Source organism: Micromonospora sp. NBC_01412 (genome assembly GCF_045040215.1).
In the GTDB taxonomy this organism is placed as follows: Bacteria; Actinomycetota; Actinomycetes; order Mycobacteriales; family Micromonosporaceae; genus Micromonospora; species Micromonospora rubida.
In genome coordinates this window covers 5,836,858-5,894,528 of the sequence record NZ_CP109528.1, presented here as the reverse complement: position 1 = coordinate 5,894,528, position 57,671 = coordinate 5,836,858, and the positions used below count along the sequence as shown (strand labels likewise).

Sequence of the window (57,671 nt, the reverse complement as noted above, 5' to 3'; positions counted from 1 at the left end):
GTCCTCGCGGTTGGCGCGGACGGTGTGGTGCCGGCTGTGGTGGACGTCGGCGGGGGTGTGTAAGCCGATCCCGGAGTGCCGGTGGGCGTGGTTGTACCAGGTCACGAAGTCGGTCATGAACGCCCGCGCCTGGGCGAGGGACGCGAACCGGTCCGGGAAGACCGGCGCGTACTTCAACGTCTTGAACCAGGCCTCGCTGTACGGGTTGTCGTTGGACACCTTCGGCCGGGAGTGCGAGCGAGTGACGTCGAGGTCTTCGAGCAGGTCAGCCACCGATTTCGACGTCATCGACGTGCCGCGGTCGGCGTGCACGACGTGCGGGACGCCGTGGACACCGAACACCTCGCGCATCATCGACTCGGCAAGGGGGCCGGACTCGCGGGCGTGCACACGGGCACCGACGATGTACCGGGAGTAGATGTCGATCATCACGTAGGCGTCGTAGTAGACGCCCTTCACCGGTCCGGCCAGTTTGGTGATGTCCCAGGTGTAGACCTGCCGCGGCCTGTCGGCGACCAGTTCGGGACGCCGGCGGGCCGGATGCCGGACCAGCCGGCGACGCTCGCGAACCTGCGCGTGCCCGCGCAGGACCCGATACATGGTGGCGATCGAACCGACGTACACGCCCTGGTCCAGCAGCGCCGCGTAGATCTGGGCCGGGGCCGCGTCGACGAACTCCGGACTGTTCACCAGCCGCAGGACCTGCTCACGTTCGGCCGGGGTGAGCGCATTCGCCGGCGCTCGCCGCACCGGCAGGGCCGGTGTCGGCCGCCGCCGGTCGCGCTCAGCGCTGGATCGGGCGATCCCGGTCAGCCGCTTCGCGTCCCGCGTCGTGATCCTCGCGCTGGTCAGCTGGTGGTAGGTGTCCATCAGCGTCTGCCGAGCCCGAACACGTCCGGACCGTCCGGCTCGCTCCTGGAGATGTCCTCCAAGAGCTCGCGCGCTTTTCCCATGATCGTCAACGCCGTCTCCGTACGCGCCAGCTTCGACCGCGCCAACTCCAACTCACGACGCAACCGGGCGATCTCGGCCTGCTCCGCCGACGGCCTCCCGACCGTCTCCCCAGCCGGCTTGCCCTGCAACAAACCCGCGTCCCGAGCCCGGCGCCACTCCGACACCAACGACGAGTACAAACCCTCACGCCGCAGGAACGCACCGCCCTCACCAGCCGCGACAGCTTGCTCATACCCGGCCAGCAACTCCAGCTTCTGCCCCGGCGTGAACGACCGGCGCGCCCGCGGCCCGCCCGAACGCGGACCCTTCTTGCGACTCATGACCCCATCCTGGGCCGTCACGACGTCAACAGCAGTACTCAACGCTTCTCGATCCTGAACTCGCCCTGTCCGGCGGACTTGCTATGAACCGCTGGCCTCAACTCACCCTGGCAGACAGGGGTCGGCCCAGGAGTGGGCGAAGGACAGCGGTAGCAGTTGCGGAGTCCTCCATGAGGGAACCGTAGCAACGACGGCAACCCCAGTATGGCCGCCCTTTCTCGGCTGCCTGGGGCTATCCGTGGTGCCTGGTCATCGGCGGGTGGCGGTGACCGCCCACGGTACGGGCGTCGGGCGCGTCGAGTCCCGCTTGCCTTGATCACGTACTTCGGTGGCAAGTCGCGAAGCGGCGCGGCAGCGATTGCCCCGCCCTCGACCCCGGCCGACCACCCACGCAATCGTCACGGCCGTTTCATGCAGAGGGCTGTCGAGCCGAACTGCGGGACGATGGACCAATGAGCCTTTTCCAAGCTGATCTTGCAGCTCAGGGTGGATGCGGCGAGCCCGGAGATCGATGAGGGCGAGGATCCAGGTAAGACAGCGGTCATGCTGCTCGCAGCGGCACCGCAGGTCAGTCGCAGCGGCACCGCAGGTCAGTCGTGGCGGTGACGCACAATGTAGTCGATGTAGCGGATCGTGTCCTCGCGGTTGTCCTCGCTGATCGAGTCCCACAGGTCCGCCAGCCAGTAGAGCGACCCCGACAGCATCCAGGCCCACCCCCGTACCCAGGTCGCCTCGTCGAACCCGAGCGCCTCCCGGTAGGCGGCCCGCGCGCGGGCATCGAACAGGCTCCAGCCCGGCCGCACCTCGACCGCCGGATCGCCGCGGCCGAGACCGCCGAAGTCGATCACCCCGGTGAGCCTGCCCCGGTCGACCAGCAGGTTGCCTTCCAGGAGATCACCGTGCAGCCATACCGGCGGTCCGGGCCACTCGTCCGCCGCCATCGCCTCGTCCCACGCCGCGGTCACCGCCCGCCCGTCGATCCGGTCGCCCAGCGCCGCGATCGACCGGCGGGTCAGCTCGTCCCGCTGCACCAGAGGTACGCCGCGCTGAATCCCCTCCTTGACCGGCCCGCCCATCGGGTCGATCGCGATCATCGCGCGCACGAAGCCGGCGAGGTCGACGGCGAGGTCGACGAGGTCCTGCCCGGCTTCCGGATTGCGCCCGTCCAGCCACGGGACGACCGTCCACGGCCACGGATAGTCCCCGCCCGGCCGGCCAACCGCGATCGGCACCGGCACCGACACCGGAAGATGCGGCGCCAGCCGCGGCAGCCAGGTCGCGTCGGTCGCCACCTGGTCGACCGCCCACTGCGCCCGCGGCAGCCGTGCGGTCAGGGAATCACCCAGCCGGAACAGCGCGTTGTCGGTGCCGTTCAACGGCTGCGCAACGATCGGCAGGTCCGACCACTCGGGGAACTGCTCGTCGATCAGAGCGCGTACCTGCTCGACAACGACGACGATCTCTCCAGGTCGCATCGCGCGACCGTAGAACCCGCTCGATCATCCGTCAATCGAATTCGGACCACCCCGAACCGTGCGCCGGATCGACCGCTTGTACCGCGGCCTCGGCCTCGACGGCGAACCCGCCGGGTCCGCCGTCGGCCTGCATCCGGCCGGCGAACACCTCGGCTGCCTCGCCGTCGTACCGACGCGATGGAGCGGTGCCGAACAAAGGACGGTCAGGATGCCGGTGGGCCGCGAACCAAGGCCCCGTGACTGACAGTCGAGAACGAGCCTTCTCCAAGCTGATCCTGCAGCTTGGGGCGGATGCGGCGAGCCCAGAGATCGATGAGGGCGAGGCTCCAAGTAAGACAGCAGTCGACCAAGATCCGATACCCCGACCGGGAGCCTCGCCTGTGCTGTCTACCCCTCCACGATCCCGCTGTCCAGCCGCACCCTGAACCACCTCGCGGACCTCATCCGAGCGCACCGCACCCAGCACCGATCCCGGTGGCGGCGCCTCGGTCCGGGCCGACAGGCACTGTTGGCCCTGGCCCACCTGCGCAACGGTGACACCTACACCCGGCTCGCAGCCGGGTTCGCCGTCGGTGTCGCCACCGCCTGGCGCTACGTGCAGGAAGCGATCACGCTGCTCGCAGCGGTCGCCGAGGACCTGGCCACGGCGATGCGGCGCATCCGGCAACTGGCGTACGCGATCCTGGACGGCACGCTGATTTCGATCGACCGCGTGGCGGACCAGAGGCCTTACTACTCCGGCAAGCACAAGCGCCATGGGGTCAATGTGCAGGTCATCGCCGACGCCGCCGGTCGGCTGGTGTGGGCCTCACCGGCACTGCCGGGCTCGGCGCACGCCCTCACCGCCGCCCGCGTCCACGGCATCATCGACGCGCTAACGAGTCCGGACGTGATGACTTTCGCCGACAAGGGCTACCAGGGCGCCCGCGGCAGCGTGCGCACGCCGTTCAAGCGGCGCCGCTGCCGGCCGAAAATGTCGCGCCAGCAGGAGGCGGTCAACCGGGGGCACGCGAGGATCCGCGCTCGTGGCGAACGAGCCATCGCCACGCTCAAGACCTGGAAGATCCTGGCCAAGCTGCGCTGCTGCCCGCGCCGCGCCACCGCAATCGTGCAGGCCATCCTCGTCCTGCACCACGTCGAAGCGAATCGCTACGCAGGATGAAAATGGCTCAATGGTGAACACCGAGGACCACCGGTCGGCCGCACGCCGGCTCGCCGAGCTGGCAACTAGCCACGTTGGGCGCGCCTCCGGTCGCGAGCCGCTGCGAGAGGTACTTCAGTGGTTGACCCGAGGACGGCTGGGCCAACGCCACGGCTGGCCGGTAGTTCCAGACCTGGGAACCCCGTGGCAGGACACGATCTCTCCGGAGCGCGCCGGCTGGCGCCAACGAGCTGCCAACGTGGATGCCGATGGCAAGCGAGACTTTGCGTTTGCGGTCGACTACCGCATCTGCAAGAAGTGCCGTCTCGGCTGGGTCGAGCATCCATACACGGCTCCGCAGTACCAGCGATGCGGGCTGGCTACGGCTGGCTTGGTGGCGTTGCGCGCGGAGCATCCCGGCGTTGCATGGCACACCCTCGGCGGACACTTCGCCGACTCTGAGCCCTTCTGGACGAACGTGGGGAAGAACGCGGACGGTGGCTACCAGCAGAGGTCCTTGTGTCCCCACATCACCGCCGGATGATGCAACCGCGTACCGAGCCTGTTGTCCGTGGTTCCGGGTCACTGGAGTCTTGGCGGTCGAGCGAAAGGCTCTGCAGGTCGCCACGCTCACGAACGCTCTGGCCCGGCCGCGTGGGCCGATGCCGGCCGGAGGCCGCCAGCAGGCCGAGCGCGGCCGGGCATGCGCCGCGCTTGCGCGTCGCCTTGATACAGAGAACGAACAATTCGGCAGATGACCCGAGCAGCCACCTGAAACTTGACCAGCGGTCAAGAAGCGTCAGGACAACTCCAACTTGACCGATCTTGGTCCCCAGAAACGCAAAGAGGGTCGATCCGCGTATCGGATCAACCCTCTGACCTGCGTCGGGACGGCCGGATTCGAACCGACGACCCCTTGACCCCCAGGACGCTCGCCACACGTCCACACACGTCACGCGCGCTATCCCCAAGATCAGGCCGTGCAGTCGACGGCACGTAGATCACCAGCGCGCACACCGTGTGGTCCCCATCTGGTCCCCGGGCGCTGACACATTCGGCGACCCCAGCACGCGGTTAAGGACGTGCCGACGCTGCGCCGCGACGCACGTCGGTCACCTGCCGTGACCTGCTATCGGTCGTCGCGGCCGGCGCACCAAGGTTGGCCCTTCTTGCCCGTCTGCTTCCGTCAGATCGGGCACGCAAGGGGCACGCCGGGCGGCCTACGAGTCCTCGGCAACCAGGTAGGGCGTGTAGCCGAGGGGAACCTCTCTCACCTCTAGCTCGCTGAAGATCAGGTTGAGGTGGTGTGCGTTCATCTCGATGCGGACCTCATGGAAGTCGATCCCAACTTGCTCGGCCCATTCTTTTGCCCGTCGGGAGTCGGCAACCAGCTGCGCTCCCGGGAAGAGCGGTTGCCATCTCACTGCCCACACGTGGCCGTCGAGATCCGGCCCGACCTCTGGGTCCGTCAGCCGTTCATCCAACGACTCGCGCCAGATATCCGGGCTCAGGGCGGTGCTGGCCTCGGCCTGCACGCAGTACTTGAAGAGGTATCGGAGGTGCGCCGGCCGGATGCCCGTGCTCGGGTCGGCGGTCGCGTAGGCGATGACCTCGTAGTCACGCATGTAGTTGGTGTAGGCGTGGTACACCACGGCCTGGTCGAACACGTCGTCCAACGCTCGGCGCAACTTGGCAATCTCCACGCCGCCTGTTCTATCAGGCAAGCCGCGGCCTTGGAATTAGAAGAAGATCGCTGATGGCTGGTTGGGGGACCACCCCCATGCTCGGCCTGTCCGCCGGTGTCGGCTGGTTTCCGCGTCAGCGGATGGCCTTGGCTGTACGGATGGCTGTACAATGCTCACGCCTCCGGGCCGGTCTTGGCGTTCCTGTCGCGCTCGTGAAGCCGCCGCAACCGCCGGAGGTACTGCCCCGCGTAGGAGCGCTGCGCATCGTCCAGCGCCTGAGCATCTGGATCTGCAAACGCCTCGTAGTAGGACACCTCAGCCGGGTCCTGGTCGTGCTCGATCAGCCGGCCGAGCGCCTCGGCATCCTGCGCAAGTGGCCGTCTCTTCGCAGCCTCCTCGCGCCAGACGTGCCCGCTGCTGTCGTCGTCCTGCACGGAGGCGATGGTAGACCTAACCAGCGTCGGCAACCTCAGTTTAAAGGAGCGTGCTCAACCGGTCGTGATGCCCGAAACGCCTGCGGCTGCCGGCTCGCTGGAATGCGTCTCGTGCCCGCTCGTGACCGCTGGATGCCACAGTTACTGGCCCGTGGCTGGCCCGTGATTGCCTTGACGGGTGTCGGCTTCGCCGAGCCAGCCACTTGGTGAGGGCGCGCGGCAGCCTACGCATTACAAGATCGAGTCCTTTGCGTACATCAGCGCGTAGAAGGCGATCCAGGCGACTTGCAGTGCAACGCCAACTGAGCCGCCGACAAGTCCCAAGACTGCCACTGCACGGCAAAGAGCGTGAGCGCTTGCACGCATCCCGAACAGGCCGAACACGACGCCGACGGCTCCGGTAAGGGCGGCGAACTCAAGGTGCGGAAACAGCGGCATCCAGACCACGCCACCGGCCAGCGCCAAGAGCGCAAGGGCCAGGCCCGTGTAATCGATGACCGGGCTTCGGTGATCGCGCTCCGCCGATGGCAGATCGCGCTCCGTCGACGGCAGGTCGGCGACCAGGGCCTCCAGCTCCCTGTAGGTCTTCGCGGCATAGGCCTGCCCTGACCGATGATCGAACTCGGCGAAGGTCAATCGCCCCTCGCCGGCAGCGGCACCGAGTCGGGCCATGACGGCTTCCCGGTCACGATCGGACACCCGCAGGTCGTTCACAAACAAAGCCTACTGATGGCCTCGTCATGCTGCTGGGCTCTAGCCAATTCTCACTGCGCCAGGCATGCCGTGCCAGCCTGCCTCTTCGTCTCGATGCCAGTTGGCCGCTGAGCTGCTAGTGTGCCGCGCCGGAAATTCGCCTACAAAATCGGGCGAGTGATTCGAGGATCTCTTCGGCGGTCTTGGTCCAGATGAACGGTCGGGGGTTGCTGTTCCAGTCGGCGATCCAGGATCGGATGTCGGCTTCGAGGGCCTGGACGCTTTTGTGGGTGCCTCGGCGGATTTTCTGGTCGGTGAGGAAGCCGAACCAGCGTTCGACCTGGTTGATCCATGATGATCCGGTCGGGGTGAAGTGCATGTGGAACCGTGGGTGCTTCGCCAGCCAGGCACGTACTGCCGGCGTTTTGTGGGTGCCGTAGTTGTCGCAGATCAGGTGCACGTCGAGCTCGGCCGGGACGCTCTTGTCGATGGTGATCAGGAATTTCTTGAACTCGGTCGCCCGGTGCTGACGGTGCAGCTCGCTGATGACCGAGCCGTCGGCGATGTCGAATGCGGCGAACAGGCTGGTGATGCCGTTGCGGTGGTAGTCGTGGGTGCGGCGCTCGGGCATGCCGGGCATCATCGGCAGGACCGGCTGGGAGCGTTCCAGGGCCTGGATCTGGGATTTCTCGTCCACGCACAGCACCACAGCCCGTTCCGGCGGGTGGTGGTACAGACCGACGACATCGACGACCTTTTCGATGAACTGCGGATCGGTGGACAGCTTGAACGTGTCGGCCCGGTGTGGCTTGAGGCCGAAGTCGCGCCAGATCCGGCATCGTGGGCGGCCCCGGCCGACGAACGATTCGTGGATCGCGGCCTGCTGCCTGGTCGACCGGCTGCCGCTGGCGACCTTCAACGACAAGGACTACGCCGACTTCGCCGAGTACGACGGCCTCCGGCTCTTCGACGTCTCCTAGCTTTCGGCAACGCCCTCGGCGCGGCTGTCCGGCGTCGTACGGCGTCCCGCCCCGGCCCGATGGGCCGGGGCGGCGTCGCGTGACGCCCGGCATTCCGCGGCCTGGTCCCCGTACCCGGCGGCAAGCCGCGAAGCGGCGCGGCAGTCGATCGCCCCAACCTCGATGGCGGCTAACCACCCCCGCGATCGTCACGGAGCGCCGGGTACGGAGGTCTTGCCTGTCATTCCGGCCGTTCTGTTTAAGGTCAGTGGGCGCAAGGCTCGCTCGTACTCGTCCGCCTTGAAGACGAAGGGGCCGATACCAGCGAGATTGGGCCTACCCTGCGCCACGTCAGTCCACACAACCCGGTCGTCATCACGTGTGAGGCGGGCTGAGAGAACTCCGCATCCGCCGATCGCGCAGTGCGGGCACATAAAGAGGGCGACGTGACCCTCGGGGTCACCTTCGTGCAGGTCCGACGGACCCTCGCCAAGCAGAGCGGTTGCATGAAACTCGACAGCAAGAGGTGAACTGACCCAGAGCGGCGAGACGAGCAGGAATCCTGGCAGCCGTGCTCGAATCATGTCCAACAGCGAGACTCCGTCGACCAGGAAGTCGAGCACCTGGAGGACCGGCATCGGGCGGTCCGCTGCCCAACGGGCGGCAGCACGCCGACCTAGCAACTCGTGGACGCGTGGCGTCAACGTGAGCTGGGATACCTTCTCGTGCATGCTGGCAGTCTCCCAGCCTTGCACGCTGCGCCTGCGCGGCGCCTTGACGAAGCGAAGAGAACAATTCGGCAGGAAACAAGGGCTGGCCACATGGCTTGACCAACGGTCAAGGAGCGCCACCAGACGGCGCACTTGACCGTAGTGGTCCCCAGAAACCCAAGAAGGCCGACCCGATTACTCGAGTCAGCCTTCTGACCTGCGGTTACACCTTGTCGGGACGGCCGGATTCGAACCGACGACCCCTTGACCCCCAGGACGCTTCGCCACACGTCCACGCACGTCACACACGCTATGCCCATGATCAAGCCGTTCGGCCGACAGCGCACCGTCCATCAGCGCGGACGACGTGTGGTCCCTGCGTGGTCCCCAGTCCGGCGCACCGGCAAGCCTGCTGCTGTGGTACGTAACCAGCGTGCCCGCCACCTAGCCAGCCGCTCGCTCCGCAGACCCAGCCGTCAGGGCCGCAGATGGAGCAGGCGACGAACTTCCCGGAACTCAGTCAGTCGCAGTCTTTCGACGCCACGGAGCCTGTGCGGCTATGGCTACCAACTCGGATTGAGAACGTTGCAGTACGGCTACGGACGCACCTGAGAGACCGGCCTCCGCACATCGGGCAAGAATCGCTTTCACTGCACTAAGCCATGAAGCAACGACTTGCGCCAGCGGCACCTCTCCCACCCACTCACTTACCGGCTCGCCAGTTCTGTCACAATTTGCCTCGATATACAAGCTCGGGGCAGAGGCCGGCAAAAGCCGGTAGTAGACGTAGTACGGCCCATCGAAAAAGTAGGCGAACCCCTCACCGTCTCCACTTACCGTCTCGCGTAGAGCCGTAACCGTTGAACTGACTACGGAAGCGATGAAGTCGGACCAAGCATCACCAGGAAAGGGCCGGTTAGGGAAGCGGATCCATAGCCGTCCGACGAGGGGAGCATCGTCACCCGCCAACACTTGGATGTCCCGCAGGTCCACCCGGACGTCATACATCTACACCTGCCGTAGAGGTGCGGGGGCAACGACAGCGCGAGGGTACAGGATGCCCAGGCCGCCGCTGCAGAGGTAACAGGGGGTCACTTCCCTTCAACGTGGCTCCGGTGGAGCTGCCAAACAAGGCTGAGCACCGCTCGGCCTTGCTTGACCGCTGGTCAAGCAGCGCCAGCCAGTTCCGACTTGACTGATCTTGGTCCCCAGGAAGCCGAAAAGGGCTGACCCGATGTCCGGATCAGCCCTTTGACCTGCGTCGGGACGGCCGGATTCGAACCGACGACCCCTTGACCCCCAGGACGCTTCGCCACACGTTTATGCACGTCACACACGCTATGCCCATGATCAGGCCGTGCACCTGACCGCGCATCGTCCACTATCGGGCGCTACGTGTGGTCCCTGCATGGTCCCCAGAACCGCACACGGTTTAGGAAGGCGACAGCCTCAGTATGACCACTGTGGCCGTGAACTGGGCGGCCGGGCCGGTAGTTGTCAAGTCAAACTGAGACGGTCTGTGCCTGTTGGGCTGGCTGGTTGATCCACGCTTGGTCGGGGAGTTTGGGTGCGCGTGGCCGGTGGTTGAACCTGCCGGGGTGCGCGGCGTGAGCCGCGTCGAGGGTGGTCTGGCGTTGCTCGCGGATCTGGTTGGCGGTGCCGTAGTGCACCGATGCCGGGGTGTGCCAGCCGATCCCGGAATGCCGGTGTTCGTGGTTGTAGGCGGTGAAGAAGCCGTCGCAGAACGCTCTTGCGTCCGCGAGGGATCCGAACTTTCCTGGGAAATCTGGCACGTACTTCATGGTTTTGAACTGGGCCTCGGAGTACGGGTTGTCGTTCGAGGTCCGGGGCCGTGAGTGGGAACGGAGCACGCCGAGATCCACGAGCATTTCCGATACCGGTTTCGATGTCATGGCGCCGCCCCGGTCAGCGTGGATGGTATGCGGCTCGATCCCGTTCCGTGTGATCGCGTCGGCGAGGAAATCGCGGGCCACGACCGCGTCCTCGCCTGCGGCGATAAGCCAGCCGGTGACGTAACGGGAGTAGATGTCGATGATGACGTAGCACTTGAACCAGACGCCCTTGACCGGTCCTTTCAACGCGGTAATGTCCCAGGACCACACCTGGCTGGGGCCGGTCGCGACCAACTCTGGGCGCACCCGCGTTGGGTGACTGGCCAGTCGGCGTCGTTCCCGGCTCTGCCCTGCGGCACGAGCGATCCGATACATCGTGGACATCGAGCAGTGGTAGCGGCCCGCGTCGAGTTCCCTCGCCCAGACCTGCGGAATTGCCAGATCGGCGTAGACGGGCGAGTTCAGCAGGGCCAGGACCTGGTCGCGTTCGGCGATGCTGAGCGCCTGCGGCGGCGGGGTCCGTGCCAGCCACGGCCCATGCCGTGGCCCACGAGGCTTGGCCTGCCGGTAGTAGGTCGCCCGTGAGGTTCCGGTCAGCGTGCACGCGCGTTGCACCGCTGTCCCCGCGTCACGCAGTTGCGCGAAGACGGCGGTCAGGATTTCTTCGGCGGGCTGTCGTTGTCCGCGCTCTCGGAGAGTTCCTCCAAGAGCGCGTGTGCTTTTCCCATGATGTCGAGGGCCATACGGGTCTTCTTCAGATCCGCCTGGAGTTTCTCGTTCTGCCGGCGCAGCTTCTCCAACTCCAACTGCTCGGCCGACTTCTTCACCCGCTGGCCGGCCGGAATCGTAGCGGCGTCCTCTCTCCGACTACCCCGATTGCCGAGCAGTCCGGCGTCACGAGCTCGTGCCCACTCGATGATGTGAGACGAGTACAAGCCTTCCCGGCGCAGGATCGCGCCTTTCTCTCCGTTCGGGGCGTTCTCGTACTCGGCGACCATCGCGAGTTTGTACTCCGGGCTGAAAACCCGCCGAGACGGCTTCGGCGCCGGATCGGCCCCGCCAGACGCCGACTGCTTGCCAGATGAAGTGGACACGTACACAAGGATCTCCGATCCCCGCCCTCAGGTCAGCACCCCTCACTCACACAGGGTGTCTCACACCATCCTGACCAAGAGGGGGCTGCTCAGCTGCTCTGTGCGGCAAGATCGTTGCACGTACTCTGCACAGGGCGCTGCGGACGCCCGAGGACGGCCGGAGGCCGCCCGCAGGGCAGGCCGCAAGCGCAACGACTACCCCTGCCTTGCAAAGATCATGACTACTGTCGGCCCCTGTCGGTGACCGTCGCTGGCCTGCTCGCCTTGTCGCCGGTCGTCGGCTCCGGACCATGTCCGTCGGCCGGCTTGGCTGTACAACCAAGCTCAATTCTGAGCCTCATCGCCTCGGACGCCCGGCATGGAACACCGCTGTCTGTCATCCGTTATCTCCGTCTGGTCCTACCACGCAGGACCCGTGTCGTTCACGTCTGCGCTTGCGTGTTGCCATAGCGCAGTGGATCGTGCCCGAAAGTCTGCTTGACTTCGCGCGTAGCCTGTATTCATGCCCCTGTCAGATCAGATTCCCGCCTCAGTTGTGGTTGAAGTGCCATCCTGGCTATCGGGCGGCGCACCCGCTGAATTCTTTGCTAGGGCAGAGATCCGGATTCGTCGGAACGCCGCGCAATCATCGTCGTGGCTAGTGCAGACCGAGGAAAGCTATGGACGAGTTCGCCCAGGGCTCGTAATCGCGGAGCATATCGCTGGACCGGCGCAAAGGCGGGCCAGATATGAGACTCTAGCCCGAGTAGCACAGGATGAATCCTTGGGCGTGAACTTGAAGAGTAGAGTAGTCCTCGACCAGATAGATTCTGTAGGCCAGCGCGCAGAACGATCCGGAACACTGGTCGATCTCTTTTATTTCTGGCAACTCATGACCACCGTTGCCACTCCCCAAGCTCTCGCTACGGTAGTCGCCGACATACATGCACGCCTTGTTGACACACCCGCCGAAAGCAATCCAAGTCTGAGAATATTCCAGAACTCCGGGGTGCACCTAGTACGCAGGTCAAGCACGCTAATTCATAGGACCAGGCTCGCGAGCGTGCTGCTACGCATCACGCATGACGAGAAGCTTGCAAGCGGCAATACACGCCACGTTAAGGATCTGAATGCGGCAGGGGAAAGAGTGTTCTCCAGCAGCGAGCACCTCATTCAGGGCGTCATGCTATTTGATACCTATATCGGCCCGCTCCTTGGTGCGTTGTCGCCAACTTTTTGGGCTTTCTCAGCTCATCGCGCGTCTGGCCCAATCATCTACAGCCTCGGACATACGATCAACGGAACACGATCTGGTCCTAGTGATTTTCTTCACCTACTGCCAAGCCAGGGTCCCGCCCGAAGAACATGGTCCATCGCCGAGCTAGCACCTTTGGCATGCTCCGATGCCGTGGCATGGTGGGCAGCTCGGCTTGATGAACTGTTCGGAACAGTAAGCGACCTGGCGGTATTTGCGGACAGCAACGGCATCTACAGTCCACGAAAACATTTGCAGGCCCTGCTGACGGTTGAACAGTTCTTCCGTCGAGTCAGCTCAATTCTGACCTCACCTCGGGATGTTCACGCCCAAAGGGTGCTGCTGTTTACCGTACTCGATACAGTCGAGAGGCTATCGGGACGCGACATCGGCAGGCTCTGCCACCTACCCTTCGCCGAGAGAAAGTTAAATGATCTGGAGCTGAGCATTCCCCCTTCGGTCAGCTCTGTACTACTACCACTCGCAAAGCGCGCGGTTGCCGCCCTGAGAGAACTCCAAGATGGATTCTTTATGCACAGATCCCCGGCCAGCGCTCAGATCGCGGGGCTGGCGAAGGATGTTGCGGCTGCTCGGTACGTCAAGGTGCTGAGGAATGCAACCCACGGGCATGGCGCAAAGAGTGCGCACCTAACGGACCAAACCAACGCGCTGCTAGCGCATCACGACGGTAACATACCGCACGATCTTCCTTTGCTGGGCTATTTGTACTTGTTAGATTGGATCACCCACCCGGACGGCTATCGCCGTTTCTTCTACAAGAGCAGCTAGCACGCCTGTTCCTGAATCACACTCATTGGCATCTCGGCCCTCCCGATGCTTTGATAAATGTCAAGCCCCGCCGGCCACCTGCTGGCGGAGCTTGACTCTTTCGTTCCGAACGCCGGCACGGCACACCGTCGCCTGTCAGCCCCTGCCGTAGGGTGCCGCTGAGCGAGGCTGCCATGCCAGCCACCGCCAAGCGCCGTCAGCGATGGGCCGTCGTTTCACTGCCTTCGTGCTGACGCTACCTTTCGTCGGTGCTGTGCGGCTTGGTCGATGGTTGTGGCTTCCCACGGCGGGTGCCTTCGTCCTTGGTTGTGAGATGGCTTGGCAAGATGTGCGCTCGGAGGATGTGCTCCGAGTGTTCCAGCGGCCACGGGCGCGGCTCGGTCGGATACTTCTTCGGACCGCCCTTGGGGTCGCCGATGCCTAGATCCACCCGGTAGGCATATGTAAACTCCAGCATTCGATCGCGCAGGATGTTGGTCAGCACGAACCACAGGATGTCGTCTGTCTGTTTATCTTCGGCGGACAGGTCGCGCCTGCCTCCGTCTGCCGTTACTGCGTCCAACATTCTGCGCTGGGCGGCGGCCATGTCGGCGTGTAGGCGAATCATTTGCTCTCCGACTCGGACGACCTCGTACGAGTGGACAAGCCGACGTATAGCGTCGAGCGCCGCAACGAGGTCTCCCATGACCGGGCTAGGAAAGGCGGCAATCTCCTCGTCTGTTGGAGTTGTCCCACCGTCCCTGATGGTTAGTCCGACCTTCCTTAAGCGCTCATTTCGGCCTACCTGCTGCCTGTGGAGTTCGAGGAAGCGTTCGTATGCCTCTCGCCTCTCGGGCAAGAACAAAGCCGCTTCATCCCGTCGCTGCTTCCGTCGTTCTATCCTGCCGTCGTAGAGCATCTTCAGGAGGACACCACCGAGCGCGGCTCCTGCTCCGATGCCGGCCGAGACAATCGGGACAAGTTCAGGCGCGATCATCGGGCCTCCGTAGTCCGGTTACTCGAGCAGGGTACGCAACCACCGCATCGCCGCCCCGCGATGCTGTTGCCATCCCGTCTGCCGCCGACCCACACTCTGTGGAGCAGGTCAGGGCCAGGGCGACAAGGTCGTTCGTCCGGTAGGGCGCTTTACCTTGTCACCCTGGCCCTGACCTGCTCGGCTTGCCTGGGTCGGTGGCTGGCGGGATAGCATCCCACCCCTACCATCCACAACCCGGAACCGTTCGGCAACTCCATCCCGGAGTCGTCTGGCCCCCGCCGGAGGCGCTCTAACCCCGCGTCCGCCGACCGCTCGCACCGTCCGTCGAACCGTTCGGCAAATCCCACCTTGACCAGATCAGCCACCGAATGACAACCCCGACGTACCTGGCGGCCGTCCGACCGGCGTGAGGAGTCACCTCGACCGGGCCGGCGGGTGACCACTCCTCACGGTTCTTCAAGCCGGACACCTCCACCACCTAGCGGTGGCGCGCGGGCAGTTCCCCATCCCGCCCTCTCCCACCCCGCCTCCTCCTTCACCTCTTCCGCCCCGGAACCCCGAGCGGCCTCGCGTTCCGTTCGGCAACTCCACTGCGGGCGTCCCTGGTATGGCTTCAAGGCTCGTCGGGTGGATGCGACCGGCGGTAGGGCTTCGTCGTATCGCCCTGGTCGAGCCAGGCTCGTCACCGGGTCACCTCACTGACCCAGAAATGACGCGCGGGGCGTGGTTTGCGGGCCGGCTGACTTTCCGCCCCGGCGCGGTCAGCGCCGGGGCGGCGGCTCCGCAGGAGCCGGTTGCCGCGCCCCACGCCGCGCGTCAGCGCCTTGATCCATAGAACGAACAATTCGGCAGGTGACCCGGGGAGCCACCTAAAACTTGACCAGCGGTCAAGGAGCGCTACCAGACGGCGCACTTGACCGCAGTGGTCCCCAGGAACTCAAAAAGGCTGACCCGAATTCTCGGATTAGCCTTTTGACCTGCGGTTACATCCTGTCGGGACGGCCGGATTCGAACCGACGACCCCTTGATTCCCAGGACGACTTGCTAAGCGTTACCGCACGTCACACACGGCACGTCCATGATGAAGGCGTTTTCCCGACGGCGCACCGCTCAGCATCGAGCACCACGTGTGGTCCCCACGTGGTCCCCGTCATCGAGTAGGCGGTTACCTCGGCCACACGGTTCACCAGCTACACACGGGGGCGGGAGGCGTCGGCAACACAGCCGAGCTTGAGCTGCCGGTTCCTGCGCCCAGAACCTGGCAACATGTGCCGCACCCTCCACTCAGGTCGAAGTTGATGGCAGGACAGGGGTGCCATGGGCAGCAGCATGTCAGTACCTTCGGCACCGACGAATACGGCCGAAGGGGCGGGCGGGTTGGCGCCGCCGAAGTGACTGGTTGGAGAATATGGAGACCGAAGGCAATTCTGGCAACTTCGAAGATTTTCCCGGCTGGCTTCCGCAGGACGAAGACCGAGCGAATTTCTTCACCTCCGCGACGATCGTCCTAGACGCGAACGTCCTACTCGCCTTCTATCGGATTTCACCAACGGCGCGGGATGAACTTCTCGCTATCCTCCGAGAGGTAAGAGAAAGGGTATGGATTCCTCATCAGGTCGCACTTGAGTTCATGCGGAATAGAGAGAAAGTGATAGCAGACCGCAACTCTCGATTTACAGAGGTTAAGCGAGCCATTCAAAGCACACCGGAGCGCATAGCCTCCGAGATATACGCGTCGGTAGAAAGCCTGCAAAAACTACGAGCCGCACTTGTAACCCCGGAAGAATGGAAAGAAGAATCACACAACCTCTCACTTGACGCACTCAAGAAGACGGTCACCGAGATGCTGAAACCTGCACTCACGGAATTGGATAGAATCAAGTCGGACTACGACCTAAAGCACTCCGAGATTCAGAACGGCGAAGATGTCGTCCTTCGGAATTTGCAAGAAATTCTGTCCGGGCGAATCGGAAAGGCGTGGCCTGCAGAAAAAGTCAGGCAATTAGTAAAAGAGGCTATCGAATTTCGCTACCCGAACGAGATTCCACCCGGCTATCTCGACCTGAAGACAAAATTGCCAGCGAGGGCAGCCGGAGACTTCATCTTGTGGGCCCAGCTTATCGAGATGCTAGGAGCGACCAGGGTAGAAGGCTCGCTGGTCGCGCTCGTCACGGCCGACGCTAAGGCTGACTGGTGGCAAATTAATGGAAAAAATGAACCAGTTAGCGCCCGCCCTGAACTGGTTCAAGAGCTACACGATCAAGCGTGCGCAAAACTACTACTTCTTACCCTAGACGACTTCCTTGAGGGATCCCGGAACTATCTTAAGAAGGATGTTTCTCCTTCAACTGTGGCGGAGGCCCGCGAGGTGATTGCGGAAGAACGCAGGGAAGAATACGACAGACCCAGTCAGAAAGATACTCTGCATTGGCTAAGAAAGTTTGACCCAGGGAATCTTGAAATAATTGCCCGCGACCTGCTCATACTTGAGGGCTATACGATACGAGACCACCCGAATAGTAGCATTGACATTCTCGCCGAACGCGGGGGAGAGCTATTCGCAGTAGAGGTGACCGTGAAAGGCGTGGGAATCGGGACGGTTATTGAGCTCAACAAAAAGATGAAGCGCTCGAATATTCCATTTGGCATGATTATGACCACAGGAACAGTTACCAACGCCGCCTTGGGTGCAGCACGAGCAATCGAACGAATCTCGATCGTCGACGGAGATGAGTTTGCGGACTTAGTTGACGAACATTTTCACGCCCGCAATGACGAGTTGTAAGGCATAGCTGGCCGGGCATCCCTGCCGTTTAAGTCATGTTGGTTACGGCGCTTGCGATGACAGGTCGACGAGCGCAGAAGGAACGTCGGTCAGCCGGATTACCTGGCCGGGGCCGATGAATCGGCACGCGACCAGTAGCCCTGCCTCGTGCGCCTCAATGCCCATCGGGGATTGTGAAGACCTGCAAGAAGCGGCGATGGGCATCGGCGTACATTCGGGCCCGTCGCCGCTTCTGCGCGCTATCCGGCAGATGATCGGCTACGTGCCTCAATGCTCGCTCTCACCGCAGGCCACTCGTCAGCGATGACGCTGTAAAAATGCGAGGTGCGTAGGAACCCGTCACGGAGTATCCGGTGGTTACGGAAAACGCCTTCCCTCGTCGCGCCGAGACCCTCGATCGCCCGCTGAGAACGCACGTTCCGGCTGTCCGTCTTGAAGGCGATTCGGACGGCTCCCAGATCCTCGAACGCGTGCCGCATCAGCAGGTACGAGGACTCACGCGCGATCCCCTTGCTCCAGTACGCCGGAGAGATCCACGCCCAGCCAATTTCGAGGCCATGGTGTGTCGGCTGGATGTCGATGTAGCTGATGGTCCCGATCGCTCGGGCGTCGTCCCGATTAATGATGGCGAACGGCAGGCGGGAGCCCTGTTCCTGCTCTTGGAGGGCTTCCGTGATCAGTGAGTCCACCTCCTGCTCTGCCTCCGGCGTGGCCTCGTCCAGGTAGGTCCAGATGTCGTCATGCCGCGCCACCTTGGCCAGGTCGGACAGGTGAGCTTCGGTCAGTGGCTCCAGGACCACCTGCTCACCGGTTAGCCGGGTCGGTTGTGGGCGCATCGGCGCGGGCCTCATTCGGCGGACACCTCGTAAACCAGAACGTGCTTGTCACCGGCTAGAAGTTGGTCGAACGCTTCGAGCGGTTTCTCGTCGGCGTCGTAGGCCACCCGGACCGTGCGGACTACACATACCCCGGGATCCAGGCGCAGCAACTCGGCCTCGTGCGGCGAAGGCATGCGGAAGCTCAACTCATCGATGTAGTACGAGATCGGCTTACCGTGCACCCGTTCGAGTACGGACAAGACGCCTTCCTCTACTGGCTCGGGCACTGCGATTGCGGTTTCCTGAACGAGATCATTCAGGTAGTAGCTGTCTCCGAGCTGGTACGGCTCCTCATCAATCAGCATGATCCGCCGTCGCACGAGCAGGTCCGTTCCCTCTGGCACGGCCAGCCACCGCGCGGTCTCGGCCGTGGCCGGCACGCGGGTGACCTCCCGGATGTCCTGCCGCCCCACCCGGCCCTGCCGCGCGGCCTCCACGTTGAAGGTGGCCGCGTGGTGCTCCGCTCGTCGAGCGGCCCTGTCCTGGTCCATGGCCAGAACCCGGATTGGCCGAGCCTTCCGGACGTAGGTGCCTTGGCCCTGCCCGGAGCCGACCAGCCCTTGTGACTTGAGGGCGGAGAGTGCCAGCCGGACCGTGGTGCGGGATGCATCGAACCGTTCGGCTAGTTCGCGCTCTGGGGGGAGCCGCTCGCCTGGCGAGTAGTCGCCGCGAGCGATCGCCTCTCGAAACCTGGTCGCCAGGGCGACGTGACGGGGCTCCTCGCCGCGTCCAGCGTCGCCACTTGAACTCTCGGTCACCTGCGCTCCAGACGTGGGTTACGGGGTTCCTGCTGTTCAGGAGCACAGTCTAGCGCTTGGTACGGACCAAGGCTTGACAGCCCTTCAACGCACTGCCATCGTCTTGGTACCTACCAAGTGGGCGGCCCAAGTGGGCCTCCCAAGCTGAGGGAGTGTCGGGTGGATACGTCTGTCTACTGGTCAAAGCGGGAGCCGAACCGGACTGACCTCGCCGAGATCGAACGTGAGTGGCCACTGATCGCGGCCGAGCTGGACTTGGTCGACGCCGAGATCACGATGATCTACGCCGAGGACAACGGCGGGCCGTCGCCGCTGGACTGGCGTCGGCTGCGCCGGGCCGAGTCCCGTGTCATCCGCACCGCCGCCGAGGTGGCCGCGCGGAGGGCCGGACACGTGTGCCACCCCTACCGGCTGACCGAGGTGCGACTCGCGTCCGAGTGTCGCTATGGCTGCAAGGTCATGGCCTGCCAGGACTGCGGTGCGGAGCAGGTGACACACCACGCCGCCTACGGCTGCCCCGCCGGCCAGAGCCCGCGCCGGGCCGCCTGATGTCGCGCATCCGGGCCGCCTACTGGGATCCGGACGGGACCCGGTACGGCATCCCCACCTACTGGTGGCGGGGTGCCCCCGCCGGCTACGCCACCCGCCGCCAGTTGCGTGCCGCCGGCCTGCGCCCCGCCGGGCAGCCGGTCGCCGCGCAGGTGCTCTGGCGCGGTGTCGGCGGCACCCGCGCCGCCTTCCTGTACCGGGTCGACCTGGCCCGGCCGAAGCGCACCGCCACCCCCGCCCAGCTCCGCGCGGTTCGCGCCGCGCTGACCGCCCGCCGTACTTGCCCCGCCTGCGGTGTGGTCCGGCCCTACTACATCCCGCGCTCGCTCGGCGAGTGCCTGACCTGCTCCGATGGAGGACATCAGTCATGACCGCCCCGACCATCAACGGCACGAAGTTCCCGCAGCCGGTCGACGCGCTGCTTCCGGCCGCCCGCGCCCTGGACCTGCCCGACGGCCAGCAGCTCCCCTCCCGCAACCGGCTGATGCGAGAGTTCCGCATCGGCGCGGCCAAGGCCGACGACATCCTCGCCCGCCTCAAGTCCGAACACGACGGCCGCACCCGCGCCGAGACGCTGCGCACCGCGCTGATCCTGCGCGGCTCGCTGCTGACCTCTGAGGCGGGCACCGCCGACCTGGCCGCGCCCCGGCTGGACTACGCCGAGCCGATCGGCCCGGACCCCGCCCCGGCCCCGGTCGTGCCCGAGTTCGCCCCGGTGCTCGACCCGACCCCGGCCGCCCCGGTGAAGATCACGCCCGCCGAGCCGGGTGGGCAGGTCACGCCGGTCAGTCACCCGGACACGCCCACCCCGACCGCCCCCGACCCCGTACCGGCCGCGCCGGTCCGGTCGGTGGTGGCCTGGCCGGTGGTGTTGCTCGCCCTGCCCGCGTTCGTCGCGATCTGGTCCGGGTGGGTCGGGCTCGGCGGACTCACCGGGTTCGGCGTGGTCCACCCGCTGCCCGGCATCGCGGACGGGTTCAGCCTCAACACCGCGATCACCCTCCCGATCGGCGTCGAAACCTACGGCGCGTACGCCCTGTACGTGTGGCTGTCCGGGCGGGTGCCGCCTCGGGCGCTTCGGTTCGCCAAGTGGTCCGCCATCGCGTCCCTGTTGGTCGGCGCGCTCGGCCAGGTCGCCTATCACCTGCTGGTCGCCCCCGCCACGGGTGCCCCGTGGTGGATCACCACCGCCGTATCCGTCCTGCCGGTCGCCGTGCTCGGTATGGGCGCCGCACTGGCGCACCTCGTCCGCGCCCACGACTAGCTGTGCCCGGCAGCGCGGCCAACCGGCTACCAACCTGCGCCGCGCTGCCGGCCCCCTACCTCCCGAGGAACATCCCCGAGCTTGGAGGAACCCCCATCATGACGTCCCCCGACGACAACAACCGCTTCGACTGGCAGGCGGCAGAACACGATCTGACCGACCCGAACGGCCCGGATGCCGAGGTGGTCGACCTGGACGCCGCCCGGTCCCGCCGGGGCGCTCCCGCCACCCCCGACGACGACGGAAGCGACCTGGCCGACGACACCGCCGCCCGGCGGTTGGTTGACTCGCTGGCCGCGCAGCGTTCGCCGCGTTTCACGGTGGCGGGGTTGCAGGCCGGGAAGCGCCGGCCGATTGTTCCGGCGTGGCTGCGGTCGCGGGCCGAGTTGCGCGACGCTGCCCGGTGGACGGTCGGGCATCTGTTCCACGCTGGGGCGTATCACCTGACCCGGGTGCCGAAGTACGCCGGGAAGTTGGCGTGGCGTGCGCCGCGTGGCGCGGGTCGGGTGCTGACCGGCTGGGGCCGGTGGCTGTTCGACCTGCAAGGCGAACACGTCCGCCAATCGGTGGCCGACAAGGGCGACGCCGAGTTGTACCTCAAGGTGTCGCGGTTGCGTGACCAGCGCGTCCGCTGGCGGGGGTTCGTCACCGCCGCGGTGGTCCTCGGGGTGCTGCCCGCGTTGGGCATCGCCTACGCCCTCGCTCCGGCCGGTGCCCGTTACGCCACCGTCGCGGGTCTGCTGGTCGGGTTGGGGGTGCTCGGGCGGCCGGCGGACAAGCCGCTGCTCGACACCGCTGTGGTCGTGCCCCGGGTGCAGAAGCTGACCTCGGATGTGGTGGTGCGCGCTTTGGGCAACCTCAGCATCACCGGCATCAACCAGGCCCTTGCCAAGGGTGACCGGGGCAAGGACTGGTTCCCCGCCCCGATCACCCGCGACGGCCCCGGCTGGCGCGCCGACGTCGAGCTCCCCAACGGCGTCACAGCCACCGAGGTCATCGAGAAGCGGGAAAAGCTGGCCGCCGGCCTGTCCCGCCCGCTCGGGTGCGTGTGGCCCGAGGGACAGCCCGAAGTGCACCCCGGCCGGCTCGTGCTCTGGGTGGGCGACCAGGACATGTCCAAGGCCCGTAAGCCGGTGTGGCCGCTGCTCAAGGCCGGCAGCGTGGACTTGTTCCGGCCGCAGCCGTTCGGCACCGACCCGCGCGGCCGGTGGGTTGACCTGACCCTGATGTTCATGGCGATGGTCATCGGCTCCATCCCGCGTATGGGTAAGACGTTCGCGCTGCGGGAGGTGCTGCTGATCGCCGCGCTCGACCCGCGTGCGGAGATCCACGCCTACGACCTCAAGGGCACCGGGGACCTGTCCGCGTTGGAGCAGGTCGCGCACCGCTACCGCGCCGGTGAGGAAGACGAAGACATCGAGTACGCGGTGGCGTCGATGCGGGAGCTGCGCGAGGAGCTGCGCCGCCGGGCGAAGGTGATCCGTGAGCTGCCCCGGGACCTGTGCCCGGAGAACAAGGTCACCCCGGAACTGGCGTCGAAAAAGGTGCTCGGCCTTCACCCCCTGGTCGTGGGCGTGGACGAGTGTCAGAAGTGGTTCGAGCACCCGGAGTTCGGCAAGGAACTGGAAGCGATCAGCACCGACCTGGTGAAGCGAGGGCCGGCGCTCGGGATCATCCCGGTGTTCGCGACCCAGCGGCCGGACGCCAAGAGCTTGCCGACGGGGATCAGCGCGAACGCGTCCACCCGGTTCTGCCTGAAGGTCATGGGGCAGACCGAGAACGACATGGTGCTGGGCACGTCGCAGTACAAGCAGGGCGTCCGGGCGACGATGTTCGCCTGGACGGACAAGGGCACCGGCTATTTCGTCGGTGAGGGCGCCGATGCCCGGATCACCACCACCGTCAACATCGACGGGCCGATGGCCGAGCGGATCGCCGCCCGCGCCCGCACCGCCCGCGAGGCCGCCGGGCGGATCACCGGCCACGCCCTCGGCGAGCAACCCGCCAAGGCTCAAGCCCTGTCGTTCCACCTGCTCGACGACATCGCGGCCGTGGTGCCCGCCGGTGAGGCCAAGGTGTGGTGCCGCACCGTGGCCGCCCGGCTGGTCGAGCTGCGGCCCGACGTCTACGCGGGGTGGGACGGGGAGCGGGTCACCGTCGCGCTCAAGCCGTTCGGGGTGAAGGTCGGGCAGACGTGGGGCACCGACCCGGACACCGGCAAGGGCGCCAACCGGGGCGGATTCGAACGCGCCTCGATCATCGCCGCGATTGCGGAGCGTAACCGAAAGCGGGACGCGAGCTAACCGGAAATTGGTCCTAGGTCTAGGACCAGACGGTTCCTAGACCTAGGACCGCCCCTAGGACGCCATCCGAACCTTGATCAGGACGCTAGGAATCTAGCGGCCTGCCCCGAACACACCCCGAAACCGGCTCTGGAGGCTGTCATGCCCCCCCGTCACCTGCTAGCCGCCGTCCCCTGCCTCACCCTCGCGCTGGTCACTCTCGGTTACCTGGCGTTGTGTGTGATCGACCCGTTCGGGCGGTGCCGCACCTGCCACGGCACCAGCCGCAAGCGCTCCCCGCTCATCCGTATGCGGCGGGAGTGCCGACGTTGCGCCGGCACCGGCCTCCGGCTACGGGTCGGCCGGCACGCCATCAACCACATCAAGGACGAGTACAAGGCGGCGAAGTAGTGCACCGCCGCAACAGCAGGGACGGTCACACCGACTGGTGCGGGCGCGACCACCGCTGCAACCTCGGCGAACACCGCTCCGAAGAGATCGTGGTCGACCTGCCCGGCCACGGCCGCGCCGTCCTCGTGCGGGTGCGGACCGCCGCCGGGCGGGAGCACGCCGAGGTACGCGTCCGGGTCGCCCTCGCCCCCGGCGAGCCGGCCGCCCGCCGCCAGTTGGTCGGCCTGCTCGGCGACGTGCGCCAGGCCGTGACCCGCGCCGCCATCGCCGCCCGGCCCCGGCCGAGGCGGGCCGCGCGGTGACCGGCGGGCGGTGCGGCCACTGGATCGGCACCGCCGGCCGCTACTGCCACAGCCCGGACAGCATCCGCCTCTACCTGCAAGGGCCGCGCTGCCCCGCCCATAACCCTGCCGCCCTGGCGGGGCGGTGCGACCCCTCGTCGACACCACTGCACACCCCGACCTCACCGGAAGGGAGGCACCTGATGCCTACCGCTGACCTGCTCGCCGCCGCGCTCGCTCACGCCGAACGAGGATGGCTCGTCTTCCCGCTGCGCCCCGACGACAAGCGGCCCGCGTTCCCCGACCACCCCGCCGACGACTGCACCGGCCGCGACCCGCGCTGCCGCGCCGCCGGCCGGCACCTCGGATGGGAACCCCGCGCCACCACCGACCCCGACCGCATTCGCCGCGCGTGGTCGGCCCGCCCCTACGGCATCGGCCTCGCGTGCGGGCCATCCCGACTGGTCGTGGTCGACCTGGACACCCCGAAGCACCCCGCCGAGGCGGGCGGGCGTGACGGCCTGGCCGTGCTCGCCGACCTGGCCGCCGCGCACGCCGCCGTCATCGACCCGACCTACACCGTGCACACCGGGCGGGGTGGCACGCACCTCTACTACCGGCACCCAGACGACGGGCCGGCGCTGCGCAACACCGCCGGCACGCTCGGCCCGATGGTCGACACCCGCGCGCACGGCGGTTACGTCGTCGCCGCCGGCTCCACCGTCGCCGGCCGCCCCTATGGCGTCGGCCTGGACACCGACCCGGCAACGCTGCCGACCTGGCTCGCCGGGCTGCTCGCCCCGGCCCCGCTGCCACCGCAACGGCCGGTGGTGGTGGACCTGCCCACCGACCGCGCCGGGGCGTACGTGCGGGCTGCCGTCACCCGCGAGGTGCAACGGGTGACCGGTGCCGCGCCGGGCGAGCGCAACCGGGCGCTTCACATCGCCGCTATCGCCCTCGGTCAGCTCGTGGCCGGTGGCGCGCTGAGCGCCGACGACGTGCAAAGCGTGCTGGAACAGGCGGGCGTCGCTGCCGGGTTGCCCGCCGCCGAGGTGTACCGCACCGTCCGATCCGGGCTCACCGCCGGCTCCCACCGTCCCCGAAAGGTCGCCGCATGACCGCCGCCCGTCTCCACCTCGTCACCGACCCGGCCGACACCACCGGGCAGCCGACCACGGGCGGCCCACTGTGGGATGTTCCAGTGCCCTTGACCGGCCCCAACACCGCACCACCACCGTTCCCCGCCGACGTGTTCCCCCGGTGGCTCGGCGACATGGTGACCGGAGTCGCCCGGTTCACCCAAACTGATCCGGCGATGGCCGGCACCCTCGCCGTCGCCGTGCTGTCCGCGTGCGCCGGTGGCCGCCTGGAGGTGGAGCCGGTCGCCGGGTGGCGGGAGCCAGTGAACGTGTTCGCCGCCGTCATCGCCGGCCCCGGCGAACGCAAGTCCCCGGTGCATCGGGCGATGACCGCGCCGCTGTTCGCCGCACAGTCGACGCTCGCTGAGGCGATGCGGCCGAGGATCGCCGAGGCCGCCGCGCTGCGGGACATCGCCGACCGGCAGGCCGAGCAAGCCAAGACCCAGGCCGCGAAAGCCAGCGACCCGGGCAAGCGCGATGAGGCGTCCGCCGAGGCGGTCGCCGCCGCCATCGCCGCCGAGGCCATCACCGTGCCGACCCTGCCGAAACTGATCGTGGACGACGCCACCCCGGAAGCCCTCATCGGGCTGATGGCCGCCAACGGCGGACGGATGGCGATCATCAGCGATGAAGGCGGGATCTTCGATACCCTCGCCGGCCGGTACTCGGGTGCGCCGAACCTTGACCCGTACTTGAAGGGCCACGCGGGGCAGCCGATGAGCAACGAACGGCAGACCCGCGAAGGGGCCAGCGTGGACAAGCCGGCGCTGACCGTGTGCGTGATGGCGCAACCGACCGTGCTGCGCAAGTTCGGCGGAAACGCCGACCTCGCCGGCCGAGGACTACCGGCCCGGTTCCTGTTCGCCCTGCCCCGGTCACTGGCCGGATATCGGTCCGTCGACACCGACCCGGTGCCCGAGCAGGTCACCGCCGGCTACACCCACCGCGTTCACGACCTGGCCGCCGCGCTCACCGAGTGGACCGACCCGGCCGTGGTCACCCTCACCGACGACGCCAGCCGCGTCCGGCGGGCCGCCGCCGAGCAGGTCGAGACCGAACTACGGCCCGGCGGCAGCCTCTACGACATGCGGGAATGGGGCAACAAGCTCTCCGGCGCGACGCTGCGCCTCGCCGGACTGCTCCACATCGCCCACCACCCCGCCGACGCCTGGCGCCGCCCCATCGACGCCGACCGGATGGCCGACGCCGTCCGCCTCGCGGAGTTCTTCGCCGCGCACTACCGGGCGGCCCTGAGCACGATCGGCAGCGATGCCGCGATCGAGAACGCCCGCTACGTGCTCGGCGTGCTCACCACCAAGGGCATGACCACCTTCACCCGCCGAGAGCTACACCGCCGCGTCTCCCGCCGGCTACCCAAGTCCGACGAGGTGTCGGCGGTTCTCGCCGAGCTGGCCGCCCTCGGATGGGTCCGCCACGGCCCGGACGGCCGCTACGAACTGCACCCCCGCGCCGTCGCCGAGGTACCCGAAAGCGTTGACACGCTGACAACCACCCCTGACGACGACGTTTCCCCAGCTCAGGACACCTTCAAAGGTGTCAACGGGGCGCGTTGACAGGCGTTGACAGGCGTTGACAATCCAGCCGCCGGCCCTCCGGTGTCAACGGGTGTCAACGCCTGTCAACGGAGGGCGTTGACACCTCCGCACCGGCTTTCACCTGCGGAAACACCCGCTCGCCGGCCGATTGTCAACGTGTCAACGCCTCCCGGCCCCTCCCCGACGCTCACCGGCACCGACCGGCCCGCTGGCCCCCGAAAGCGGGCTGCTGAGAGCCACGGAGACGGATCAACGCCCTTCCCGGATCTTGCGGTCTAGGACGCTCTCAGCGGGCCGCCCTACGCCGTTCTACGCAACACCTCTCCCCCTCTGCACAGGTTCACCAGGTCGACCGAAAGGCCCTCACCGTGCGACTCGTGACGCAAAATCCTTCACCGGGAACGGCCACCACCCCGGAAACGCACGACACCATCCGGCTCTCGTCCAAGCCGTTCATGTCCACGGAGGAACTTGCCGCGCTACTGGACGTCGACCCGTCGACCATCCGGCGGTGGCGTACCGTCCCGCCCTTGCAGGGCCCACCGTTCATCCAGATCTCCGACCGCGTGGTGAAGTACGCGACGGCCGACGTAGAGCAATGGCTCTCCGCCCGCCGGGTCTACCCGAAGGCGGCGTGATGGCGGCCCCGCAGCAGCCGCCGATCGGCGTACAGCTCGCATCCGATGTAGAGGTGCGAGCAGGCCGGGAGCGTCCCTACCGGGCGCGCGTCCGGTGGGTCGACCCGACGACCAAGCGCCGGCTGTCCAAGTCCACGACCGTCGCCACGCCGGAAGAGGCGCAAGCCTGGATCGACGGATTGGTCAGTGCGGCGCAAGGTGGTGTCGACCCGGTCGCCGCGACAAAGCGACTGGCCGAGTACGGCGAAGGCGTGATGACGCTGGCGCTACGCGGCCTGGAACGGAAGACGCTCGATCCGTACCTTGCGGGTTGGCGTAAGCGGGTAGTGCCGGCCCTCGGCCACATTCCGATCCGGATGATCACCAACGGCGCGGTTGACCGGGCCGTGCATGGATGGATCGCCGACGAATGCAGTCGATCGACGGTCAAGAACAGTCTTGCCGTCCTGGTCCGGGTGATGCAGCAGGCCGTACGCGACGGAATCATTCAGCGAAATCCCGCCCAGGTGACCGGGTGGCAGCGCGAATACCAGCGGGCAGAAGACGAGTTGGACAACCCGCGCACGCTGGCCCTGCCCCACTGGGAAGCGCTGAAACAGCTTGCCGTCGCCCTGGTCGAGCGGTCCGCGAACGGGTTCCCCGGTTGGGGAGACGTGGCAATCTTCGCCGCGTGCACAGCCGCCCGGATCGGCGAGGTCTCCGGCGTCCGCGCCGAGGACATCGACCGGGAAACGTGGATGTGGACGGTACGCCGACAGACCACGCCCGGCCCCGGTGGACTGATCGACAAGGGCACCAAGGGAAAACGCGCACGCCTGGTCCCGCTGATCGAAGAGGTACGACCGATCATCGCCCGACGCCTGGACTCGGTCGCCGAGCCGCACTCCCGACTCTTCACCGGGCCGCGCGGCGGACGAATCAGCACGGCCGTCCTGCGGGACGCGACGCACTGGGATGAGGTGGTGACGAAGCTGGGCTACGAACACCTGCGCCGGCACGACCTGCGGCATACCGGGCTGACGTGGATGGCCGATGCCGGGGTTCCGGTGCACGTCCTGCGGAAGATCGCCGGGCACGGGTCGCTGACCACGACACAGCGGTACCTGCACCCCGACCGGCAGTCGATCACCGATGCCGGAACGGCGCTCAGCGCCCACTTGAAGGCCCGCCGGTCCCCAGATGGTCCCCAGCTACGCGCCGTCTAGATCAGCAAATCCCTACTGTTCCAGTACGAATTAGAGGCCGTTGGCCAGGGCAAATGCCCCGGTCGACGGCCTCTTTTCGTGCTGTCGGGACGGCCGGATTCGAACCGACGACCCCTTGACCCCCAGTCAAGTGCGCTACCAAGCTGCGCCACGTCCCGATTGCTTCCGCGCGATGTTTCCTTCCCGCGATAGCCGATACAGCTTAACCCACGATCTTCCTCGCGCGCGCATCGGCCCCGGCCGCCTCGCCGCCACCCCACACCCCCTAAAGCGTCCTAGGAGGGTGGGTGGGATGGGGACGAAAGAGCCGGGCGGGGCACTGGGCCCCGCCCGGCTCTAGGTCGTACGACGAAGGGTCAGCCGTGCGCCTTGCCCCGGCCGCCCGGGCCGAGCTTCTTGCGCGGGCGTACCGAGATCTCCACCGGGCTGCCCTCGAAGCCGAACTCCTCGCGGAGCTTGCGCTCGACGAAGCGCTGGTAGCCGGCGTCTAGGGGCGCGGTGGTGAAGAGCACGAACCGCGGCGGGGCGACGCCCGCCTGGGTGGCGAAGAGGATCTTCGGTGCCCGGCCGCCGCGGATCGGGTGCGGGGTCGCCTGCACCAGCGCGGTCAGCCACTGGTTGAGCTGGGCGGTCGGCACCCGGGTCTCCCAGCTCGCCAGGGCCTTGCGCAGCGACGGGGCGAGCTTGTCGACCGCGCGGCCGGTCATCGCCGACAGGTTGAGCCGCAGCGCCCACGGGATGCGGCGCAGTTCCCGCTCGATCTCCTTGTCCAGGTAGTACCGGCGGTCGCCGTCGACCAGGTCCCACTTGTTGAAGGCGATCACCAGCGCCCGGCCGGACTCGGTGACCATGGCCAGGATCCGCTGGTCCTGCTCGCTGATCGGCTCGCTGGAGTCGAGCAGCACCACCGCCACCTCGGCGGCCTCGATCGCCCCGGCAGTCCGCAGGCTGGCGTAGTACTCGGTGCCGCTGGCCCTGCCGACCCGCTTGCGCAGCCCGGCGGTGTCCACCAGCTGCCAGGTCTCCCCGCCGATGGTGACCAGGCTGTCCACCGGGTCGACGGTGGTGCCGGCGACCGCGTCGACGACCGCCCGCTCCTCGCCGGAGAACCGGTTGAGCAGGCTTGACTTGCCGACGTTGGGGCGGCCGACCAGGGCCACCCGGCGCGGCCCGCGCGGGCGGTTCTCCTCGATGGGCGGCGCCTCGGGCAGCACCTCCAGGATCTTGTCGAGCAGGTCGCCGGAGCCCCGGCCGTGCAGCGCGGAGACCGGGTACGGCTCACCGAGGCCGAGGGACCACAGCGAGGTCGCCTCCATCTCGATGGCGGTGTTGTCGGCCTTGTTGGCCACCAGGATGACCGGCTTGGCGCTGCGCCGCAGCATCTTCACGGCGGCCTCGTCCACGTCGGTGGAGCCGACCATCGCGTCGACCACGAAGAGCACCACGTCGGCGGTGGCGACGGCGATCTCGGCCTGCGCGGCGATCGCCGCAGCCCGGTCCTTCGCGTCGGGTTCCCAGCCGCCGGTGTCCACCACCGTGAACGCCCGGCCGGTCCACTGCGCGTCGTAGGGGACCCGGTCCCGGGTCACCCCGGGGACGTCCTCCACGACCGCCTGGCGGCGGCCGATGATCCTGTTCACCAGGGTGGACTTGCCGACGTTGGGGCGGCCGACCACGGCCACCACCGGCACCGGGCCGCTCGGCTCCTCGGCGTCGAGGTCCGGAGCGCGCAGCTCCGTCCAGCTCTCGTCCGTGGTCATGCCACTCCCCGTTCGGTCAGCAGTGCGCGCAGCCGGTCGACGACCTCGTCGATGCCCAGTTCGGTGGTGTCCAGCACCACCGCGTCGACCGCCTGCTGCAACGGGTCGGCCTTGCGGGTCGAGTCGAGCTGGTCCCGGCGGGCCAGGTCGGCGGCCGTGGCGGCCACGTCGGCGGCGTCCTCGGCGCTGCGCCGCTGGGCGCGGGCTACCTCGGAGGCGGTCAGGTAGACCTTCAGGTCCGCGTCCGGCGCGACGACCGAGCCGATGTCCCGGCCCTCGATCACGATCCGGCCGGCCTTGGCGATCAGCTCCCGCTGCCGGGCCACCAGCAGCGCTCGCACCGACGGCACGGCGGCCACGGCGGAGACCGCGGCGGTGACCTCGGGGCCCCGGATCTCCCGGTCGACGGTCACCCCGTCAGCGGTCACCCCGTACCCCTGGGGGTCGGTGCCGATGCGCAGGTCGACCTCGGCGGCGACCTTGCCCACGGCGGCGGCGTCGGTCAGGTCGACCCCGGAGCGAAGCACCGCCCAGGTGATCGCCCGGTACATCGCGCCGGTGTCCAGATAGCGGGCACCGAGCCCGGCTGCGAGCCGCCGGGAGACGGTGGACTTACCCGAACCGGACGGCCCGTCCACAGCTACCACGCAGCGCCCGGCCCGTACGTTTTCCTCCACCGTGATCCTCCTCAGCCCGTGCCTCGCGGGGCCCGGCGGCCCGTCGCAAGCGGTTGTCGTCGTCGTCAATCATGCCTACGGCCCACATTTCGGCCGCGCGCGACGCCGCCGGTGGCGACCCACGCCACCGCACGCCCCGCCCGGGGCGCCACGGAAGCCTACCGGTTGTGGTACCCCGGACTGCGGGGTCAGTCACCCACGGCCTTGAACAGCGCGGCGACCTCCGCGTTGGTGAGCCTGCGGGTCCGCCCGGCGCGCAGGTCGCCGAGGCGGATCGGCCCGATCGCGGTACGCACCAGCCGGGCCACCGGGTGCCCGACCTCGTCCAGCAGGCGCCGGACGATGTGCTTGCGCCCTTCGTGCAGGGTCAGCTCCACCTGGGCGGTCTTGCCCAGGGTGTCCACCAGCTTGAAGGAGTCCACCGTCACAGGGCCGTCCTCCAGCTCGATCCCGGCCGCCAGCCGCCTGCCGAGGCTGCGCGGGATCGGGCCGGCCACCTCGCACAGGTACGTCTTCGACACCCCGTACGACGGGTGCATGAGCCGGTGGGCGAGGGTGCCGTCGTTGGTGAGCAGCAGCAGTCCCTCGCTGTCCGCGTCGAGCCGCCCGACGTGGTAGACCCGCTGCTCCACCCGGTTGCTGATGAAGTCCGACAGCGCGGCGCGTCCCTTCTCGTCCGCCATGGTGGAAACCACCCCGCGTGGCTTGTTCATCGCCAGGTACACCAGGCGGGTGTCGACCTGGAGGCGCTCGCCGTCGACGTGGATGACGTCGCGGGTCGGGTCGGCCCGGTCGCCGAGCTTGGCCACCCGGCCGTTCACCGTGACCTGACGGCGGAAGATCAGGTCTTCGCAGGCACGCCGGGAGCCCACGCCGGCGGCGGCCAGCACCTTCTGGAGGCGTTCGGCCCCCTCGAAGACGGGCGCGTCGGGTTTGGGGGCACGTTCATCGCGTGGCATCGGCAAGCTCTTCTATGTCGTCGGGGAGGAACGGGGCGAGTGGCGGCAGCTCGTCGACGGAGTTCAGCCCCAGCTTTTCCAGGAACATCGTGGTGGTCCGGTAGAGGAACGCCCCGCTGTCCGGTTCGGTGCCGCACTCCTCGATCAGGCCGCGGGAGACCAGCGTACGGATCACCCCGTCGCAGTTGACACCCCGGATGGCCGAGATCCGCGACCGGGTCACCGGCTGCTTGTACGCCACCACGGCCAGTGTCTCCAGCGCCGCCTGGGTCAGCCGGACCGACTGCCCGTCCAGGACGAACCGCTCGACGTACGTAGCGTATTCCGGCCGGGTGTACAGCCGCCAGCCGCCGGCCGCCCGGCGCAGCTCGAAGCCGTGCCCGGCGGCGGTGTAGCCGGCCGCGATGTCGTCGAGCACCGGGCCGATCCGCTCGGGTGACTGCTCCAGCACCTGGGCGAGGGTCAGCTCGGCGACCGGCTCGTCCACCACCAGCAGGATCGCCTCCAGCGCGCCGCGCAGCTCCGCGTCGTCGAGCACCACGGCCGGGGGCGGCTCGGGCACCCTCCGCCGTCCGCGCCTCGACACGCCCCCCTCAGGAGCACCGCCGACCCCGGCCCCGCCACCGCCACCCGCCCCGGCACCGCCACCCGTCCCGCCTGCGGCGAGGACCTCGGCAGCCACATCCTCCCCCGGGGTGCCCGCGTCATCCCCGGGTATGCCCGTGTCATCCCCCGGGGTGCCCGCCTCGGCGGTCCTGGGCGGTTCCGGCCCCTGGAGGTGCCGATCCGCGCCAGGGTCCGCTGCCGCGGTGACCCCGTCGGAGATCTTGGAGGGATTCGGCCCCTCGGGGGGCCGTCTGCTTCCAAGATCTTCCGAAGTCTGGTCGGGGCCGGGCGGGGCGGGGGGGTCCGGGCGGGGCTGGGCGGGGCGGTCCCAGGGTGGGACCCAGGCGGCGGCCTGGTCGGCCAGGGAGTCGTGGCGTTCCTCTTCGCTCATTCCGGTCGCTCCTCCGTCGTCGCCTCGTCCTCCACCTCGGCCCGCGCCCGGCCCGGCGTCTCACCCTCCGCCTCGGCCCGTGACCCGCCCTGCGCCTCGGCGGCTCCGTCGCCCGCCACGGCGACCGGCTCGGACGGCACAGCAACCGGCTCAGACGGCACAGCGACCGGCTCAGACGGCACGGCGACCTGGTCGGACGGGGTGCCGGCGTACTCGTCGACGTGCAGGTCGGCGGCTCCGTCGGCGGGGCCGGTCCAGCGGACCGTCAGCTCCTCCAGGGCCTGCTCCTGCACGAAGGAGACCAGGCCCTCCCGGTACAGCTCCAGCAGGGCCAGGAACCGGGCCACCACCTCCAGGGTGGCCTCGCAGTCGACGCAGAGCAGCGAGAAGGTCGCGGTGCCGGCCCGGCGCAGCCGCTCGGCGAGGATCGCGGCGTGCTCGCGGACACTGACCCGGACCATGTGCACGTGCGCGATGGACACCTCGGGCGCCGGCTTCGGGGTCATCGCCCTGACGGCGATCCGGAGCAGCCGCTCCGGGCCGATACCGAGGACCAGGTCGGGCAGCGCCTCGGCGTACCGGGGCTCCAGGGTCACCGCCCGGGGGTACCGCCGGCCGCCGACCGCCTCCAGCGCGGCGATGTGCGCCGCCGCCTCCTTGTACGCCTTGTACTGCAACAGCCGGGCGAAGAGCAGGTCCCGCGCCTCCAGCAGCGCGAGGTCCTCCTCGTTCTCCACCTCGGCGGCGGGCAGCAGCCGGGCCGCCTTCAGGTCGAGCAGGGTGGCCGCGATCAGCAGGAACTCGCTGGCCTCGTCCAGGTCCCACTGGTCGCCCATGGCCCGGATGTAGGCGATGAACTCGTCGGTGACCCGGTGCAGGGCCACCTCGGTGACGTCGAGCTTGTGCTTGCCGATCAGTTGCAGCAGCAGGTCGAACGGGCCGGTGAAGTTGTCCAGCCGGACGGTGAACCCGGTCGCCGCGCCGACGTCGGCGTCGGCGGCCACCCCGGCCCCGGCGGGCGGGAGCGTGGCGGGCGGGTCGAGGGGCGGGGCGGTCACCGGACGACCGTAGTCCACGCTCCCCCGGCCCTGGCGGGAAGGCGCGCCCCGGATCGGGGGCGCACGCTGGGACGACGGCGCACGGGGGCTACCGCTCCGCCTGCTGGGCGATCACCTCGCGGGCGAGCTGGCGGTAGTTGCGGGCGCCGGACGAGGCCGGGTCGAGGGTGGTGATGGGGGCACCGGCCACCGTGGACTCCGGGAACTTCACCGTCTTGGTGATCACCGTCTGGTAGACCTTGTCGCCGAACGCCTCGACCACCCGCTGGAGCACCTGCCGGCAGTGGGTGGTGCGGCTGTCGTACATGGTGGCGAGGATGCCCTCCAGCTCCAGGTCGAAGTTGAGCCGCTCGCGCACCTTGTCGATCGTGTCGAGCAGCAGAGCCACGCCCCGGAGGCTGAAGAACTCGCATTCGAGGGGGATGAGCACGCCGTGCGCGACGGTCAGCGCGTTGATCGCCAGCAGGCCCAGCGAGGGCTGGCAGTCGATCAGGACGTAGTCGTACTCCTTGCGGATGCTGCGCAGCACCCGGGCCAGGGCCATCTCCCGGGCGACCTCGTTGACGAGCTGTATCTCGGCGGCGGAGAGGTCGATGTTGGCCGGCAGCAGGTGCAGGCCGGCCACGTCCGTCTTGATCAGGACGTCCTCGGCGGTTACGTCGTCCTGCATCAGCAGGTTGTAGACCGACAGGTCGAGGTTGTGCGGGTTGACCCCGAGCCCCACCGAGAGGGCGCCCTGCGGGTCGAAGTCGACCAGCAGCACCTTGCGGCCGTACTCGGCCAGGGCGGCGCCAAGGTTGATGGTGGTGGTGGTCTTGCCGACCCCACCCTTCTGGTTGGCCATCGCGATGATCCGGGCCGGCCCGTGCCGGTCGGTGGGCATCGGCTCGGGGATCGGCCTGCGCATCGTGTATGCCGCCGGGTCCGCCGGGCCGAGATCCGCACCGAGCGTGGCCTGCTGCTCGCGGAGCTCCGTCGTCCAGGTCTCGGCACGGTCACCGTTGCCAGCCATGTCCTCGTTGCCCCCTCCCGACGACCACCCGGTGTCGGAGCCGTCCGACGTCCCTCGCGGCGCCGCGGCGCACCCCGGTCATCCACCCCGCGAGGTCCGCGCCCTGCCGACTGTACGCCACCGGCCAGCAGGGCGATCGGCACCGGTACGGCGTGTCGGCCGGCGCCCCGTACCGGTTCGGGCCGGCCGGGGTGGGGCCCGGCCGCGGGGCGGGAGCGGGTCAGCCCCGGGCGCGGGGGTGGGCGGTGGCGTACACCTCGCGCAGCCGCTCCACGGTGACCAACGTGTACACCTGGGTGGTGGTCACCGAGGCGTGGCCGAGCAGCTCCTGCACCACCCGCACGTCGGCGCCGCCGTCGAGCAGGTGGGTGGCGTACGAGTGGCGCAGGGTGTGCGGGGAGACCGCGCCGGAGCCGGTCACCGGCAGGCCGGCCCGCTCGGCCGCCCGGCGCAGGATGGTCCACGCGCCCTGCCGGGTCAGCGCCGCCCCGCGCGCGTTGACGAAGACCGCCGGGGTGCCCCGGCCGGCGGCGACCAGCCCGGGGCGGGCCCGCACCAGCCAGGCGCGCAGTGCCTCGACGGCGTGCCCGCCGACCGGCACGAGGCGGGTCCGGCCGCCCTTGCCGCGCAGCAGCACCGTCCCCTCGGCGGCGTCCAGGTCGTCCACTGCGGCGCCGACGGCCTCGGAGATGCGCGCCCCGGTGCCGTACAGGAACTCCAGCAGAGCCCGGTCGCGCAGCGCGAGCGCGGCGCCCTCGCCGGTGGCGGCCACAGAGCCGGCGGTCTCCAGCAGCCGGACCACCTGGTCGACGGCGAGCGCCCGGGGCAGCCGGCGCGGCGGGGCCGGTGGCCGGACGTCGCGGCTCGGGTCCGCGCCGGCCAGCCCCTCGCGCAGCGCGAAGCGGTGCAGGCCGCGCACGGCGCTGGCCGCCCGGGCCGCCGAGGAGACGGCGAGCGGCGGGTGGCCGTCGTCGCCGGCGCGCAGCCGGGCCAGGTGCGCCTCGACCTGGCCGGCGTCCACGGCGGCCAGGTCGGCGACGCCGGCCGCGGCGAGCGTCGCGAGGTAGCGCTCCAGATCCCGACGGTACGACGACAGCGTGTTCGCGGACAGGCCACGTTCGACGGTGAGGTGGTCGAGGTAGCCGCGCACGGCGCGACGCAGGGCCGGCGCGGGCTCCTCGCCCGAACCGGCCCCGTCGGTCGTCGCGGCCCGCGCGTCGTCGGTCAGGCCAGCACCTCGTCCAGCGGCAGGGCCGGCAGGCCGTGCGCCTCGGCGACCGGGCCGTAGACGACCTGCCCGTCGTGGGTGTTCAGGCCCAGCGCCAGGGCCGGGTCGCGGCGCAGCGCGTCGCGCCAGTCCCGGTTGGCCAGCTCCAGCGCGTACGGCAGGGTGACGTTGGTCAGCGCGTAGGTGCTGGTGTGCGGCACCGCGCCGGGCATGTTCGCCACACAGTAGAAGATCGACTCGTGCACCTGGTACGTCGGCTCGGCGTGCGTGGTGGGGCGGGAGTCCTCGAAACAGCCACCCTGGTCGATGGCGATGTCGACCAGCACGCTGCCCGGCTTCATCCGGGAGACCAGCTCGTTGGAGATCAGCGTCGGGGCCTTCGCGCCGGGCACCAGCACCGCGCCGATGACCAGGTCCGCGTCGAGCACGGCCCGCTCGATCTCGTACGCGTTGGAGGCGACCGTCTGCAGGTGGCCCCGGTAGATGGCGTCCGCCTGGCGCAGCCGGGCGACGTTCTTGTCCAGCAGCAGCACCTCGGCCTGCAGGCCGAGCGCGATCGCGGCGGCGTTCATCCCGGACACGCCAGCGCCGATGACCACGGTCTTCGCCGCGTACACGCCGGAGACGCCGCCCATCAGGATGCCGCGCCCGCCGCCCTGCCGCTGGAGGTGGTGCGCGCCGACCTGCGGGGCGAGCCGACCGGCCACCTCGGACATCGGGGCGAGCAGCGGCAGCGACCGGTCGGGAAGCTCGACGGTCTCGTACGCGATGCCGGTGACCTTCCGGTCGATCAGCGCGTCGGTACACGCCCTGGACGCGGCCAGGTGCAGGTAGGTGAACAGCACCTGCCCCTCGCGCATCCGGTGGTACTCCTCGGCGATCGGCTCCTTGACCTTGAGCACCAGCTCGGCGGTCTCCCACACCTCGTCGGCGGTGGCCAGGATCTTCGCCCCGGCCGCGGCGAACTCGTCGTCGGTGATGCTGGACCCGACGCCAGCGCCGGACTCGACGAAGACCTGGTGACCGCCGCGGGTGAACTCGTTGACGCCCGCGGGCGTGATCGCCACCCGGTACTCGTGGTTCTTGATCTCGCGGGGGATTCCGACCTTCACGATGCAGACACCTCTCTTCGGGGCGTCCCACCCCGACCGCACGGTGCGCGGGGGCTCCGTTGCCGCCGCGGTCCACCGGTCCCGTCGGCGGCAGTCTAGGCGCGCAGTCCGCCGCGCAGCGCCGACACTGTGGCATCCGGTCCCCGCCGGGGCTGACGATGTGTCAGGCATCGACAGGACCGACGGTGGAGAACATCTCATCCATCAGGACATATTCGACCCCGATCGTCCCACAGGGCGGACTCCGGGGCGGACAGGACCTGAGTGGATCACTAGGGTGTCGCCCCATGACCACTCCTTATCAGCAGCACCCGCAGGGCACCTCCGACAAGAGCAAGCTCGTCGCGGGCCTCCTCGGCATCTTCCTCGGCACCTTCGGCGCCGGGCGTTTCTACATGGGCGACACCAAGACCGGCGTGATCCAGCTCGTGGTGAGCCTGGTGACCTGCGGCGCCGGCGGCATCTGGGGCCTCATCGACGGCATCCTGATCCTGGTCAACGGCGGCGTCGACGGGCAGGGTCGCCCGCTGCGCGACTGACGTCCGACAGCGACGGAGAGGGGCCGTGCGGTTCGCCGCACGGCCCCTCTCCTCGTCGTACCCACCGGCCGGGCCCCGATTCCACCGGCCCCTGTCCCGGCCCCTGATGACAAGCACCTGGTCACGGGCCGCCGGCCGGCCCGGCCGCGCGGTCGCTCAGCGCGGCAGCGGCGCGTCCGGGCGGCGCAGCACCGACCAGCCGGTGTCCCGGGCGCGGGCGGCGGCGAGCAGCCCGGCCACGGCGGAGGCGTTGGTGATCTCCCCGGCCAGCACCATCCGCACCGCCTCGTCCAGGTCGACCCGGACCACCTGGAGATCGGCCTCCTCCTCGCTGCGCTGGTGGCGCCGCTCGGTGGGCACGTCGGCCAGGTCCCGGGCCAGGAAGACCCGGACCACCTCGTCGGTGAAGCCGGGCGAGCTGTGCAGGTCGACCAGCACGTCGACCGTGCCGGCGGTGAGGTCAACCTCCTCGGCCAGCTCGCGGGCCGCCGCGGCGGCCAGGTCCTCCCCGGAGACGTCCGTCAGGCCGGCCGGCAGCTCCCACAGGTGCCGGCCGACGGGGTGGCGGTACTGCCGGATCAGCACCACCTGGCCGGCGTCGTCCACCGCCACCACGGCCACCGCGCCGACGTGCCTCACGTAGTCGCGGGCGGAGGTGCCGCCGCCGGGCATAATGACCTCGTCGGTGACCACGGAGAAGATCCGCCCGGCCCAGACCTGCCGCCGCCCGGTCACCTCGTAACGGTGCTCCACGGCGCTCACGACGCCGACGCCGTCTTCTTCTCGGCGGCCGCCCCACCGTTGCGCTCGGCCCGGCGGGCCGCCTCCTCCGCCGCCGGGGCGGCGTCCAGGTTGACCGGGAGCTGGTCGGCCTCGGAGTACGTCACGGCGGCCTTCACGAACGCCGCGAACAGCGGGTGCGGCCGGGTCGGCCGGCTCTTCAGCTCGGGGTGCGCCTGGGTCGCCACGAAGAACGGGTGCAGGGCGCGGTCCAGCTCGACGAACTCGACCAGCCGGCCGTCCGGGGACGTGCCGGAGATGGCCAGCCCGGCCTTGGTGAGCTGGTCACGGTAGGCGTTGTTCACCTCGTACCGGTGCCGGTGCCGCTCGCTGACCTCGGTGCTGCCGTACGCCTCGGCGACCAGCGACCCCTCGGCGAGCCGCGCCGGGTACGCCCCGAGCCGCATGGTGCCGCCCAGGTCGCCCCGGCCGGCGACGATGTCCTCCTGGTCGGCCATGGTGGCGATGACCGGGTGCGCGGCCTCCTCGTCGAACTCCAGCGAGTTCGCCCCGGCCAGGCCGGCGAGGTGGCGGGCCACCTCGATGGTCATGCACTGCAGGCCGAGGCAGAGGCCGAGCAGGGGCACGCCGTTCTCCCGGGCGTACCGGGCGGTGCCGATCTTGCCCTCGATGCCGCGCACACCGAAGCCGCCGGGGATGACGATGCCGTCCACGCCGGCCAGGGCCGCCGCCGCGCCGGCCGGGGTGACGCAGTCGTCGCTGGGTACCCAGCGCAGCTGCACCCGGGCCCGGTGGCCGAACCCGGCCGCCCGGATCGCCTCGCTGACCGACAGGTACGCGTCGGGCAGGTCGACGTACTTGCCGACCACCGCCACCGTCACCGTGTGGTGCGGCTGGTGCACGCGGTCCAGCAGGTCGTCCCAGCTGGCCCAGTCGACGTCGCGGAAGGACAGGCCGAGCCGGCGCACCACGTACGCGTCCAGGCCCTCCCGGTGCAGCACCTTCGGGATGTCGTAGATGCTCGGCGCGTCCGGGGCGGCGACGACCGCCTCCCGGTCCACGTCGCAGTAGAGCGAGAGCTTCTCCTTGAGCTTGTCCGGGATCTCCCGGTCACAGCGCAGCACGATCGCGTCCGGCTGGATGCCGATGTTGCGCAGCTGGGCCACCGAGTGCTGGGTCGGCTTGGTCTTCAGCTCCCCCGACGGGGCCAGGTACGGCACCAGGGAGACGTGCAGGTAGAAGCAGTTGTCCCGGCCCAGGTCGTGACGGACCTGCCGGATCGCCTCGAGGAACGGCAGCGACTCGATGTCGCCGACGGTGCCGCCGACCTCGGTGATCACCACGTCCGGAGCCTGACCGTCGCCGTCCGGGTCGGCCATGCCGAGGATCCGGGCCTTGATCTCATTGGTGATGTGCGGGATGACCTGGACGGTGTCGCCCAGGTACTCGCCGCGCCGTTCCTTGGCGATCACCTCGGAGTAGATCTGGCCGGTGGTGACGTTCGCCTTGCCGGACAGGTCCCGGTCCAGGAAGCGCTCGTAGTGCCCGACGTCCAGATCGGTCTCGGCGCCGTCCTCGGTGATGAACACCTCACCGTGCTGGAACGGGTTCATCGTCCCCGGGTCGACGTTGAGGTAGGGGTCGAGCTTCTGCATCACCACGCGCAGCCCGCGCGCGCTCAGCAGGCTGCCGAGGCTGGAGGCGGTGAGGCCCTTACCCAGCGAGGAGGCGACTCCCCCGGTGACGAAAATGTGCCTGGTCGTCCGTGCTGAAGGGGCCAAGGCCTGCTCCCGTGTCGTCCGTCGCGGTCGTGCAGACCGCCGTGCCGATCAGCAAAGTGATCACGCGATCCACGGGATTCCACGCTAACACCTCCCCGGGCCGGGCCCGCAGGCCGCACCCGAGGTCCCCCGCCAGTGCAGCGCCGGGGAGGTCAGGCCGTCGCGACCTCGGTTGATGCGCGGGCGTCCCGACCCGGCGTGCGTCGGGCCGGGTCCCCGCCACCGGCGTCACCGGCCGAGCCGTCGGCCGGGGCGTCCACCGAAGCGTCGGCCGGGCCGTCCGGTGCCGGGCCACCCGACCGGGCCGGCGCCGCGTCCAGGTCGCCCCGGTCCGGGATGCGCGGCGACCCGCCGGGGCGGCCGTTGGCCGGGCCGCCGTCGGCTGGCTGGGTCCGGTCGGCGGAGTGGTCGAGCACCCGCAGCGCCGCGAGGGCCGCCATCGGCACCGCCAGCGCCCCGGCGGCCCCCGCGACATCGAGCGCGGAGCCACTGAGCACCCCACCGATGACGGCGGCCACCGCCGTGCCGGCCATCGCGGCCCGCATCGCCGGGTAGATGCCGAACAGCCGCATCAGCCCGCCCCACGGCTGAAGCAGCGCGAACCAGACCAGCAGGGCGCCGAGCAGGGCCAGCACGGTCAGCGGGCTGTTGACCAGCGTCTCGAAGTTGGCGCTGCTGGACCGGTGCACGGTCAGTCCGCCGGTGCCGTCGCCGACGGCGGCCAGGAACCGGCCGAGGCTGCCCCGCTCGGTGGCCGGCCGGCGCAGGTCGATCACCGCGTAGCCGATGGTGAGGGCCAGCCCGGCCATGGTGGCCCAGACCAGCCGGCTGACCGTCAGCCAGCCGCCGGTGCTGATCGCCGCAGCCACGCTCACCCCGGCGGTCAGCGCGATCGCGCCGATCGAGTCCGCCCCCAGGTACGGGCTGCCGACCACCACCACGGCGAGCCCGCCGACGGCGACCACCACCATGGGCCGCCACTGGCGGCGGACCCGCTGGGCCAGCCAGCCGGCGCAGAGCAGGGACCCGGCGATGAACACGCCGAGCCCGACGGTGCCCAGGCCAGCGAATCGGCCGCCCTGCAGGGCCGAGTAGCCGACCACCCCGTTGATCTGCAACCGGGCCCCGGTGAGCACGTCGGTGGCGACGACGACGGTGGCCAGGCCGGCGACCGCGCCGAGTGGGCCGAGCGTCGAGGCATGCCCGGGGACGAACCGGACGGCGACGGTCCCCCCGGCCACCAGCAGCGCCGTCACGGTGGCGAACCACCAGCCGGCGTGATCGCCGCGCCACCACGGCACGACGTCGGCGAGCAGGGCCGCCGGCACGGCCAGTGCGACGGCGACGAGCAGCAACTCCACGGTCGCCACCACCCGCCGGGGCACCGGCGTCGGGCCGACCGGCCCGGCGTGCCGGCGGGCGCGGCGCAGCAGCGGCAGCACCGCGAGGGCGAGCAGCACCTGCGCGCCCACGAGCAGGGCGAAGAACCAGCCGGTGACCCGCCGCTGGGCGGCGGACTCCCGGTCGGCGTCGGCCGGTGCGGCGAGCGCGGCCGAAAGGTCCGCCGGCCGGCCGCCGACGGTGACCGCGGGCCGACCGAGGAACAGCCGCTCCGGCATCGGCCGACCGAGGGCGGCGAGGGCGGTCGGCGCCAGGTCGACCAGTTGCAGGTAGCCCTCCCGCCCGGTGGTGGGCGAGGTGAGCCAACCCTGCTCCCAGCCGGGGCCGTCGGCGACGGCGACGTGCAGCCGAGACGGCAGGCCGGTGTCGGAGACCCCGGCGACCAGCACCAGGGAGCGCGGGGGCCGCGCGGCGAGCACCCGGGCCAGGTCGGCGTCCGCCCGACGGGCCTGCTCGGCCCGGGCGGCCGGGTCCTCGCCGGAGACAGCGCCGAGATCGACGATGCTCAGCACGCAGGAGCCGAGCAGCGGGGCCGGGTCGTCGGGCAGCTCCGGGGCGTACCGGTCGACCCGACCGAACGGGCGGGCGGCGGCCACCGCCGCGCCGGAGCCGACCGCGACCGAGCAGCGCACCGACTCGGAGAGCGCGCCGGGCACCGCGCCCCAGGACTGGCGCTGCTGGTTGTACCGCACGACGCCCCCCTGGTCGGGCAGGTTCGCGCCGATGCCGTCGGGCTGCTCCACGGTCACCCCGACGGCCGGGCAGGCACCCGTGCCGCGGCTGCCGTTCCAGGCGGCGAAGTTGCCGGCGCCGAGGGTCAGCCAGCCGTCGACGGGGCAGGTGGGCCGGTGCGCGGAGCGCACCGACAGGGAGCCGATCGAGCCTTCCTGCGCCATCCGCCACAGTGTCGGGGTCGTCTGCGGGTCCACGTCGTCCCAGCGCAGGCCCGCCACCCCGGCCAGCACCACGAAATCGGCGGTGCGCCGGGGGGCCTCCCCGGTCGGCCGCGCGGCGAGGGCGGCGACGCCGAGGACCACGACCAGCAGCGTCAGCAGGATCGGCGTGACTCTGCGCAGCATCACCGGCGTCCCGTCGACGGGGCGTCGGGGGCGGCCGGGCCGGCCGCGTCGGGGGCCAGCTCCGCGTAGAGCGCGGCCAACTCGGCGACGGTGTCCGCCTCGGTGGGCCAGGTCCCGGCCCGCGCCGCGCCGGCCCGGCCCAGGTCGGCCCGGCGGGTGGCGTCGTCGAGCAGCCCCCGCACGGCGGCGTCGACCGCGTCCACGTCGTCAGGGGGCACCAGCGCGGCCGCGTCACCGACCAGCTCCGGCAGGCCGCCGACGGCGGTCGCCACCAGGGGTACGCCGGCGCGCAGCGCCTCCTGGGCGAAGAGTTGGCGGGCCTCCCAGTCGCTGGTCACCACGGCCAGGTCGGCGCCGGCCAGCAGGTCGGCCACGTCGGTGCGGTGCCCGAGCAGGGTGACCGGGGCGCGGGCTGCGGAGACCCGGGCGGCCAGCGGCAGGTACGCCGGCCCGCTGCCGGCGATCACCACGACCGGCGGTGGGGTCCGACCGCGCCACCGGGCGGCGGCGTCGATGAGCACGTCGTACCGCTTCTGGGGGTGCAGCCGGCCGACCGAGACGATCAGCGGCTGGTCGGCGGCCACCCCGAACTCGGCACGGACGGCGGCCCGGCGGCGGCGCGGCGCGGGCAGCGCCGGCGCGGCGACCGGGGCGAGCCGGGCGTCGGCGGCGCCGAGCGCGGCGGCCCGCTCGACCAGGTCGGTCGAGGCGCCGAGCGCGACCCGGGCGCCCCGGGCGACGACCCGCTCGGCGAGGCGGGACAGCCCGCCGCGCAACCCCCGGGCGAGGACCGCGTTGTGCCAGGTGACCACCAGTGGGACCGCCGGCCGGGCGAGGACGGCGACCAGCCCGGCGCGCAGCCCGTGCGCGTGCAGCACGGCGACCGGCTCGGCGGCCAGCGCGCGGCGCAGGGCGGCGACCGCCCGGGCGTCGGCCGGGGTGGGGCTGGCCGGGATCTCCACCGGCCGGAACCGGGCGCCCACGCCGGTGAAGTCGAACTGCTCCTCGGCGGCGGCCGGACCGCAGACCAGCACCGGGGCGCCCGCCGCGGCGATCCCTCGGGCGACGGAGCGGACGTGCTGGCCGACGCCGCCGGTGCTGGACGCGAGCAGCAGCGCCACGGTGCCGTTTCGGCGGACGTTCGGCGTCGCGTCGGTCACCACGGCCGCCCCCGGCCCGCCACCGTCGTCGGCCCGCCGCACGTCGTCGCGATCACCCGGACACCGTCTCCTTTCCGTCGCCCCGCTCCGGGGGGACCGCGCCCTCCTGCCGAGGCCCTTCGGCCCGCCCGGCTCCCCGGCCCGCCCCGCCCAGCCGGCGGCGCACGGCGGCCAGCAGCGGCCGGACGTCCCGCCGGTCGGTCAGGTACACGATGGCGAGGAACACGACGCCGACCACGGCTGCGGACAGCATGCCCTGCACGAGTGCCGCCGGTGCCGTCGGGGTGCCGTCGCCGGCCCCGGCCAGCGCCCGGGCGACACCGGCCCCGGCGAGCGCGCCGAGCGCCCCGCCGAGCAGCCCGGCCGCCCCGGCGCGGGGCATGCCGGCCAGCGCGACGGGACCGGCCACGCGACGGACCGCGACCAGCAGCAGGGCGCCGAGCAGCAGCATCCCGGCCGAGTTGGCCAGGGTCACCGCGAGCACCCGGTCGTCGCGGGGCAGCAGCGCCGCGAGCGGGGCGACGGCCAGCGGCACGGCGAGCCAGCCGACGGTGATCGCGGCGGTGGCCGCCCGGGTGTCGCCCCGGGCATAGAGGGCCCGGGAGAGCACCGCGAACAGCCCATAGCCGAGCAGGCCCGGGGCGAAGCCGGCGATCCCGGCGGCGACCGGGGCGGGATCGTCCGAGCGGAAGAACGCGGCGACCGGCGCGGCGGTGCCGGCCAGCGCCGCCGCGCCGAGACAGCTGAACAGGAACACCCCCCGAGTGGTCGAGGCGAGGGTGCCCCGGTACGCCGCCTCATCGCCGGTCGCCGACGCCGCCGCGAGGGTCGGGTACGCGGCGACGGCGAGCGGCACGGCCAGCACCGCCCAGGGCAGCAGGTACATCGTCTGGGCCAGGTTGAACACCTGGAGGGAGCCGGTGGGTCCGCCGGAGGTGCTCTTGATGAGCACGGCGAGGGCGATCTGCTGGGCGGCGACGGTGACCACACCTGCCGTCGCCAGCCCACCGACGCGGGCCCGGGCGTCGGCGCCGAAGGCGTACCCGGGGCGCGGCCGCAGGCCCATCCGACGTAGCGGGATCAGCAGCGACAGCGACAGCACCACCACTCCGAGGGTGGTGCCGCCGGAGAGGACCAGTTCGCCACCCCGGCTCACCCCGGCGACCGTGGCCCGGCGCCCCTCGGCCGCGCCGAAGGCCAGGTACACCGCGATCACGGTGAGGCTGGACAGCAGCGGGGCGATGACCGGCCAGGCGAACCGGCGGTGCGCCTGGAGCACCCCGGTGAGCACGATGCCGATGCCGTAGAGCGGCAGCTGGGGGGCGAAGATCCGCAGCATCCGGGCGCCGGCGGCCAACTCCGCCGGGCTGCGTCCGGAGCTGAACGCCTCGACGATCGGCCCGGCCAGCAGGGCGACCGCCACGGCCAGCGGCACCAGCAGGGTCACCGTCCAGGTCAGCAGGGCCCCGGTGGTCGCGGCCACCGTCCGCCGGTCCCCCGCCGCGACCGGCCCGGCCAGCAGCGGTACGACCAGGCTCGCCAGCGCCCCACCGGCCACGATCTCGAAGATGATGTTGGGCACGGTGTTGGCGACGACGTACATGTCACCGAGGTCGCCGAAGTCCAGCGTCCAGGTGAACACCAGGGTGCGGCCGAAGCCGGCGAGCCGGCTGACGACGGTGAGCGCGGCGATGAGGACGGCCGCTCCGGCGACGCGGCCGGTGCCGGCGAGGGGTGCCGGGGTCTTCACGTCAGTCGGTGCGCCGGCCCAGTGCGTCCAGCTCGCGCAGGCCCGGGGTGGCCTGGATGACCTGGGTGAAGCTGACCTTCTCGCTGGCCGCGGTGAGCCCGGCGAGCACGGCGAGCACGCCGGCCCGGCCGAGCGGCCCGGTGCGGGCCGCGAGGGCCACCCCGAGCAGCGCGCCGAGCGCGTTGGCCCCGCCGTCGCCGATCATCACCTGTTCGTCGAGGTCGTCGCCGAGCAGGCCGGCTGCGGCGCCCACCGCACCGGCGGCGATCCCGCCGTGCGGGCCCCGGGCCAGCGGCGCGCCGAGCAGCAGGCCGGACTTCAACGCCCGGCCCGGCCGCAGGTCGAGCAGGTTGAGCAGGTTGGCGGTGCCGGCGATCACCCCGGCACCGAGCAGCACGTCGACGGTGCGACCGACCGCGCCGTGGCGCTGCCGGCGGGGATGGGCGGCGACGGTGGGGTCCGCGGCGAGCAGCGCGGCGGCGCCGAGCCCGGCCGCGCCCACTCCGACGATCTTGACGAGGCCGGCGGTGACCCGCCCCTCCCGCAGCGCCGCGAGGTGCCCGGCGAAGCCCTTGGCGGCCTTCTGCTCCGGCCGGGCGCCGACCATGTCGTCGTAGACGCCGACAGCTCCCCCGCCCACGCCGGCCACCAGCGCGGCGGCGCCGGCGGGCCCACTGGGCGCGCCGAGCGCGCCGGCCGCGGCGGCACCGGCGGCGAGCGCCGGGCCGGCGGCAAGGGTGAGCGTGCGGCCCCGGAAGTTGGTGCGGTCCAGAGCCGGGGCGACCGGCGACGTGCGCACCTCGCGCAGCGCGTACCGGGCGGCGGCGGCGCCGGCCCCGGCGATCAGCAGGCGGCCCAACAGGCTCACGCGGTCACCCCGTTCAGGACGCCGCCTGCGTGGCGGGCGGGATCGGACAGCCGGGTACGTCGTTCGCTCACTGGGGCAGTCTAGGCAGTATTGCGGTGACGTTGTCGCCCACGCCGTACTGGCCGGCCTTCTTCTCGACGACCTGCTGCACCAGTGCCAGGCTGGTGACCAGTTGCCCCTGCATGGTGTTGGCGTCGTCAACGGTGGAGATGGACTGCGACAGCACCGGATCGTTCCGGACCACCGACACCACGTTCCCGCCGGCCGAGCCGGTGCCGGCCACCACGATCGCGCCGGCCCGGTCGAACTGCTCGGCGACCTTGACCACCGACTCGTCCTTCTTCGCCGAGTCCTTGTCCACGTACGGCTGCCCGCTGACCAGCACCACCGCCTCGGCCGGCCCGGTCACCTTCTCGTCGGTCGTCAGGTAACCGGCCTTGGTGTACGACGCCAGCACCGCCAGGCGGTCGGCCTCGGTGACGGGGGTGCCGCCGGCCCGGTCCAGCAGGACGCTGGCCAGCAGGGCGCTGGAGGTCTCCACGCCGTGGCCGTTGCCGGGCAGGCCGGAGGCGGGGGCGCTGGGCCGGGCCGCGGTGACGGCCAGTTCCATCAGGTTGCTGTTGTTGTCCGGGTTGATGAACTTGTCCTGGAGGTCGACCCGACCGGTGACGGTGGCCCCGGCGGTCCGGAGCATCTTCAGCACGCCGTCGGTGTGCTCCCGCCCGCTGGGCAGGTCGAGCACCAGCACCCGGCGGCCGGCGAGCTTGCCCGACAGCACGATCGGGGCGATCTCGGCGGCGAACTGCTGCTCCGTCTCCAGTTCCTTCTGCATGCTGTTGACCATCTGGCGCCTCTGCTGGTTGTCCTTGCTCAGCTCGTTCACCCGGTCCTTGAGCGAGTCGGCCACCGGGCCGTTGAGGGCGGCCGTGCCGACCACCAGGCCGATGGCCAACGCCAGAAAGACCGCGGTCAGGGACACCACGTGGTAGCGAAAGTTGATCACGCTTGCAGCCTCTTGATCGGTCGGGAGCTAGAAGAGCTGGCCGAGCTGGAACACGAAATTGTTCCACCATTCGCTGACCACGCCCAGGTATGCCTTGCCGACGGTGGAGACCGCCACGGCGGAGGCCATCGCCGCCACCGCCGCGAGCACCAGCAGCAGCAGGGAGGAACCGGAGATGCTCTGCCGGTAGAGCCGGCTGACGCCCTTGGCGTCCACCAGCTTCCCGCCGACCTTGAGCCGAGTGAGGAACGTCGAGGCCATCCCGCCCCGGCCCTTGTCGAGGAACTCGACCAGGGTGGCGTGCGTGCCGACCGCCACCAGCAGCGACGCGCCCTTCTCGTCGGCCAGCAGCATCGCCAGGTCCTCGCTGGTCGCCGCCGCCGGGAAGGTGATCGCCGGGACGCCGAGCCCGTTGACCCGGGGCAGTCCCGGCGCCCGCCCGTCCGGGTACGCGTGCACGATCACCTCGGCGCCGCAGCGCAGCACGTCGTCGGTGACCGAGTCCATGTCCCCGATGATCATGTCGGGGGTGTAACCCGCCTCGACCAGGGCGTCCGCCCCGCCGTCCACGCCGATCAGCACCGGCTTGAACTCCCGGATGTACGGGCGCAGCACGTCCAGGTCGTCCTTGTAGTCGTAGCCGCGCACCACGATCAGGCAGTGCCGGCCCTGGACCTGGGTCTGGATCTCCGGCACGCCGACGCCGTCGAGGAGCAGGTCGCGTTCCTGCCTGAGGTAGTCCATGGTGTTGGCGGCGAACGCCTCCAACTGCACCGACAACCCCTCCCGGGCGTCGGCCATCGCCTTGGCCACCGTCTCGGTGTCCTGGAGGGCGCCGTGCGCGACCGGCTCGCCGCCGACGTACACGGTGTTGCCCTCGATCCGGACGGTGTCGCCCTCCCGGACCTGCTCGAAGATCCCCTCACCGAGGTCGTCCAGGAGTGGGATGCCGCCGGCGACCAGCACCTCGGGGCCGAGGTTCGGATACCGGCCGGAGACCGACGGCTTGGCGTTGAGCACTGCGGTGACTCCGACGGCGACCAGCGAGTCGGCCGCCACCCGGTCCAGGTCGACGTGGTCGATGATCGCGATATCGCCCGGGCGCAGCCGGCCGACCAGGCGTTTCGTCCGGCGATCGAGGCGCGCGGTGCCGAGGACTGTGTCCGGTTCCGCGCTCCGGATCCGGCGCAACGTGGGTAGACGCATCGTGACCATCCTGGCATGTGAGGCAGGCTTTTCTGTCGCGACATGCCTGAGCAGGGCCGCCTACCCAGGGAAGCACACCGCAGCGCACACCAGTGTGCCTGCGCTCACAATCGGCCGCGGTCAGGGCCGCCTTTCCCGAGCCGCAACGGCCAACAGCTCCTCCGCGTGGGCGATACCCAGATCGGAGTCCGGCAAACCCGCCAGCATCCGGGCCAGCTCGCGGGCCCGCTCGGTGTCCTCCACCACCCGCACCCCGCTGGTGGTCACCGCGCCCCCGGTGTCCTTCGCCACGACCAAATGCTGGTCGGCGAACGCGGCCACCTGCGGCAGGTGGGTGACCACCAGCACCTGGTGGCTGCGGGCCAGCCGGGCCAGCCGGCGGCCGATCTCCACCGCCGCCTGGCCACCGACACCCGCGTCGACCTCGTCGAATACCAGGGTGGGCGGGCCGCCGGAACCGGCGAAGACCACCTCTATGGCGAGCATCACCCGGGACAGCTCACCGCCGGACGCGCCGCGTTGCAACGGCAGCGACGGCGCGCCCGGATGGGCCAGCAGCCGCAGCTCCACCTCGTCACCGCCGTCCGGACCCACGCTGACCTCGACGCCGTTGACCGGCAGACTCGGCTCCGACTTCCCCACCGGCCGGGGCAGCACCGCCACCTCGATCCGGGCGTGCGGCATGGCCAGCCCCGCCAGCTCGACGGTGACCTGCTCGGCGAACCGGATCGCCGCCTCCTGTCGGGATGTCGACACCCGCCCGGCCAGCTCGGCCACCTCACCGGCCAGCCGGGACGCCTCCCGGTCCAGCTCGTCGAGGAGCTCGTCGGAGGTGCCCAGGTCGGAAAGCCGGGCGCGGGCCCGCTCCGCCCAGGCGACCACCCCGTCGACGTCGTCGGCGTACTTGCGGGTCAGCCCCCGCAGCGCCGCCCGCCGCTCGTAGATGGTCTGCAACCGCGCCGGGTCGGCGTCCAGCGACGCCAGGTACGCCGACAGCTCGGCGGAAACGTCGGCGACCAGGGTCGCCGCCTCCTCCAGCCGGGCCGCCAGGTCGCCCAGAGACGCGTCGGTGCCGGCCTGCGCCTCCAGCGTGCGCCGGGCCAGCCCGAGCAGCGCCGTGGCATCCGGCGTCTCGTCGGTCGCCTCCGCGCCCCCGGCCACGCACTGGTACGCCGTCTGCGCCGCCGTGCGCAGCCCCTCGGCGTGCTCCAGGCGCTGCGCCTCCGCCTTCAGCTCGTTGTCCTCACCCGGCTGCGGGTCGACCCGGCTGATCTCGTCCAGCCCCAGCCGGAGCAGGTCAGCCTCCTGGCTGCGGGCCCGGGCGTTGCGCCGCCGGTCGGCCAGGTCCTCGACCACCGTCCGCCACCGGGTGAACGCCTCGCGCAGCGCGTCGATCAGCTTCTCGTGCTCCGGCCCGGCGAACCGGTCCAGCGAGGCCCGCTGCTCGGCCGGTCGCAGCAGGCGCAGCTGGTCGGACTGGCCGTGCACCGCCACCACCTGCTCGCCGACCTCGCCGAGCATCGCCACCGGCATGCTCCGCCCGCCCAGGTACGCCCGGGAGCGCCCCTCCACGGTGACCGTCCGGCTCAGTAGCAGCGTGCCGTCGTCGTCGGGCTCGCCGCCGGCGTCGGTGACCCGCGCGTGCACGGCCGCCGCGACCCGTCCGCCGAGGCGCAGCCGCCCCTCGACCACCGCGCGGCCCGGCTGGGCGCGCACCCGGCCGGCGTCAGCCCGGCCGCCGAAGAGCAGGCCGAGGCCGGTCACCACCATCGTCTTGCCGGCACCGGTCTCGCCGGTGATGACGTTCATCCCGGCGGTCAACGGCAGCGTGGTGTCCTCGATGACGCCCAGTCCGGTGATGCGCAGCTCTTCCAACACAGCACCCGACAGTAGACGCGGGCCCCGACAGTTGACCAGCCGGCGGGGCCGGGACGCGGCGTCGACCCGGGCGAACACCCGCCCCGGCGCCGCCACCGGCCCGCCGTCCAACCTGCTGGGTCACCGCCGGCGGGCCGCCGGGGAGACCTCGCTCACCTGCGGTTGCCCCGCCATCCGTGCACCGGCAGCCCGAACTTCGCCACCAGCCGGTCGGTGAACGACCGGGCCCGCAGCCGCACCACACACACCGGCAACGCGCCGCGGCGCACCGTGACCCGGGCGCCCGGCGGCAGGTCGTACACCCGCCGGCCGTCGCAGCAGAGCACCGCCAGGGTGGTGAACGGGTCCACCGTGATCGAGAACGTCGACGTCGGCGAGGTGACCAGGGGCCGGCTGAACAGCGCGTGCGCGCTGATCGGCACCAGCAGCAGCGCCTCCACCTCCGGCCAGACCACCGGCCCACCTCCGGAGAACGCGTACGCGGTGGAGCCGGTCGGGGTCGCGCACACCACGCCGTCGCAGCCGTACCGGGACAGCGGCCGACCATCCACGTCGACGAGGAGTTCCAGCATCTGGGCCCGCTCGCCCTTCTCGACGCTGATCTCGTTGAGCGCCCAGGACTCGATCGTCGGGCCGCCGTCGAACTCCGCGGTCACGTCGAGGGTGAGCCGTTCGTCCACCGTGTAGTTGCGCTCGACCACGTCGCGCACCGCCACGTCGAGGTCGTCGATCTCCGCCTCGGCGAGGAAGCCGACCTTGCCGAGGTTGATGCCGAGCAGCGGCACCTTCGTCGGGCGGGCCAGCTCGGCCGCGCGCAGGAACGTGCCGTCCCCGCCGAGGGCGAAGACGATCTCCGCGCCCTGCGCGGCCTCGGGGCCGGTCACCGGCACCACGCCGGGCAGGTCCAGGTCCTCGGCCTCCTCGGCCACCACCCGTACCTCGAAGCCCGCGGCGATCAGGTCCGCCGCGACCGCCCGGGCGTGCTCGGTGCTGCGGCGCCGACCCGTGTGCGTCACGAGCAGCGCGGTACGACTCACCGGATCCGCCCTTCGTTCGCGACTGTGGGGCTCGCAAGCTCACTCCTCGCGCTCACCCGACCCGCCTTCCGTTCGCGACTGCGGGGCTCGCAAGCTCACTCCTCACGCTCACCCTGCCACCTCCTCCGGGGCCGTTTCCGGCTCCTGCGGGGCCGCGTCCGGCATGGTGCCGGACGGGGACGGGCCCTGCGGGCCGGCCGCCACGACGGCCCGCACCCGCTGCGGGTCGGCCGACGGCGCGCCCCGGCGTAACCATACGAAGAACTCGACGTTGCCGCTGGGCCCCGGCAGTGGGCTCGCGGTCACATCCGCCAGCCCCAGGCCGAGCGTGGCCGCCGCCGCCGCCACATCGAGGACGGCCTCGGCGCGCAACGCCTCGTCGCGCACCACCCCGCCGGCCCCGACCCGCTCCCTGCCCACCTCGAACTGGGGCTTGACCATCAGCGCCAGGTCGCCGTCGGGCCGGGTGCAGCCGGCCAGCGCCGGCAGCACCAACCGCAGCGAGATGAACGACAGGTCGGCCACCGTCAGGTCGACCTGCCCGCCGATCACCTCCGGGGTCAGGGTGCGGACGTTCGTGCGTTCGAGGATGCGTACCCGGTCGTCGGTGCGCAGCGACCAGGCGAGCTGGCCGTACCCGACGTCCACGGCGACCACCTCGGCCGCGTCGGCGCGCAGCAGGACGTCGGTGAAGCCACCGGTCGACGCGCCGGCGTCGAGGCAGCGGCGGCCGGCCACCCCCAACCCGCCCGGGGCGAACGCGGCCAGCGCGCCGGCCAGCTTGTGCCCACCCCGGGAGACGTACTCCGAGACGGGGTCGGCACCGGTGACCAGCAGCGGGTCGGCCGGGTCGACCATCGCGGCGGCCTTGCGGGCCTGCACCCCACGGAGCCGGACCCGCCCGGCCTCCACGAGCGCGGCGGCCTGCTCCCTGGAGCGGGCCAGCCCGCGGCGGACGAGTTCGGCGTCGAGCCGGGTGCGACGTGCCATGGGAAGGTTCTCCGGTCGGTCAGGCCTGGTCGATGGTGGCGAGCGTCTCGCGCAGCGTCTGGTACGCCGCCTCGTACTGCGGGATCTGGTCAGCCGGCGAGAGCGCCGCGGCGTTCGCCATCGCCTGGACGGCGGCGTCCACCGCCGGGTGCCGGACCTCCCCGTCGTCGTCGACGCCGACCGGGCGCGGCGGCGGGCCCGGCCGGAGACCGGGCGGCGGGCCCGGCCGGAACGGCGCGCTCACCGCCGGCCCCGACCCGTCACGGGTACGCTCACTCCGCGCCGCCCGGCTGCTGCCTGCGCGGCACCGCCTTCACCGGCCGGGCCGGCTCCGCGCCGCCCTCGTCGGCACCGGTACGACTCACCGTGGCCGGCGGCTTGCGGGCGATGGTCTTCTTCGCGACGGTCTTCTTGGCCACCGTCTTCTTCGCCACATTCTGCGTCGCCACCGCGTCCGGGGCGGCGTGGCCCGTCGGCTCCGCCATGCCGGGGGCAGTGCCCGTCGGCTCCGCCGCCCCGGCGGTGGGCAGGGCTGGCGGTACCGCCGCGCTGGCCGGCAGTGCGGACCCGACGGGGGCGGCGGGGCCCGCCTTGGCCTCCCGGAGCTGACGCTCCAGCTCGTGCACCCGGCGGGTCAGCTCGGCCACCTCGTCGGCGGCGGCCAGTCCTACCGCGCCGAGGGCCCGGTCCACCTCGAAGCGCACCAGTTTGGTCAGCGCCTCCCGGTTGGCCACACCGGTCGAGACCAGTTCCTCGGCGAGGGCCTGGAGCTGGGTGGCCGTCGCCTCGCCGGAGCCGACCAGCCGGCGTACGACGTCCTGGGCCTTCTTCCGGGGGGCCTCCGTCAGGCCCATGGCCAGTCCGAGGTAGGCGCGCCACGCGTCCTGCATGCCTGAGTCCTTCCACGGGGGTGGGGTTACAGGTGTCACGCTACCGGGCGCCGCGCGACGCCCATTGCGGTACGGTGCCGGGAAACGGGCGTGGCGAGCGTGAGGAGACGATGTGGCCAGCGTGGACGAGTGCCGGCAGGCGTTGCGGGACCTGGCCGCCCGGCTGGACCACAACGCCGAGACCGTACGGGAGCGGATCGACCTGGACCGGACCCTGGCCTGCCGGGTGACCGATCTGGGTGCCGCCTTCCACGGCCGGCTCGCCGACGGGCGGCTGCTCGACCTGACCGACGGCGACGACCCGAAGGCGAAGATCGCGCTGAGCACCAGCAGCGACGATCTGCTCGCCCTCGTCCGCGGCGAGCTCGACGTCACCCGGGCGGTGGCGTCCAAGCGAGTCTCGATCAAGGCGAACCCGTTCGACCTGCTGAAGCTCCGCAAGCTGCTCTGACCGGCGGGGACACCAGCACCCCTGCGGGGTGGACCGCCGGCCAGGCGGCGCCGGCCCCGCGCGAGTGCGGCGGCGCCGGCCCCCGGATCAGTCCGTCAGGCCGAGGTCGGTCAGCACCTCGGTGGCCTCCGGCGAGCCCGCCCGGACCGCCGGGCCGGCGTCTGCGGCCCACGCGACGGCGCAGAGCGCGGCCAGGGCGTCCAGCGGTCGTCCCGCTCCGGTCAGTTCCAGCGCGCCGTCGCCGGCCACGGTCGCCGACCAGCCGCCGGTCTCCGGGTCGCCGGGCACCCGGACCACCGCCGCCGGATCGAACAGCCCGGCCAGATCGGCCGAGACGTACGTCGGGCGACGCGCCGGGGCGGCGGCCAGCAGCTCGGGCACGTCGCTGACGCCGGTGAGCACCAGCAGGCTGTCCAGCCCGGCCCGGCGCGCGCCCTCGATGTCGGTGTCCAGCCGGTCGCCCACCACCAGGGTGCGCCCCTCGCCGGCCCGACGGGCGGCGGTGGCGAACAGCGCCGGTCCGGGCTTGCCCACCACCACGTCCGGCTCCCGGTCCAGCGCGGTACGCAGCACGGCAACCAGCGATCCGTTGCCTGGCAGCGGGCCGCGCCCGCTGGGCAGGGTCCGGTCGGTGTTCGTGGCGATCCAGATCGCGCCCGCCCGCACCGCCAGCGACGCCTCGGCCAGGTCCGCCCAGCAGACCTGTGGGCCGTACCCCTGCACCACCGCGGCCGGGGCCTCGTCGGCGCGGGAGACCGGGCGCAGGCCGACGGCGCCGACCTCGGCGCGCAGCGCCTCCGCGCCCACCACCAGGACCGCCGCACCGGCGGGCAGCCGCTCCGCCAGCAGTTCGGCGGAGGCGGCGGCGGAGGTCAACACCTCCTCCGGGGTGGCGGGCACGCCCATCCCGGAGAGCAGGTCGGCGACCTCGCTGGAACGGCGGGACGCGTTGTTCGTGGCGTACGCGATCGCCCGTCCCTCGGCGCGCAGCCGACCCACCGCCGCGACGGCGCCGGGGATCGGCCGGTCGATCAGGTAGATCACCCCGTCCAGGTCGAAAACGACCAGCGAGTACCCGTCGGCCAGCCGCCCCCCGGCGTCTGCGGTCACCGCTGGTCCACGCCCGGTTCGCGGTCGCCGGCCGGCTCCTCGCCACGTGCCGACCCGGTCCGGGCCGCGGCGGTGCCGGCCTCGTCGTCGGTCAGCTCGTCGGCGCGCCGCCCGGCGTCACCGTCCCGATCGTCCTCGTCGGCGTCGCGGTCGGCGGCGTCCGGAGAGTCGAGGTCCTCGTCGTCCTCGTCCTCGTCGTCCTCGTCGTCGTCGGACCGGTCGGCGGCGCCGGTGAGGTCGGCGTCCGGCTCGGCCGGCACCGCGCCCGGGCTCCCCGGCCCGGCGGCGATCTCCTCGGCCGGCTCGTCGTCCTCGTCGTCGCCCTCGATCAGCACCCCGTCGAGTTCGAGCAGCCGTTCGGCGGCGTCGGTCTCGCCGTCGGTGTCGATGTCGGCCGCCCGGGAGAACCACTCCCGGGCCTCCTCGCGCCGCCCGACCGCGAGCAGCGCGTCGGCGTACGCGTACCGGAGCCTGCCGGCCCACGGCTCGGTCGCCTCGCTCGTCAACTCACGCACCTGGAGCATCGCCACCGCGGCGTCCTTCTGGCCGAGGTCACCACGGGCACCGGCGGCCACGATCAGCAGCTCGATCGAGACTGCCTGGTCCAGCTTCTCCTGGTCGGCGCCCCGGAACAGGTCGATCGCCCGTTCCGGCCGCCCGAGCGCCCGCTCGCAGTCGGCGAGCACCGCCAGGTGGCTCTGCAACCCGGTCATCCGGTGGTACGTGCGCAGCTCGGCGATGGCCGTCTGCCACTCCCCCGTGTGGTACGCGGCCAGCCCGACCGCTTCCCGGACCGCCGAGATCCGCGACGCGAGCCGCCGGGCGGCCATCGCGTGCGCCAGCGCCTCGACCGGGGCCTCGTCGATCAGCTGGCCGGTCGCGACCAGGTGCCGGGCGACGGTGTCCGCCACCGGCTTGGCCAACGAGAGCAGCTCGGCGCGGACGGTCGAGTCCAGGTCGGTCGCGACGATCTCGTCGGGCAGTGCCGGCGCGTCCGCAGTGCGGTCGCCCTCCGCCGACCCGGCGCGGTCCCGCCGGTCATCGCGGGCGGGACCGGCGGTGTAGCCGCCCTCCCGTCGCCGGTCATCGGAACCACGGCGGTCATCGCGGCGCGGACGCTCGCCCTGACCGGCCCGGTCGCCACCACCGAAGCCACCCTCACGGCGGTCACCGCCGCGGAAGCCGCCTTCACGCGACGGACCACCCTCGCGCGGACCGGAGCGGAAACCACCCTCGCGACGGTCACCACCGGAGCCACCCTCACGGGGGCCGGAACGGAAGCCGCCCTCGCGACGGTCACCACCGGAACCACCCTCGCGGCGGTCACCACCACGGAAGCCGCCCTCACGCGGACCACCCTCGCGCGGACCCGAGCGGAAACCACCCTCACGACGGTCACCACCGGAACCGCCCTCACGGGGGCCGGAACGGAAGCCGCCCTCACGATCGCCACCACGGAAACCACCCTCACGGCGGTCACCACCACGGAAGCCGCCCTCACGCGGACCACCCTCACGCGGACCCGAGCGGAAACCACCTTCTCGCGACGGACCACCATCGCGCGGACCGGAGCGGAAACCGCCCTCACGACGGTCACCACCGGAACCGCCCTCGCGGGGACCGGAGCGGAAGCCGCCCTCACGCGGAGCGCCCTCACGCGGACCGGAGCGGAAGCCGCCCTCACGGTCGCCACCACGGAAACCACCCTCACGGCGGTCACCACCACGGAAGCCGCCCTCACGCGGACCACCCTCACGCGGACCGGAACGGAAACCGCCCTCGCGACGGTCACCACCGGAACCACCTTCGCGACGGTCACCACCACGGAAGCCGCCCTCACGCGGAGCGCCCTCACGGGGACCCGAGCGGAAGCCACCCTCACGCGGACCGGAACGGAAACCACCCTCACGACGGTCACCACCGGAGCCACCCTCGCGGGGGCCGGAACGGAAGCCGCCCTCACGGTCGCCACCACGGAAACCACCCTCACGGCGGTCACCACCACGGAAGCCACCCTCACGCGGAGCGCCCTCACGGGGACCCGAGCGGAAGCCGCCTTCACGCGGAGCGCCCTCGCGGGGACCCGAGCGGAAGCCACCCTCACGCGGACCGGAACGGAAACCACCCTCACGACGGTCACCACCAGAACCGCCCTCGCGGGGGCCGGAACGGAAACCACCCTCACGGTCGCCACCACGGAAACCACCCTCACGGCGGTCACCACCACGGAAGCCACCCTCACGCGGAGCGCCCTCACGGGGACCCGAGCGGAAGCCACCCTCACGCGGAGCGCCCTCACGCGGACCGGAACGGAAACCACCCTCGCGACGTTCACCACCGGAGCCACCCTCACGGGGACCGGAACGGAAGCCACCTTCACGGCGGTCGCCGCCGCGGAAGTCGCGGCCCTCACTGCGCGGTGCCCCACGGCTGTCGCCTTCACGGCGGTCACCGCCGGCGGCAGGGCGGGAATCGTCACGGGAAGCACCCCGGAACCCGCCCTCACGGCGCTCACCTCCACGGAAACCACCGTCCCGGCCGCCGTAGCTGCCGCGTTGGCCACCGGCACGGTCATCACGTTGGCCACCGGCACGGTCATCACGTTGGCCACCGGCACGGTCGTCGCGGTCTCCGCGGTACGGGGGACGGTCGTCGCGTCGGGGCGCCCCGTCACGTCGGTCGGAGCGGTCTTCGTAACGACGAGGACGGTCGCCGTCGTGCGGTCCTGAACTCACAGGTACATCCTTTCTGATTGCGCCGGAACTGACGCTACGCAGTCGAGGGCCGACCCGGATGGGGCGGCCCTCGACTGGAAAGAATGTCCGGCGGTGTCCTACTCTCCCACACCCTCCCGAGTGCAGTACCATCGGCGCTGGAGGGCTTAGCTTCCGGGTTCGGAATGTAACCGGGCGTTTCCCCTC

At 70.6% G+C, this 57,671-nt stretch carries 52 protein-coding genes, 1 tRNA gene, 1 rRNA gene and 1 pseudogene (2 of these 55 only partly in view); 16 read left to right on the top strand and 39 right to left on the bottom strand.

The features are described 5' to 3' along the window. From OG617_RS26070 to OG617_RS26060, 3 genes are all read right to left on the bottom strand, one after another. Positions 1–1,274, bottom strand: a protein-coding gene (locus OG617_RS26070) for an IS3 family transposase (RefSeq protein ID WP_405095572.1) whose coding sequence is annotated in 2 segments (ribosomal slippage) — positions 1–941 and positions 941–1,274 — 1,401 coding nt in all (it extends 126 nt beyond the left edge of the window). Because the reading frame shifts where the segments join, the coding sequence is not laid out codon by codon here. Between the two features lie 590 nt (positions 1,275–1,864). Then, positions 1,865–2,749 carry an aminoglycoside phosphotransferase family protein gene (locus OG617_RS26065; RefSeq protein WP_405095571.1) on the bottom strand — a complete coding sequence of 295 codons (885 nt, stop codon included), beginning with the start codon at positions 2,747–2,749 and terminating at the stop codon, positions 1,865–1,867. Between the two features lie 31 nt (positions 2,750–2,780). Then, positions 2,781–2,945, bottom strand: a complete 165-nt coding sequence (locus OG617_RS26060; protein WP_405095570.1) for a hypothetical protein — start codon at positions 2,943–2,945, stop codon at positions 2,781–2,783. Positions 2,946–3,149: 204 nt separating this feature from the next. Here OG617_RS26060 and OG617_RS26055 point away from each other — a divergent pair, with 204 nt between their 5' ends. Together OG617_RS26055 and OG617_RS26050 are read left to right on the top strand one after the other, a co-directional pair. Continuing rightward, positions 3,150–3,911 (top strand): transposase family protein, encoded by a 762-nt coding sequence (locus tag OG617_RS26055; protein WP_405103966.1) that lies wholly within the window; start codon positions 3,150–3,152, stop codon positions 3,909–3,911. Between the two features lie 10 nt (positions 3,912–3,921). After that, a complete protein-coding gene (locus tag OG617_RS26050) occupies positions 3,922–4,434 on the top strand; it encodes a hypothetical protein (protein ID WP_405095569.1) in 513 nt (170 codons plus the stop codon). 676 nt (positions 4,435–5,110) lie between these two features. Here OG617_RS26050 and OG617_RS26045 read toward each other — a convergent pair. The 7 genes and pseudogenes from OG617_RS26045 to OG617_RS26015 all read right to left on the bottom strand — a co-directional run bounded on the left by OG617_RS26045 (position 5,111) and on the right by OG617_RS26015 (position 11,222). Next, a complete protein-coding gene (locus OG617_RS26045) occupies positions 5,111–5,593 on the bottom strand; it encodes a hypothetical protein (RefSeq protein ID WP_405095568.1) in 483 nt (160 codons plus the stop codon). Positions 5,594–5,748: 155 nt separating this feature from the next. Continuing rightward, the gene (locus OG617_RS26040; protein WP_405095567.1) at positions 5,749–6,009 is read right to left on the bottom strand and encodes a hypothetical protein; all 261 of its coding nucleotides are present in this window, start codon (positions 6,007–6,009) and stop codon (positions 5,749–5,751) included. A gap of 231 nt (positions 6,010–6,240) precedes the next feature. Next, the gene (locus tag OG617_RS26035) at positions 6,241–6,723 is read right to left on the bottom strand and encodes a DUF1707 domain-containing protein (RefSeq protein WP_405095566.1); all 483 of its coding nucleotides are present in this window, start codon (positions 6,721–6,723) and stop codon (positions 6,241–6,243) included. 115 nt (positions 6,724–6,838) lie between these two features. After that, a pseudogene (locus OG617_RS26030) lies at positions 6,839–7,537 on the bottom strand (IS630 family transposase); the annotation flags it as partial. Positions 7,538–7,870: 333 nt separating this feature from the next. After that, positions 7,871–8,392: a hypothetical protein gene (locus tag OG617_RS26025; RefSeq protein WP_405095565.1), complete on the bottom strand. Its 522-nt coding sequence runs from the start codon at positions 8,390–8,392 to the stop codon at positions 7,871–7,873. Positions 8,393–9,873: 1,481 nt separating this feature from the next. After that, positions 9,874–10,839 carry an IS3 family transposase gene (locus OG617_RS26020; protein WP_405095209.1) on the bottom strand — a complete coding sequence of 322 codons (966 nt, stop codon included), beginning with the start codon at positions 10,837–10,839 and terminating at the stop codon, positions 9,874–9,876. A 38-nt stretch (positions 10,840–10,877) separates the two neighbouring features. Beyond that, the gene (locus OG617_RS26015) at positions 10,878–11,222 is read right to left on the bottom strand and encodes a hypothetical protein (protein WP_405095210.1); all 345 of its coding nucleotides are present in this window, start codon (positions 11,220–11,222) and stop codon (positions 10,878–10,880) included. Positions 11,223–12,360: 1,138 nt separating this feature from the next. Here OG617_RS26015 and OG617_RS26010 point away from each other — a divergent pair. Beyond that, positions 12,361–13,341: a hypothetical protein gene (locus OG617_RS26010; protein ID WP_405095564.1), complete on the top strand. Its 981-nt coding sequence runs from the start codon at positions 12,361–12,363 to the stop codon at positions 13,339–13,341. 235 nt (positions 13,342–13,576) lie between these two features. Here the strand turns inward: OG617_RS26010 and OG617_RS26005 are convergent, their stop codons facing one another. After that, positions 13,577–14,317 carry a hypothetical protein gene (locus OG617_RS26005; protein WP_405095563.1) on the bottom strand — a complete coding sequence of 247 codons (741 nt, stop codon included), beginning with the start codon at positions 14,315–14,317 and terminating at the stop codon, positions 13,577–13,579. A 1,408-nt stretch (positions 14,318–15,725) separates the two neighbouring features. On the opposite strand from OG617_RS26005, the gene OG617_RS26000 reads away from it, so the two are divergent. Beyond that, complete coding sequence (locus OG617_RS26000) at positions 15,726–17,102, top strand: PIN-like domain-containing protein (RefSeq protein ID WP_405095562.1); 1,377 nt, start codon at positions 15,726–15,728, stop codon at positions 17,100–17,102. 239 nt (positions 17,103–17,341) lie between these two features. Here OG617_RS26000 and OG617_RS25995 read toward each other — a convergent pair whose 3' ends face one another. Together OG617_RS25995 and OG617_RS25990 are read right to left on the bottom strand one after the other, a co-directional pair. Further along, positions 17,342–17,902 carry a GNAT family N-acetyltransferase gene (locus OG617_RS25995; protein ID WP_405095561.1) on the bottom strand — a complete coding sequence of 187 codons (561 nt, stop codon included), beginning with the start codon at positions 17,900–17,902 and terminating at the stop codon, positions 17,342–17,344. A gap of 47 nt (positions 17,903–17,949) precedes the next feature. After that, on the bottom strand, positions 17,950–18,738 hold the full coding sequence (locus tag OG617_RS25990; protein ID WP_405095560.1) for a GntR family transcriptional regulator: 789 nt from the start codon (positions 18,736–18,738) through the stop codon (positions 17,950–17,952). 159 nt (positions 18,739–18,897) lie between these two features. Here OG617_RS25990 and OG617_RS25985 point away from each other — a divergent pair, with 159 nt between their 5' ends. The 10 genes from OG617_RS25985 to OG617_RS25940 all read left to right on the top strand — a co-directional run bounded on the left by OG617_RS25985 (position 18,898) and on the right by OG617_RS25940 (position 28,063). Then, positions 18,898–19,287, top strand: coding sequence for a DUF6284 family protein (locus tag OG617_RS25985; RefSeq protein ID WP_405095559.1), 390 nt, complete (start codon positions 18,898–18,900; stop codon positions 19,285–19,287). Next, the gene (locus tag OG617_RS25980; protein WP_405095558.1) at positions 19,287–19,658 is read left to right on the top strand and encodes an RRQRL motif-containing zinc-binding protein; all 372 of its coding nucleotides are present in this window, start codon (positions 19,287–19,289) and stop codon (positions 19,656–19,658) included. The genes OG617_RS25985 and OG617_RS25980 overlap by 1 nt, the downstream gene beginning before the upstream one ends. Further along, a complete protein-coding gene (locus OG617_RS25975) occupies positions 19,655–20,551 on the top strand; it encodes an ABC transporter permease (protein WP_405095557.1) in 897 nt (298 codons plus the stop codon). Before OG617_RS25980 ends, OG617_RS25975 begins: the two co-directional genes overlap by 4 nt. 98 nt (positions 20,552–20,649) lie before the next feature. After that, the gene (locus OG617_RS25970) at positions 20,650–22,854 is read left to right on the top strand and encodes a cell division protein FtsK (RefSeq protein WP_405095556.1); all 2,205 of its coding nucleotides are present in this window, start codon (positions 20,650–20,652) and stop codon (positions 22,852–22,854) included. A 141-nt stretch (positions 22,855–22,995) separates the two neighbouring features. Continuing rightward, a complete protein-coding gene (locus OG617_RS25965) occupies positions 22,996–23,244 on the top strand; it encodes a hypothetical protein (RefSeq protein WP_405095555.1) in 249 nt (82 codons plus the stop codon). After that, positions 23,244–23,546, top strand: coding sequence for a hypothetical protein (locus OG617_RS25960; RefSeq protein ID WP_405095554.1), 303 nt, complete (start codon positions 23,244–23,246; stop codon positions 23,544–23,546). The genes OG617_RS25965 and OG617_RS25960 overlap by 1 nt, the downstream gene beginning before the upstream one ends. 182 nt (positions 23,547–23,728) lie before the next feature. Beyond that, positions 23,729–24,643, top strand: a complete 915-nt coding sequence (locus OG617_RS25955) for a bifunctional DNA primase/polymerase (RefSeq protein WP_405095553.1) — start codon at positions 23,729–23,731, stop codon at positions 24,641–24,643. Continuing rightward, the gene (locus OG617_RS25950; RefSeq protein ID WP_405095552.1) at positions 24,640–26,238 is read left to right on the top strand and encodes a YfjI family protein; all 1,599 of its coding nucleotides are present in this window, start codon (positions 24,640–24,642) and stop codon (positions 26,236–26,238) included. The genes OG617_RS25955 and OG617_RS25950 overlap by 4 nt, the downstream gene beginning before the upstream one ends. A gap of 359 nt (positions 26,239–26,597) precedes the next feature. Further along, positions 26,598–26,858, top strand: a complete 261-nt coding sequence (locus OG617_RS25945) for a helix-turn-helix transcriptional regulator (RefSeq protein WP_405095551.1) — start codon at positions 26,598–26,600, stop codon at positions 26,856–26,858. Beyond that, entirely contained in the window at positions 26,858–28,063 is a 1,206-nt protein-coding gene (locus tag OG617_RS25940) for a tyrosine-type recombinase/integrase (RefSeq protein ID WP_405095550.1), read from the top strand. The genes OG617_RS25945 and OG617_RS25940 overlap by 1 nt, the downstream gene beginning before the upstream one ends. An 84-nt stretch (positions 28,064–28,147) precedes the next feature. On the opposite strand, the gene OG617_RS25935 is transcribed toward OG617_RS25940, so the two are convergent. From OG617_RS25935 to ald, 9 genes are all read right to left on the bottom strand, one after another. Beyond that, a tRNA-Pro gene (locus OG617_RS25935) sits at positions 28,148–28,221 on the bottom strand. A 198-nt stretch (positions 28,222–28,419) separates the two neighbouring features. Continuing rightward, positions 28,420–29,823, bottom strand: coding sequence for a ribosome biogenesis GTPase Der (gene der, locus OG617_RS25930; protein ID WP_405095549.1), 1,404 nt, complete (start codon positions 29,821–29,823; stop codon positions 28,420–28,422). After that, positions 29,820–30,500 carry a (d)CMP kinase gene (gene cmk, locus OG617_RS25925; RefSeq protein WP_405095548.1) on the bottom strand — a complete coding sequence of 227 codons (681 nt, stop codon included), beginning with the start codon at positions 30,498–30,500 and terminating at the stop codon, positions 29,820–29,822. The genes der and cmk overlap by 4 nt, the downstream gene beginning before the upstream one ends. Before the next feature lie 188 nt (positions 30,501–30,688). Continuing rightward, the gene (locus tag OG617_RS25920) at positions 30,689–31,459 is read right to left on the bottom strand and encodes a pseudouridine synthase (protein ID WP_405095547.1); all 771 of its coding nucleotides are present in this window, start codon (positions 31,457–31,459) and stop codon (positions 30,689–30,691) included. After that, positions 31,446–32,456: an SMC-Scp complex subunit ScpB gene (scpB, locus tag OG617_RS25915; protein ID WP_405095546.1), complete on the bottom strand. Its 1,011-nt coding sequence runs from the start codon at positions 32,454–32,456 to the stop codon at positions 31,446–31,448. Before scpB ends, OG617_RS25920 begins: the two co-directional genes overlap by 14 nt. Beyond that, positions 32,453–33,514, bottom strand: coding sequence for a segregation and condensation protein A (locus OG617_RS25910; protein WP_405095545.1), 1,062 nt, complete (start codon positions 33,512–33,514; stop codon positions 32,453–32,455). Before OG617_RS25910 ends, scpB begins: the two co-directional genes overlap by 4 nt. 88 nt (positions 33,515–33,602) lie before the next feature. Next, on the bottom strand, positions 33,603–34,526 hold the full coding sequence (locus tag OG617_RS25905; protein ID WP_396684845.1) for a ParA family protein: 924 nt from the start codon (positions 34,524–34,526) through the stop codon (positions 33,603–33,605). 220 nt (positions 34,527–34,746) lie between these two features. Continuing rightward, positions 34,747–35,754 (bottom strand): site-specific tyrosine recombinase XerD, encoded by a 1,008-nt coding sequence (locus OG617_RS25900; protein ID WP_405103964.1) that lies wholly within the window; start codon positions 35,752–35,754, stop codon positions 34,747–34,749. Next, positions 35,751–36,866, bottom strand: a complete 1,116-nt coding sequence (ald, locus tag OG617_RS25895) for an alanine dehydrogenase (RefSeq protein WP_405095544.1) — start codon at positions 36,864–36,866, stop codon at positions 35,751–35,753. The genes OG617_RS25900 and ald overlap by 4 nt, the downstream gene beginning before the upstream one ends. 158 nt (positions 36,867–37,024) lie before the next feature. Between ald and OG617_RS25890 the strand changes: the two genes are divergently transcribed. Then, positions 37,025–37,405, top strand: a complete 381-nt coding sequence (locus OG617_RS25890) for a TM2 domain-containing protein (RefSeq protein ID WP_405095543.1) — start codon at positions 37,025–37,027, stop codon at positions 37,403–37,405. A 156-nt stretch (positions 37,406–37,561) separates the two neighbouring features. On the opposite strand, the gene OG617_RS25885 is transcribed toward OG617_RS25890, so the two are convergent. From OG617_RS25885 to OG617_RS25825, 13 genes are all read right to left on the bottom strand, one after another. Continuing rightward, entirely contained in the window at positions 37,562–38,167 is a 606-nt protein-coding gene (locus tag OG617_RS25885) for an NUDIX domain-containing protein (protein WP_405095542.1), read from the bottom strand. Then, positions 38,164–39,927, bottom strand: coding sequence for a CTP synthase (locus tag OG617_RS25880; RefSeq protein ID WP_405095541.1), 1,764 nt, complete (start codon positions 39,925–39,927; stop codon positions 38,164–38,166). Before OG617_RS25880 ends, OG617_RS25885 begins: the two co-directional genes overlap by 4 nt. A gap of 152 nt (positions 39,928–40,079) precedes the next feature. After that, positions 40,080–42,407 (bottom strand): hypothetical protein, encoded by a 2,328-nt coding sequence (locus OG617_RS25875; RefSeq protein ID WP_405095540.1) that lies wholly within the window; start codon positions 42,405–42,407, stop codon positions 40,080–40,082. Then, positions 42,407–43,567: a glycosyltransferase family 4 protein gene (locus OG617_RS25870; RefSeq protein WP_405103962.1), complete on the bottom strand. Its 1,161-nt coding sequence runs from the start codon at positions 43,565–43,567 to the stop codon at positions 42,407–42,409. Before OG617_RS25870 ends, OG617_RS25875 begins: the two co-directional genes overlap by 1 nt. Before the next feature lie 52 nt (positions 43,568–43,619). Continuing rightward, positions 43,620–45,317, bottom strand: a complete 1,698-nt coding sequence (gene murJ, locus OG617_RS25865; RefSeq protein WP_405095539.1) for a murein biosynthesis integral membrane protein MurJ — start codon at positions 45,315–45,317, stop codon at positions 43,620–43,622. Position 45,318: 1 nt separating this feature from the next. Beyond that, positions 45,319–46,185 (bottom strand): hypothetical protein, encoded by an 867-nt coding sequence (locus OG617_RS25860; RefSeq protein WP_405095538.1) that lies wholly within the window; start codon positions 46,183–46,185, stop codon positions 45,319–45,321. 67 nt (positions 46,186–46,252) lie between these two features. After that, positions 46,253–47,188, bottom strand: coding sequence for a copper transporter (locus OG617_RS25855; protein WP_405095537.1), 936 nt, complete (start codon positions 47,186–47,188; stop codon positions 46,253–46,255). Positions 47,189–47,215: 27 nt separating this feature from the next. After that, entirely contained in the window at positions 47,216–48,394 is a 1,179-nt protein-coding gene (steA, locus tag OG617_RS25850; protein WP_405095536.1) for a putative cytokinetic ring protein SteA, read from the bottom strand. A gap of 120 nt (positions 48,395–48,514) precedes the next feature. Beyond that, on the bottom strand, positions 48,515–50,272 hold the full coding sequence (gene recN / locus OG617_RS25845; RefSeq protein ID WP_405095535.1) for a DNA repair protein RecN: 1,758 nt from the start codon (positions 50,270–50,272) through the stop codon (positions 48,515–48,517). Between the two features lie 152 nt (positions 50,273–50,424). Beyond that, positions 50,425–51,309: an NAD kinase gene (locus OG617_RS25840; protein ID WP_405095534.1), complete on the bottom strand. Its 885-nt coding sequence runs from the start codon at positions 51,307–51,309 to the stop codon at positions 50,425–50,427. A 108-nt stretch (positions 51,310–51,417) separates the two neighbouring features. Beyond that, complete coding sequence (locus OG617_RS25835) at positions 51,418–52,299, bottom strand: TlyA family RNA methyltransferase (protein WP_405095533.1); 882 nt, start codon at positions 52,297–52,299, stop codon at positions 51,418–51,420. Positions 52,300–52,318: 19 nt separating this feature from the next. Next, positions 52,319–52,543, bottom strand: coding sequence for a hypothetical protein (locus OG617_RS25830; RefSeq protein WP_405095532.1), 225 nt, complete (start codon positions 52,541–52,543; stop codon positions 52,319–52,321). Between the two features lie 28 nt (positions 52,544–52,571). Further along, positions 52,572–53,189 carry a hypothetical protein gene (locus OG617_RS25825; RefSeq protein ID WP_405095531.1) on the bottom strand — a complete coding sequence of 206 codons (618 nt, stop codon included), beginning with the start codon at positions 53,187–53,189 and terminating at the stop codon, positions 52,572–52,574. A gap of 112 nt (positions 53,190–53,301) precedes the next feature. Here OG617_RS25825 and OG617_RS25820 point away from each other — a divergent pair, with 112 nt between their 5' ends. Beyond that, a complete protein-coding gene (locus OG617_RS25820; protein ID WP_405095530.1) occupies positions 53,302–53,640 on the top strand; it encodes an SCP2 sterol-binding domain-containing protein in 339 nt (112 codons plus the stop codon). Positions 53,641–53,727: 87 nt separating this feature from the next. On the opposite strand, the gene OG617_RS25815 is transcribed toward OG617_RS25820, so the two are convergent. From OG617_RS25815 to rrf, 4 genes are all read right to left on the bottom strand, one after another. Next, complete coding sequence (locus OG617_RS25815) at positions 53,728–54,750, bottom strand: HAD-IIA family hydrolase (protein ID WP_405095529.1); 1,023 nt, start codon at positions 54,748–54,750, stop codon at positions 53,728–53,730. Beyond that, complete coding sequence (locus OG617_RS25810) at positions 54,747–55,673, bottom strand: Replicase polyprotein 1ab (protein ID WP_405095528.1); 927 nt, start codon at positions 55,671–55,673, stop codon at positions 54,747–54,749. The genes OG617_RS25815 and OG617_RS25810 overlap by 4 nt, the downstream gene beginning before the upstream one ends. After that, complete coding sequence (locus tag OG617_RS25805) at positions 55,616–57,361, bottom strand: hypothetical protein (protein WP_405095527.1); 1,746 nt, start codon at positions 57,359–57,361, stop codon at positions 55,616–55,618. The genes OG617_RS25810 and OG617_RS25805 overlap by 58 nt, the downstream gene beginning before the upstream one ends. Before the next feature lie 209 nt (positions 57,362–57,570). Beyond that, positions 57,571–57,671: ribosomal RNA gene (gene rrf, locus OG617_RS25800) — 5S ribosomal RNA — on the bottom strand (it continues 16 nt past the right edge of the window).

Coding starts and splice junctions, on each gene's coding strand:
- OG617_RS26065 (WP_405095571.1), bottom strand. CDS start 2,749: ATGCGACCTGGAGAGATCGTCGTCGTTGTCGAGCAGGTACGCGCTCTG.
- OG617_RS26050 (WP_405095569.1), top strand. CDS start 3,922: ATGGTGAACACCGAGGACCACCGGTCGGCCGCACGCCGGCTCGCCGAG.
- OG617_RS26025 (WP_405095565.1), bottom strand. CDS start 8,392: ATGCACGAGAAGGTATCCCAGCTCACGTTGACGCCACGCGTCCACGAG.
- OG617_RS26015 (WP_405095210.1), bottom strand. CDS start 11,222: ATGGTCGCCGAGTACGAGAACGCCCCGAACGGAGAGAAAGGCGCGATC.
- OG617_RS26005 (WP_405095563.1), bottom strand. CDS start 14,317: ATGATCGCGCCTGAACTTGTCCCGATTGTCTCGGCCGGCATCGGAGCA.
- OG617_RS26000 (WP_405095562.1), top strand. CDS start 15,726: ATGGAGACCGAAGGCAATTCTGGCAACTTCGAAGATTTTCCCGGCTGG.
- OG617_RS25980 (WP_405095558.1), top strand. CDS start 19,287: ATGTCGCGCATCCGGGCCGCCTACTGGGATCCGGACGGGACCCGGTAC.
- OG617_RS25975 (WP_405095557.1), top strand. CDS start 19,655: ATGACCGCCCCGACCATCAACGGCACGAAGTTCCCGCAGCCGGTCGAC.
- OG617_RS25970 (WP_405095556.1), top strand. CDS start 20,650: ATGACGTCCCCCGACGACAACAACCGCTTCGACTGGCAGGCGGCAGAA.
- OG617_RS25965 (WP_405095555.1), top strand. CDS start 22,996: ATGCCCCCCCGTCACCTGCTAGCCGCCGTCCCCTGCCTCACCCTCGCG.
- OG617_RS25955 (WP_405095553.1), top strand. CDS start 23,729: ATGCCTACCGCTGACCTGCTCGCCGCCGCGCTCGCTCACGCCGAACGA.
- OG617_RS25950 (WP_405095552.1), top strand. CDS start 24,640: ATGACCGCCGCCCGTCTCCACCTCGTCACCGACCCGGCCGACACCACC.
- OG617_RS25940 (WP_405095550.1), top strand. CDS start 26,858: ATGGCGGCCCCGCAGCAGCCGCCGATCGGCGTACAGCTCGCATCCGAT.
- der (WP_405095549.1), bottom strand. CDS start 29,823: ATGACCACGGACGAGAGCTGGACGGAGCTGCGCGCTCCGGACCTCGAC.
- OG617_RS25920 (WP_405095547.1), bottom strand. CDS start 31,459: ATGCCACGCGATGAACGTGCCCCCAAACCCGACGCGCCCGTCTTCGAG.
- scpB (WP_405095546.1), bottom strand. CDS start 32,456: ATGAGCGAAGAGGAACGCCACGACTCCCTGGCCGACCAGGCCGCCGCC.
- OG617_RS25905 (WP_396684845.1), bottom strand. CDS start 34,526: ATGGCTGGCAACGGTGACCGTGCCGAGACCTGGACGACGGAGCTCCGC.
- OG617_RS25890 (WP_405095543.1), top strand. CDS start 37,025: ATGTGTCAGGCATCGACAGGACCGACGGTGGAGAACATCTCATCCATC.
- OG617_RS25875 (WP_405095540.1), bottom strand. CDS start 42,407: ATGCTGCGCAGAGTCACGCCGATCCTGCTGACGCTGCTGGTCGTGGTC.
- steA (WP_405095536.1), bottom strand. CDS start 48,394: ATGCGTCTACCCACGTTGCGCCGGATCCGGAGCGCGGAACCGGACACA.
- OG617_RS25835 (WP_405095533.1), bottom strand. CDS start 52,299: ATGGCACGTCGCACCCGGCTCGACGCCGAACTCGTCCGCCGCGGGCTG.
- OG617_RS25825 (WP_405095531.1), bottom strand. CDS start 53,189: ATGCAGGACGCGTGGCGCGCCTACCTCGGACTGGCCATGGGCCTGACG.